This window comes from Streptomyces sp. NBC_00236 (genome assembly GCF_036195045.1).
Classification (GTDB): domain Bacteria; phylum Actinomycetota; class Actinomycetes; order Streptomycetales; family Streptomycetaceae; genus Streptomyces.
This window is the reverse complement of record NZ_CP108100.1, coordinates 1886525-1944195: the sequence shown is the minus strand read 5'-3', so window position 1 is coordinate 1944195 and position 57671 is coordinate 1886525. Positions and strand designations below refer to the sequence as shown.

Annotated in this window: 52 protein-coding genes (2 of these 52 running past the window's edge); 37 read left to right on the top strand and 15 right to left on the bottom strand. The window is 70.8% G+C overall.

Annotated elements, in window-relative coordinates; genetic code table 11:
* From OG446_RS08585 to OG446_RS08575, 3 genes are all read right to left on the bottom strand, one after another.
* Nucleotides 1-602: the 5' portion of a DUF58 domain-containing protein gene (locus tag OG446_RS08585; RefSeq protein ID WP_328893451.1), read on the bottom strand. 778 nt of this gene lie to the left of the window's left edge; 602 of the gene's 1380 nt are visible here — the first part of the coding sequence; it begins with the start codon at nt 600-602; its stop codon lies off the left edge, out of view.
* Entirely contained in the window at nt 602-1651 is a 1050-nt protein-coding gene (locus OG446_RS08580; RefSeq protein WP_326663239.1) for an AAA family ATPase, read from the bottom strand. Before OG446_RS08580 ends, OG446_RS08585 begins: the two co-directional genes overlap by 1 nt.
* A 326-nt stretch (nt 1652-1977) precedes the next feature.
* Nucleotides 1978-2523, bottom strand: a complete 546-nt coding sequence (locus tag OG446_RS08575) for a beta-class carbonic anhydrase (RefSeq protein ID WP_328893450.1) — start codon at nt 2521-2523, stop codon at nt 1978-1980.
* A gap of 381 nt (nt 2524-2904) precedes the next feature.
* Here OG446_RS08575 and rsmH point away from each other — a divergent pair, with 381 nt between their 5' ends.
* From rsmH to OG446_RS08495, 16 genes are all read left to right on the top strand, one after another.
* Nucleotides 2905-3870: a 16S rRNA (cytosine(1402)-N(4))-methyltransferase RsmH gene (rsmH, locus tag OG446_RS08570; RefSeq protein ID WP_328893449.1), complete on the top strand. Its 966-nt coding sequence runs from the start codon at nt 2905-2907 to the stop codon at nt 3868-3870.
* Between the two features lie 52 nt (nt 3871-3922).
* Nucleotides 3923-4519: a hypothetical protein gene (locus OG446_RS08565; RefSeq protein ID WP_389260440.1), complete on the top strand. Its 597-nt coding sequence runs from the start codon at nt 3923-3925 to the stop codon at nt 4517-4519.
* Between the two features lie 4 nt (nt 4520-4523).
* Nucleotides 4524-6524 (top strand): peptidoglycan D,D-transpeptidase FtsI family protein, encoded by a 2001-nt coding sequence (locus OG446_RS08560; protein ID WP_328893448.1) that lies wholly within the window; start codon nt 4524-4526, stop codon nt 6522-6524.
* Between the two features lie 17 nt (nt 6525-6541).
* A complete protein-coding gene (locus OG446_RS08555; protein WP_328893447.1) occupies nt 6542-8260 on the top strand; it encodes a UDP-N-acetylmuramoyl-L-alanyl-D-glutamate--2,6-diaminopimelate ligase in 1719 nt (572 codons plus the stop codon).
* Between the two features lie 4 nt (nt 8261-8264).
* Complete coding sequence (locus OG446_RS08550; protein ID WP_328893446.1) at nt 8265-9671, top strand: UDP-N-acetylmuramoyl-tripeptide--D-alanyl-D-alanine ligase; 1407 nt, start codon at nt 8265-8267, stop codon at nt 9669-9671.
* A complete protein-coding gene (gene mraY, locus OG446_RS08545; RefSeq protein WP_328893445.1) occupies nt 9668-10738 on the top strand; it encodes a phospho-N-acetylmuramoyl-pentapeptide-transferase in 1071 nt (356 codons plus the stop codon). The genes OG446_RS08550 and mraY overlap by 4 nt, the downstream gene beginning before the upstream one ends.
* Entirely contained in the window at nt 10720-12153 is a 1434-nt protein-coding gene (gene murD / locus OG446_RS08540) for a UDP-N-acetylmuramoyl-L-alanine--D-glutamate ligase (protein WP_328893444.1), read from the top strand. The genes mraY and murD overlap by 19 nt, the downstream gene beginning before the upstream one ends.
* Nucleotides 12154-12268: 115 nt before the next feature.
* Entirely contained in the window at nt 12269-13711 is a 1443-nt protein-coding gene (gene ftsW / locus OG446_RS08535; protein ID WP_328893443.1) for a putative lipid II flippase FtsW, read from the top strand.
* Between the two features lie 6 nt (nt 13712-13717).
* The gene (murG, locus tag OG446_RS08530; protein WP_148017738.1) at nt 13718-14812 is read left to right on the top strand and encodes an undecaprenyldiphospho-muramoylpentapeptide beta-N-acetylglucosaminyltransferase; all 1095 of its coding nucleotides are present in this window, start codon (nt 13718-13720) and stop codon (nt 14810-14812) included.
* A gap of 50 nt (nt 14813-14862) precedes the next feature.
* Nucleotides 14863-15657 carry a cell division protein FtsQ/DivIB gene (locus OG446_RS08525; protein WP_328893442.1) on the top strand — a complete coding sequence of 265 codons (795 nt, stop codon included), beginning with the start codon at nt 14863-14865 and terminating at the stop codon, nt 15655-15657.
* Between the two features lie 276 nt (nt 15658-15933).
* On the top strand, nt 15934-17148 hold the full coding sequence (ftsZ, locus tag OG446_RS08520; protein ID WP_328893441.1) for a cell division protein FtsZ: 1215 nt from the start codon (nt 15934-15936) through the stop codon (nt 17146-17148).
* Nucleotides 17145-17906 (top strand): peptidoglycan editing factor PgeF, encoded by a 762-nt coding sequence (gene pgeF, locus OG446_RS08515; RefSeq protein WP_443050063.1) that lies wholly within the window; start codon nt 17145-17147, stop codon nt 17904-17906. The genes ftsZ and pgeF overlap by 4 nt, the downstream gene beginning before the upstream one ends.
* Before the next feature lie 3 nt (nt 17907-17909).
* Nucleotides 17910-18629 carry a YggS family pyridoxal phosphate-dependent enzyme gene (locus OG446_RS08510; protein ID WP_328893439.1) on the top strand — a complete coding sequence of 240 codons (720 nt, stop codon included), beginning with the start codon at nt 17910-17912 and terminating at the stop codon, nt 18627-18629.
* Nucleotides 18630-18754: 125 nt separating this feature from the next.
* On the top strand, nt 18755-19366 hold the full coding sequence (locus OG446_RS08505) for a cell division protein SepF (protein ID WP_136328319.1): 612 nt from the start codon (nt 18755-18757) through the stop codon (nt 19364-19366).
* Between the two features lie 71 nt (nt 19367-19437).
* Nucleotides 19438-19722 (top strand): YggT family protein, encoded by a 285-nt coding sequence (locus tag OG446_RS08500; protein ID WP_136328318.1) that lies wholly within the window; start codon nt 19438-19440, stop codon nt 19720-19722.
* A gap of 49 nt (nt 19723-19771) precedes the next feature.
* Nucleotides 19772-20911, top strand: coding sequence for a DivIVA domain-containing protein (locus OG446_RS08495; RefSeq protein ID WP_328893438.1), 1140 nt, complete (start codon nt 19772-19774; stop codon nt 20909-20911).
* Between the two features lie 454 nt (nt 20912-21365).
* Here the strand turns inward: OG446_RS08495 and ileS are convergent, their stop codons facing one another.
* Nucleotides 21366-24515: an isoleucine--tRNA ligase gene (gene ileS, locus OG446_RS08490; RefSeq protein ID WP_328893437.1), complete on the bottom strand. Its 3150-nt coding sequence runs from the start codon at nt 24513-24515 to the stop codon at nt 21366-21368.
* A 576-nt stretch (nt 24516-25091) separates the two neighbouring features.
* Here ileS and OG446_RS08485 point away from each other — a divergent pair.
* The 5 genes from OG446_RS08485 (at nt 25092) to OG446_RS08465 (ending at nt 29738) form a co-directional block, all read left to right on the top strand.
* The gene (locus OG446_RS08485) at nt 25092-25865 is read left to right on the top strand and encodes a TraR/DksA family transcriptional regulator (protein ID WP_328893436.1); all 774 of its coding nucleotides are present in this window, start codon (nt 25092-25094) and stop codon (nt 25863-25865) included.
* 57 nt (nt 25866-25922) lie between these two features.
* Nucleotides 25923-26585 (top strand): signal peptidase II, encoded by a 663-nt coding sequence (lspA, locus tag OG446_RS08480; RefSeq protein ID WP_328893435.1) that lies wholly within the window; start codon nt 25923-25925, stop codon nt 26583-26585.
* A 23-nt stretch (nt 26586-26608) separates the two neighbouring features.
* Entirely contained in the window at nt 26609-27550 is a 942-nt protein-coding gene (locus OG446_RS08475; protein WP_328893434.1) for an RluA family pseudouridine synthase, read from the top strand.
* Nucleotides 27547-28017 carry a GNAT family N-acetyltransferase gene (locus OG446_RS08470; protein WP_328893433.1) on the top strand — a complete coding sequence of 157 codons (471 nt, stop codon included), beginning with the start codon at nt 27547-27549 and terminating at the stop codon, nt 28015-28017. The genes OG446_RS08475 and OG446_RS08470 overlap by 4 nt, the downstream gene beginning before the upstream one ends.
* A 134-nt stretch (nt 28018-28151) precedes the next feature.
* Entirely contained in the window at nt 28152-29738 is a 1587-nt protein-coding gene (locus OG446_RS08465) for a Na+/H+ antiporter (protein WP_328893432.1), read from the top strand.
* A 6-nt stretch (nt 29739-29744) separates the two neighbouring features.
* On the opposite strand, the gene OG446_RS08460 is transcribed toward OG446_RS08465, so the two are convergent.
* Nucleotides 29745-30866 carry a mechanosensitive ion channel family protein gene (locus OG446_RS08460; protein ID WP_328893431.1) on the bottom strand — a complete coding sequence of 374 codons (1122 nt, stop codon included), beginning with the start codon at nt 30864-30866 and terminating at the stop codon, nt 29745-29747.
* 51 nt (nt 30867-30917) lie between these two features.
* Between OG446_RS08460 and OG446_RS08455 the strand changes: the two genes are divergently transcribed.
* Entirely contained in the window at nt 30918-31496 is a 579-nt protein-coding gene (locus OG446_RS08455; protein ID WP_148017752.1) for a dienelactone hydrolase family protein, read from the top strand.
* Between the two features lie 61 nt (nt 31497-31557).
* Here the strand turns inward: OG446_RS08455 and OG446_RS08450 are convergent, their stop codons facing one another.
* From OG446_RS08450 to OG446_RS08435, 4 genes are all read right to left on the bottom strand, one after another.
* Nucleotides 31558-32520, bottom strand: a complete 963-nt coding sequence (locus tag OG446_RS08450; RefSeq protein ID WP_328893430.1) for a zinc metalloprotease — start codon at nt 32518-32520, stop codon at nt 31558-31560.
* Between the two features lie 392 nt (nt 32521-32912).
* Nucleotides 32913-33728 (bottom strand): DsbA family protein, encoded by an 816-nt coding sequence (locus tag OG446_RS08445; RefSeq protein ID WP_328893429.1) that lies wholly within the window; start codon nt 33726-33728, stop codon nt 32913-32915.
* Nucleotides 33729-33779: 51 nt separating this feature from the next.
* Entirely contained in the window at nt 33780-34511 is a 732-nt protein-coding gene (locus OG446_RS08440; RefSeq protein ID WP_328893428.1) for a hypothetical protein, read from the bottom strand.
* A 65-nt stretch (nt 34512-34576) separates the two neighbouring features.
* Entirely contained in the window at nt 34577-35902 is a 1326-nt protein-coding gene (locus tag OG446_RS08435; protein WP_328893427.1) for a DUF2252 domain-containing protein, read from the bottom strand.
* A 180-nt stretch (nt 35903-36082) separates the two neighbouring features.
* Here OG446_RS08435 and dnaE point away from each other — a divergent pair, with 180 nt between their 5' ends.
* Complete coding sequence (dnaE, locus tag OG446_RS08430) at nt 36083-39619, top strand: DNA polymerase III subunit alpha (RefSeq protein WP_328893426.1); 3537 nt, start codon at nt 36083-36085, stop codon at nt 39617-39619.
* Between the two features lie 92 nt (nt 39620-39711).
* On the opposite strand, the gene OG446_RS08425 is transcribed toward dnaE, so the two are convergent.
* A complete protein-coding gene (locus OG446_RS08425; RefSeq protein ID WP_328893425.1) occupies nt 39712-39891 on the bottom strand; it encodes a hypothetical protein in 180 nt (59 codons plus the stop codon).
* 260 nt (nt 39892-40151) lie between these two features.
* On the opposite strand from OG446_RS08425, the gene OG446_RS08420 reads away from it, so the two are divergent.
* The 4 genes from OG446_RS08420 to OG446_RS08405 all read left to right on the top strand — a co-directional run bounded on the left by OG446_RS08420 (nt 40152) and on the right by OG446_RS08405 (nt 44381).
* Nucleotides 40152-41480: an NYN domain-containing protein gene (locus tag OG446_RS08420; protein WP_328893424.1), complete on the top strand. Its 1329-nt coding sequence runs from the start codon at nt 40152-40154 to the stop codon at nt 41478-41480.
* A gap of 154 nt (nt 41481-41634) precedes the next feature.
* On the top strand, nt 41635-42609 hold the full coding sequence (locus tag OG446_RS08415) for an ABC transporter ATP-binding protein (protein WP_328898240.1): 975 nt from the start codon (nt 41635-41637) through the stop codon (nt 42607-42609).
* Between the two features lie 91 nt (nt 42610-42700).
* On the top strand, nt 42701-43579 hold the full coding sequence (locus tag OG446_RS08410) for an ABC transporter permease (protein ID WP_328893423.1): 879 nt from the start codon (nt 42701-42703) through the stop codon (nt 43577-43579).
* Nucleotides 43580-43613: 34 nt separating this feature from the next.
* Complete coding sequence (locus OG446_RS08405; protein WP_328893422.1) at nt 43614-44381, top strand: ABC transporter permease; 768 nt, start codon at nt 43614-43616, stop codon at nt 44379-44381.
* 448 nt (nt 44382-44829) lie between these two features.
* Here OG446_RS08405 and ybaK read toward each other — a convergent pair whose 3' ends face one another.
* From ybaK to OG446_RS08385, 4 genes are all read right to left on the bottom strand, one after another.
* Complete coding sequence (ybaK, locus tag OG446_RS08400) at nt 44830-45333, bottom strand: Cys-tRNA(Pro) deacylase (protein WP_328893421.1); 504 nt, start codon at nt 45331-45333, stop codon at nt 44830-44832.
* A gap of 22 nt (nt 45334-45355) precedes the next feature.
* Nucleotides 45356-46099 carry an LON peptidase substrate-binding domain-containing protein gene (locus tag OG446_RS08395; RefSeq protein WP_328893420.1) on the bottom strand — a complete coding sequence of 248 codons (744 nt, stop codon included), beginning with the start codon at nt 46097-46099 and terminating at the stop codon, nt 45356-45358.
* Between the two features lie 5 nt (nt 46100-46104).
* Entirely contained in the window at nt 46105-47142 is a 1038-nt protein-coding gene (locus tag OG446_RS08390) for a hypothetical protein (protein WP_328893419.1), read from the bottom strand.
* Between the two features lie 244 nt (nt 47143-47386).
* A complete protein-coding gene (locus OG446_RS08385) occupies nt 47387-48988 on the bottom strand; it encodes an oxidoreductase (RefSeq protein WP_328893418.1) in 1602 nt (533 codons plus the stop codon).
* A gap of 154 nt (nt 48989-49142) precedes the next feature.
* On the opposite strand from OG446_RS08385, the gene hisD reads away from it, so the two are divergent.
* From hisD to bdeA, 9 genes are all read left to right on the top strand, one after another.
* A complete protein-coding gene (gene hisD / locus OG446_RS08380; protein ID WP_328893417.1) occupies nt 49143-50465 on the top strand; it encodes a histidinol dehydrogenase in 1323 nt (440 codons plus the stop codon).
* The gene (locus tag OG446_RS08375) at nt 50462-51598 is read left to right on the top strand and encodes a histidinol-phosphate transaminase (RefSeq protein ID WP_328893416.1); all 1137 of its coding nucleotides are present in this window, start codon (nt 50462-50464) and stop codon (nt 51596-51598) included. The genes hisD and OG446_RS08375 overlap by 4 nt, the downstream gene beginning before the upstream one ends.
* Nucleotides 51595-52197: an imidazoleglycerol-phosphate dehydratase HisB gene (gene hisB, locus OG446_RS08370; RefSeq protein WP_328893415.1), complete on the top strand. Its 603-nt coding sequence runs from the start codon at nt 51595-51597 to the stop codon at nt 52195-52197. The genes OG446_RS08375 and hisB overlap by 4 nt, the downstream gene beginning before the upstream one ends.
* Nucleotides 52194-52361, top strand: a complete 168-nt coding sequence (locus OG446_RS08365) for a hypothetical protein (RefSeq protein ID WP_168713658.1) — start codon at nt 52194-52196, stop codon at nt 52359-52361. Before hisB ends, OG446_RS08365 begins: the two co-directional genes overlap by 4 nt.
* A 10-nt stretch (nt 52362-52371) precedes the next feature.
* Nucleotides 52372-53013 carry an imidazole glycerol phosphate synthase subunit HisH gene (hisH, locus tag OG446_RS08360; protein ID WP_328893414.1) on the top strand — a complete coding sequence of 214 codons (642 nt, stop codon included), beginning with the start codon at nt 52372-52374 and terminating at the stop codon, nt 53011-53013.
* On the top strand, nt 53013-53738 hold the full coding sequence (priA, locus tag OG446_RS08355; RefSeq protein WP_219570704.1) for a bifunctional 1-(5-phosphoribosyl)-5-((5-phosphoribosylamino)methylideneamino)imidazole-4-carboxamide isomerase/phosphoribosylanthranilate isomerase PriA: 726 nt from the start codon (nt 53013-53015) through the stop codon (nt 53736-53738). The genes hisH and priA overlap by 1 nt, the downstream gene beginning before the upstream one ends.
* Nucleotides 53735-54133, top strand: coding sequence for a RidA family protein (locus tag OG446_RS08350; protein WP_328893413.1), 399 nt, complete (start codon nt 53735-53737; stop codon nt 54131-54133). Before priA ends, OG446_RS08350 begins: the two co-directional genes overlap by 4 nt.
* Entirely contained in the window at nt 54130-54885 is a 756-nt protein-coding gene (gene hisF, locus OG446_RS08345) for an imidazole glycerol phosphate synthase subunit HisF (protein ID WP_328893412.1), read from the top strand. Before OG446_RS08350 ends, hisF begins: the two co-directional genes overlap by 4 nt.
* 242 nt (nt 54886-55127) lie before the next feature.
* A complete protein-coding gene (gene bdeA, locus OG446_RS08340; protein ID WP_328898239.1) occupies nt 55128-56012 on the top strand; it encodes a bis(hydroxyethyl) terephthalate hydrolase in 885 nt (294 codons plus the stop codon).
* Nucleotides 56013-56089: 77 nt separating this feature from the next.
* Here the strand turns inward: bdeA and OG446_RS08335 are convergent, their stop codons facing one another.
* Nucleotides 56090-56866, bottom strand: a complete 777-nt coding sequence (locus tag OG446_RS08335) for an alpha/beta fold hydrolase (RefSeq protein ID WP_328893411.1) — start codon at nt 56864-56866, stop codon at nt 56090-56092.
* A gap of 161 nt (nt 56867-57027) precedes the next feature.
* Here OG446_RS08335 and OG446_RS08330 point away from each other — a divergent pair, with 161 nt between their 5' ends.
* Nucleotides 57028-57671: the 5' end (the start) of a helix-turn-helix transcriptional regulator gene (locus OG446_RS08330; RefSeq protein ID WP_328893410.1), read on the top strand. It continues 2629 nt past the right edge of the window; the window shows 644 of its 3273 coding nt (coding positions 1-644); the start codon lies at nt 57028-57030; its stop codon lies off the right edge, out of view.

The following is a 57671-nucleotide window of genomic DNA, read 5'->3' as shown; positions in this document are numbered from 1 at the left end:
CCGTAACCGGATGCCTCGCCCGCCAGCCGCACCGGGGGCAGCGGTTCGGTCCGCGGGATGACGACGAGCGTGTCGTACGCGCTGAACGAGCGCGTCAGCTCGCACATCCCGAAAGGATCGCTCAGCCGCAGCTGCAGGGGACCGAGCGGGTAGCGCCCGCGCAGATCCGACCGCACCCGGTACGACACCTCGCGCCGGCCGTTCGCCTCCACCCGGTCCAGGACGAAGCGGGGCCGCGGTCCGAGCACGTACGGCACCCGGTCCTGGAGCATGAGCAGGCCTGTGGGCAGCCGCGAGACGTTGTCCATCCGCAGATGGACCCGCGCCTCGGAGCCCGCGGGCACCCGGGACGGCGAGAGCCGGCGGGTGCCGGCGACCTGGTAGCGGGTCCGGAACAGGGCCGTCACACAGACCAGCGGCAGTACGGCGAGCAGCAGACCGACCCGCAGGAGATCCCCCTGGCCCAGCACGTAGGCGCAGACCGCGGCGGCCACACCGGCCGCGAGGAAGGACCGGCCGCGCGTGGTCAGGCCGCCCAGGGCGGCCCGCAGACCGCCCTTGCTGTCGCTGTCGTCCATGGCGGGCGGCCCCCCGGCGGCCATCAGAGCCGCCGTGCGCCCGGCTGCTGCCGGCCGCCGTACACCGCACCCGGCTGGTGCTGGGGCGCCGGGACGGCCGCTCCGCCCGACGCGGTCGGGACGGGGGTCTGCTGAAGGATCTCCAGGACCACCTGTTCGGCGGTGCGGCGGTTCAGCTGGGCCTGTGCGGTGGGCAGCAGCCGGTGGGCGAGCACCGCGACGGCGAGGGCCTGCACGTCGTCCGGCAGGCAGTAGTCCCGCCCGCTCAGAGCCGCGGAGGCCTTGGCGGCGCGCAGCAGGTGCAGGGTGGCCCGCGGTGATGCGCCGAGCCTGAGGTCGGGGTGGTTCCGGGTGGCCCCGACGAGCTGCACCGCGTACCGCCGGACGGCTTCGGCGACGTGGACCGCGCGCACCGCCTCGATCAGCTTGACGATGTCGTGGGCGTGCGCCACCGGCTGGAGGTCGTCGAGCGGTGAGACACCGCCGTGCACGTCGAGCATCTGCAGCTCGGCCTCGGCGCTGGGATAGCCGATCGACACCCGGGCCATGAACCGGTCGCGCTGGGCCTCGGGCAGCGGATACGTGCCCTCCATCTCCACCGGGTTCTGGGTGGCCACGACCATGAAGGGGTCGGGCAGCTCGTAGGTGTGCCCGTCGATGGTGACCTGACGCTCCTCCATCGACTCCAGCAGCGCGGACTGGGTCTTGGGCGAGGCGCGGTTGATCTCGTCGCCGATCACGATCTGGGCGAAGATCGCGCCCGGTTTGAACTCGAAGTCGCGCCGCTGCTGATCGAAGATGGACACACCGGTGATGTCGGAGGGCAGCAGGTCCGGTGTGAACTGGATGCGTCGCACCGAGCAGTCGATGGACCGTGCCAGCGCCTTGGCCAGCATGGTCTTGCCCACGCCGGGGACGTCCTCGATCAGGAGATGGCCCTCCGCGAGCAGCACGGTCAGCGAAAGGCGTACGACCTCGGGCTTGCCCTCGATCACACCTTCCACCGACCTGCGTACCCGCTCCGCTGTGGTGGTCAGATCTGTGAGGCTCGCTCGATCGTCATAGGTCGTCACCCGGCCCTCCTCGGCCCTGCCCCACGCTCACCAGGAGCACAGGATTCCCCAGTCACGGGCCGATGCCCTTGTGCGGCCCGGCCCACCCCGAATTACGGACACCGCGCCGGACAGGGTCCGGCGGGGTGTCACACCCGCATTCTTGTTGCCGTTACCGCTTCGTGTCACTCGCCTGTGGACAACCGAGGCCGAAATGTCGGGTCGGTGGGGATTTTCGCTGTCGGAACGGGCCCGTCCGGCTCCCTAGGGCCGGGTAAGAGGGACCGGCGACCGGGGGCAGCGTCGCGGGGCTCCTTCTTCCGCCCCCGGTCGCCGGTCCCTCTGAGTCAGGAAGCCGGAAGGATCTCGCGCAGCAGACCGGTGGTCACGTCGAAGACGAAACCGCGCACGTCGTCGGTGTGCAGCAGGAACGGCGAGGTGCGGACCCGCTGCATCGACTGCCGCACGTCCTGGTCCGCGTCGGTGTAGGCCTCCACCGCCCAGGCCGGCCGCTGGCCGACCTCCCTCTCCAGGTCCTGACGGAACTCCTCGGTGATCGACTCCATGCCGCAGTTGGTGTGGTGGATCAGCACCACGCTGCGCGTGCCGAGGGCCCGCTGGCTGATCGACAGCGAGCGGATGACGTCGTCGGTGACCACGCCGCCGGCGTTGCGGACGGTGTGACAGTCGCCGAGCGCCAGGCCGAGTGCCTTGTGCAGGTCGAGCCGGGCGTCCATGCAGGCAACGACCGCGACGCGCAGCACGGGCTTCGCGTCCATGCCGGGATCGCTGAACTCGGAGGCGTACTGGACGTTCGCCTCGACCAGGCGGTCGGTGACGGTGCCGCCGGTGCGGGTCTGGTCCATGGCGGGGGAGTGCGCAGAAGTCGACATGAACTAGACGTTAGCTCTCGCCGCTACCACCGGCGTGGTGTCGAAGCGGACAAAGAACGTCAACGACGCTTGTTGTGAGGTAACCCACAAGCCTCACAGTCGGTCGCCCGGCCGGGTGAACAAAGCGAGGGCCGACGCGCTGTCGGGTTGATTGATCGGGAATCGATCGAATGGCAGGGTGGACTAAAGTGACGGGAAGTTACCGACACCCTGCACATTCCGATGTTTTCCCCGTGTGCGCGGCGTACGTACGGCCCGGCCCTCTCCCGCTCGCCGGTCGGCTGACGCCCCTTCCCCGGCGCCGGCGGACCTCCCCTTCGCGAGCGGGCGGGGACCAGGCCGTACGTGCAGCGCCCCCGGGACCTGAGCCTGAGAGGGCGCATGAGCCAGACCCGACACGTCCCGGTGATGCTCCAGCGGTGCCTGGACCTGTTGGCCCCGGCTCTGGAGGCGCCGAGCGCGCAGCCGCCCGTGGTCGTCGACTGCACCCTGGGCCTCGGCGGACACAGCGAGGCGCTGCTCGCCGCCTTTCCCACCGCCCGGCTGATCGCGCTCGACCGGGACAAGGAGGCGCTGCGGCTCTCCGGCGAACGGCTCGCCCCGTACGGCGACCGCGCCACACTGGTGCACGCCGTCTACGACGAACTGCCCGAGGTGCTCGACCGGCTCGGCGTCCCCAAGGTGCAGGGCGTCCTGTTCGACCTCGGCGTCTCCTCCATGCAGCTGGACGAGGCCGACCGCGGATTCGCGTACGCCCAGGACGCCCCGCTCGACATGCGGATGGACCAGACGACCGGCATCGGCGCGGCCGAGGTGCTCAACACCTACCCGCCGGGCGAGCTGGTCAGGATCCTGCGCGCGTACGGCGAGGAGAAGCAGGCCAAGCGGATCGTCTCCGCCGTCGTGCGCGAACGTGAGAAGGAGCCCTTCACCAACAGTGCCCGGCTTGTCGAGCTGATCCGTGACTCGCTGCCCCAGGCCGCCAAGCGCACCGGCGGCAACCCCGCCAAGCGCACCTTCCAGGCGCTGCGCATCGAGGTCAACGGCGAGCTCACCGTGCTGGAGCGGGCGATCCCGGCCGCGGTGCGGAGCCTCGCCGTCGGCGGACGCATCGCCGTCCTGTCGTACCACTCGCTCGAGGACCGCCTGGTCAAGCAGGTGTTCGCGGCGGGCGCCGCCAACACCGCACCGCCCGGGCTGCCGGTCGTCCCCGAGCGTTATCAGCCACGGCTCAAGCTGCTGACCCGCGGTGCCGAACTGCCGACCGAGGAGGAGGTTGCCGAGAACCGGCGCGCCGCCCCCGCCCGGCTCCGCGGCGCCCAGCGCATCCGCGAGGAGGAGCGATGAGCCGCCGGCACCCGGAGCCTTCGCGGACCCGGCCCGGGGACGGAGCGGCGCGGTGAGCAACGCGGCCGGCGGGCTGAAAGGACGCGCCGCGCGGCTCAGCCGGCTGATGCCGGCCGGGCCGAGCAACGCGGCCCGGACCCCCTTCGTCCTGCTGGTCGTCCTGCTCCTGGGCGGCGGCCTGATCACCCTGCTGCTGCTGAACTCCGCGCTCAACGAAGGATCGTTCCGGCTGAGCGAGCTGAAGAAGCGGACCACGGACCTCACCGACGACCAGCAGGCACTCCAGCGGGACGTCGACAGCGCCTCCGAACCCGATGCCCTGGCCCGGCGAGCACGGGAGCTGGGCATGGTCCCCGGCGGCAGCCCCGCCTTCCTCGGCCCGAACGGCAAGGTCCGCGGCGTGCCCTCCGCCGCCAGCGCCGTGCCGACCACTCCGGCCCCGAAGTCCCAGGTCCCCGAACCGCCCCCCGCAGCCGCCCCGTCGCCCTCCTCCTCGCCCCGCTCCACCCCTTCGCCCGCCGCGTCGGGCACGCCGGCGGCGAAGCCCGGTGCCTCCGCGACGGTGACCGGCACCGCCCAGGCGAGGCCGAACACCTCCGCGAACGCGCGTACCCCGGCAGAACAGACCTCCACGAGCCCCGGCAGGTGACGCAGTGCCCTCCCAGGAACCACCGCGCCGGCGGGTGCCCGGCCCCGCGCGCCCGCGCAACGCGGCGGGCCGCTCCGGCCGCCCCCGGCCCGCCGCCCGCCCCGAGCCGCGACGACGGCCCTCGTCCGCAGCACCGCGCGGACGGACCCCGCGCTCCCGCTCCGGCCGGCCGCTGCGCCTCGGCAGCCCAAGGCCGCGGCTGCGGCTCGTCAGCCTGGCGCTGACCCTGGTCATGATCGCGTTCGTCGTCCGGCTCCTCCAGGTGCAGGCCGTCGACGCCAACGCGTACGCGGCGAAGGCGGAGAAGAACCGCTACCTCAGCTACACCGTCGCCGCCGAGCGCGGCGAGATCACCGACCGCGGCGGCATCGCGCTGGCCACCAGCGTCGACGCGTACGACATCACCGCCGACCCCAAGATGTTCACTCCCGAGGACAGCAAGGCACCCGACGCACCCCAGCAGGCCGCCGCTCTCCTCGCGCCGATCCTCGGTGTCGACGCGGCCGAACTGACCAAGAAGCTGTCCAAGCCCAAGAGCCGGTACGCGGTGCTGGCCCGCAGGCAGACCCCGCAGGTCTGGACGCAGATCAAGGACCTCAAGTCCGTCTTCGCCGAGAAGGCCCAGAAGGACAGGGCGGCAGGCGGCCCCGGTGCCAATGTGCTCGCCGGCGTCTTCCAGGAGTCGACCACCAAGCGCGTCTACCCCAACGGCGGGCTCGCCGCCGGGATACTGGGATACGTCAACGCCGAGGGCAAGGGCGCGGGCGGCCTCGAATCGCAGCTGGAGACGGAGCTCGCGGGCGAGGACGGCACGATCAAGTACGCCCAGTCCGGCGGTCGCCGGGTGCCCACCGCGGGCACCAAGGAGGTCCCCGCCGTCGCCGGCTCCGACATCGAGCTGACCATCGACCGCGACATCCAGTGGGCGGCCCAGAAGGCCATCTCCGACCAGGTGGCGAAGTCCAAGGCCGACCGCGGCTACGTCATCGTGCAGAACACCCGCACCGGCGAGGTCCTCGCCATGGCCAACGCGCCGGGCTTCGACCCCAACGACCTCTCGCAGGCCGACGCCGCCTCACTGGGCAACGCGGCGCTCCAGGACGTGTACGAGCCCGGCTCCACCAGCAAGGTCATGTCGATGGCCGCCGTGCTGGAGGAGGGTGTCGCAACCCCGGGCACCCATGTCACGGTCCCCAACCGCCTGCACCGCGGTGACCGGCTCTTCAAGGACGACATCGACCACCCGACCTGGTACCTCACGCTCAACGGCGTACTCGCCAAGTCCAGCAACATCGGCACCATCCTGGCCACCGGTCAGCTGGGGAAGACCCAGGCCGAGTCCAACAAGGTGCTCCACTCCTACCTGCGCAAGTTCGGCATCGGTTCTCCGACCGGACTCGGCTACCCGGGTGAGACCGCCGGCATCCTCGCCAAGCCGCAGGACTGGTCGACCTCGCAGCAGTACACGATCCCGTTCGGCCAGGGCCTCTCGCTCAACGCCATGCAGGCCGCCTCGATCTACTCCACGATCGCCAACGGAGGGGTCCGGATCGAACCGACGCTCGTCCGCGGCACCAAGGGCGCCGACGGCCGCTTCACCGCTGCCGAGGCCCCCGAGCAGACCAGGGTGGTCAGCGAGAAGACCGCCAGGACGCTCGCGAGCATGCTGGAGTCGGTCGTCGGTGACGAGGAGGGCACCGGAACGAAGGCCAAGATCCCCGGCTACCGCGTCGCGGGCAAGACCGGTACGGCCAACCGAGTCGATCCGGTACGCGGCGGCTACCACGGCTACACCGCCTCCTTCGCCGGTTTCGCCCCCGCCGACAACCCTCAGATCACCGTCTACTGCGCCATCCAGAACCCCACCAAGGGCAGCTACTTCGGCGGCCAGATCTGCGGACCCATCTACAAGCAGGTCATGGAATTCGCGCTGAAGACGCTGCAGACCGCCCCCACCGGCAGCGAGCCGGCCCGGCTGCCGGTGTCCTTCAAACCCGGCGAGTGAACTCGGGGAGACCCTCAGTGACAACCATCACCCCCGATCCGGGGAACCGGAACGGGAACCACCGCACCCCCGCCCCCTCACTTCGCGAGAGGCCGGGTGTGCCCGGTACGCTCACCGCCGTGCCCCACGCTGAACAGTCCCGAACCACCCAGAAGGACGCCCCTGTGAACTACCCGGGAGCGCCCCGCCCGGATCGGCTGCGGCCGACCTCCCTGGCCTCGCTGGCGGCCCGGCTGGGAGTCGAACCGCCGGGCAACGGCGAAGTCACCGGCATCACCCACGACTCCCGGGCCGTGCGCCCCGGTGACGTCTACGCGGCCCTGCCCGGTGCCCGTCTGCACGGTGCCGACTTCACCGCCCAGGCCGCCGGTCTCTGCGCCGCCGCGATCCTCACCGACCCGGCGGGCGCCGAACGCGCCGCCGCCACCGGACTCCCGGTGCTGGTCGTCGAGGACCCGCGGGGCCGGATGGGCGAACTCGCCGCCGAGATCTACGGCCACCCCGGTGCCGGCCTGCTCCAGATCGGCATCACCGGAACCTCCGGCAAGACCACGACGGCCTACCTGGTCGAGGGCGGATTCCGCGGCGCCGGACGCGCCACCGGTCTCATCGGCACCGTGGAGATGCGGATCGGCGACGAGCGCATCAAGTCCGAGCGCACCACCCCCGAAGCCACCGACCTGCAGGCCCTGTTCGCCGTCATGCGCGAACGCGGGGCGGACGCGGTGACGATGGAGGTCTCCAGCCACGCCCTGGTGCTCGGCCGGGTCGACGGCTGCGTCTTCGACGTCGCGGTCTTCAACAACCTCAGCCCGGAGCACATGGAGTTCCACTCCGGCATGGAGGACTACTTCCAGGCCAAGGCGCGGCTGTTCACCCCGCAGCGCAGCAGGCAGGGCGTCGTCAACTACGACGACGAGTACGGCCGCCGGCTGATCACCGAGGCATCCGTCCCGATCACCACGTTCTCCGCCGAGGGCCACCCGGACGCCGACTGGCGCGCCGAGGACGTCGAGGTGGGCCAGCTCGGCTCCACCTTCACCGTCGTCGGGCCCAAGGGCGAGCGGGCCGCCGCCGAGGCGCCGCTGCCCGGCCCGTTCAACGTCGCCAACACCCTCGCCGCGATCGTCACCCTCGCCGTCGCGGGCATCGACCTCCAGACCGCCGCCGACGGCGTCGCCGCGGTGCCCGGGGTGCCCGGCCGGCTGGAGCGGGTCGACGCCGGACAGCCGTACCTCGCACTCGTCGACTACGCGCACAAGACCGACGCCGTCGAATCGGTGCTGCGCTCCCTCCAGAAGGTCACCGAGGGCAGAATCCACATCGTCCTCGGCTGCGGCGGCGACCGCGACACCACCAAACGCGGCCCGATGGGCGCGGCAGCGGCCCGGCTCGCCGACACCGCCGTACTGACCTCGGACAACCCGCGCTCCGAGGACCCCCTCGGCATCCTCGCCGCCATGCTCGCGGGCGCCGCCGAAGTGCCCGTGCACGAACGCGGTGACGTCCTGGTCGACGCCGACCGGGCCGCCGCCATCGCCGCCGCCGTCGGACGCGCCGGCCCCGGGGACACCGTGCTGATCGCCGGCAAGGGCCACGAGCAGGGCCAGGACGTCCACGGAGTGGTGCGCCCCTTCGACGACCGGGTGGTCCTTCGCACGGCCATCGAGCGGTCCCTGGGACACCAGAACGCCACCCACCGGGCCCCCACCCACGAGAACAACAGTCAGGGATGACCAAGTGATCGCCCTTTCCCTCGCCGAGATCGCCGAAATCGTCGGCGGGCAGTCGTACGACATACCGGATCCGGCCGTAACCGTCAGCGGGCCCGTCGTCATCGACTCCCGGGAGGTGAAGCAAGGCAGCCTCTTCGTCGCGTTCACCGGCGAACGCGTCGACGGCCACGACTACGCGCGGCGCGCCGTCGAGGCGGGCGCGGCAGTCGTCCTGGCCGCCCGGCCCGTCGGCGTTCCGGCGATCGTCGTCGACGACGTGGTGGCGGCGCTCGGCGCGCTCGCCCGCGCCGTCGTCGGACGCCTCGGCACCACCGTCGTCGCGCTCACCGGATCCGCCGGCAAGACCTCCACCAAGGACCTGATCGCCCAGCTCCTGGAGCGCAAGGGGCCCACCGTCTACCCGGCGGGCAACCTCAACAACGAGATCGGGCTGCCGCTCACCGCGCTGCGCGCCACCGAGGAGACCCAGCACCTGGTCCTCGAAATGGGTGCCCGCTACATCGGCGACATCTGCTACCTCACCGGGCTCGTCCCGCCGCGGATCGGCCTCGTCCTCAACGTCGGCAGCGCGCACATCGGCGAGTTCGGCGGAAAGGAGCAGATCGCCCAGGCGAAGGGCGAGATGGTCGAGTCCCTCCCCGAGGACGGCCTCGCCGTCCTCAACGCCGACGACCCGCTCGTCCGCGCCATGACCTCGCGGACCAAGGCCCGGGTGCTGCTCTTCGGCGAAGCCGCGGATGCGGACGTACGGGGTGAGAACGTCCGTCTCACCGAGGACGGTCGCCCCTCGTTCAGGCTTCACACACCCACCGGGTGCAGTGATGTGACCATGCGCCTGTACGGTGAGCATCACGTGTCGAACGCGCTCGCCGCGGCCGCCGTCGCCCATGAGCTGGGCCTGTCCGCAGACGAGATCGCCGTGGCGCTCTCCGAGTCGGGCACCCTCTCCCGCTGGCGCATGGAGGTCACCGAGCGTCCGGACGGCGTGACGTTCGTCAATGACGCCTACAACGCCAACCCCGAATCCATGAAGGCCGCGCTGCGCGCGCTGGCCGCCATGGGGAAGGGGCGTCGTACGTGGGCGGTGCTCGGCCAGATGGCCGAGCTCGGCGACGCCTCGCTCACCGAGCACGACGCGGTCGGACGGCTTGTCGTCCGGCTCAACGTCAGCAAGCTCGTCGCGGTCGGGGGCAGAGAAGCCTCCTGGCTGCAACTGGGCGCATACAACGAGGGTTCGTGGGGTGAGGAGTCGGTGCATGTGTCCGACGCACAGGCTGCCGTCGACCTGTTGCGCAGTGAACTGCGCCCGGGAGACGTCGTGCTGGTGAAGGCGTCCCGGTCGGTCGGCCTGGAGCAGGTCGTTACGGCACTGCTGGGGAACGCGACCGAGGGCGAGGTCGCCGGCCGATGAGGCAGATCCTCTTCGCGGGGGCCATCGGGCTCTTCCTGACCCTGGTCGGTACCCCGCTGCTGATCAAGCTCCTGGCCCGCAAGGGATACGGGCAGTTCATCCGGGACGACGGCCCGCGCAGCCACGGATCGAAGAAGGGCACGCCCACCATGGGCGGCATCGCCTTCATCCTGGCGACGATCATCGCGTACGTCCTGGCCAAGGTGATCACCGGCGAGGAGATGCGATTCTCCGGTGTGCTGGTCCTCTTCCTGATGGCCGGCATGGGGCTCGTCGGCTTCCTCGACGACTACATCAAGATCGTCAAGCAGCGTTCGCTGGGTCTGCGGGCCAAGGCCAAGATGGCCGGCCAGCTGATCGTCGGCGTCGCCTTCGCGGTGCTCTCGCTCCAGTTCGCCGACGCCCGGGGCAACACCCCCGCCTCCGACAAGCTCTCGTTCGTCGAGGACTTCGGCTGGTCGATCGGCCCGGTGCTCTTCGTGCTCTGGGCGCTCTTCATGATTCTCGCCATGTCCAACGGCGTGAACCTGACGGACGGTCTGGACGGCCTGGCCACCGGCGCGTCGGTGATGGTCTTCGGTGCGTACACCTTCATCGGGCTCTGGCAGTTCCAGGAGTCCTGCGCCAACGCGGCCACCCTCACCAACCCGAGCGCCTGCTTCGAGGTACGAGATCCGCTCGACCTCGCGGTCGTGGCCTCCGCACTCATGGGCTCCTGCTTCGGCTTCCTGTGGTGGAACACCTCGCCCGCCAAGATCTTCATGGGTGACACCGGTTCGCTGGCCCTCGGCGGCGCGCTCGCCGGACTGGCGATCTGCTCCCGTACCGAGTTCCTGATGGCGGTGCTCGGCGGCCTCTTCGTGATGATCACGATGTCCGTCGTCATCCAGGTCGGCTCGTTCAAGATGACCGGCAAGCGCGTCTTCCGGATGGCACCGCTCCAGCACCACTTCGAACTCAAGGGGTGGTCCGAAGTCCTTGTCGTGGTCCGCTTCTGGATCATCCAGGGCATGTGCGTGATCGTCGGCCTCGGCCTCTTCTACGCAGGATGGGCAGCCAAGAAGTGAGCAACGTGGACTGGCAGGGCAAGCACGTCACGGTCGCCGGACTCGGGGTCTCCGGGATCCCGGCGGCCCGGGTGCTGCACGGCCTCGGCGCCGTCGTCACCGTGGTCAACGACGGGGACGACGAGCGCTCCCGCGGCCAGGCCGCGGAGCTGGAGGCGCAGGGCATCACCGTGCGCCTCGGCGACGGGGCCACCCTGCCGAAGTCCACCGAGCTCATCGTCACCACCCCGGGCTGGAAGCCCGACAAGCCGCTCTTCGCCGCAGCCGCCGAGGCGGGCGTCCCCGTCTGGGGCGACGTCGAACTCGCCTGGCGGCTGCGCGGACCCGGTGCCGCGCCCTGGCTCGCGGTCACCGGCACCAACGGCAAGACCACGACCGTACGGATGCTCGCCTCGATCCTGGAGGCCGCCGGGCTGCGCACCGCAGCCGTCGGCAACATCGGGGTCTCGCTCCTGGACGCGGTCCTCGGCGAGGAGACGTACGACGTCCTGGCCGTCGAGCTCTCCAGCTACCAGCTGCACTGGTCGCCCTCGCTGCGCGCCCATTCCGCTGCCGTCCTCAACCTGGCCCCCGACCACCTCGACTGGCACGGCTCCATGGAGGCGTACGTCGCCGACAAGGGCCGGATCTACGAGGGCAACACCGTCGCCTGCGTCTACAACGTGGCGGACGCCGCCACCGAGGACCTGGTGCGCGAGGCGGACGTCGAGGAGGGCTGCCGGGCGATCGGCTTCACCCTCGGCACTCCCGGGCCCTCCCAGCTCGGGGTCGTCGACGGCATCCTCGTCGACCGGGCCTTCGTCACGAACCGGCAGAAGCAGGCCCAGGAGCTCGCCGAGGTCGCGGACGTGAACCCGCCTGCCCCGCACAACATCGCCAACGCCCTCGCGGCCGCGGCGCTGGCCCGGGCCTTCGGTGTGGAGCCCGCCGCCGTCCGCGACGGGCTGCGGGCCTTCCGCCCCGACCCGCACCGCATCGAGCACGTCGCGGACGTCGCCGGAGTGGCGTACATCGACGACTCCAAGGCCACCAACACGCACGCTGCGGAGGCCTCCCTGGCCGCCTACGACCCGATCGTCTGGATCGCCGGCGGACTGGCCAAGGGGGCCACCTTCGACGAGCTGGTGACCGGGTGTGCGAAGCGCCTGCGGGGCGTCGTACTGATGGGCGCCGACCGGGCCCTCATCCGCGAAGCCCTCGCGCGACACGCGCCCGAGGTCCCGGTGACCGACCTCGGCCGGACCGACACTGGGGCGATGTCCGAGGCGGTCCGCGAGGCGGCACGGCTCGCCCGGCCGGGAGACACCGTACTGATGGCTCCCGCCTGCGCCTCGATGGACATGTTCGTCAATTACAACAAGCGGGGCGAGGCCTTCGCGGACGCCGTCCGCACGCTCGCCGCCGAGAGCGCCTGACGGGCCCGGCCTCCGAGCCGTACGGTCCCGGAGCACCCGGGTACGTACGGCTGTACCCGGGGCCCGGGCCCCGGCACCGAGGCCCCGGGCACGAGCAGTGGAGGGGACAGGGACCATGCCGGCCGAAGAGAGCTCTGCCGCACGCCGCGGGGACCGCTCACGGGCGACCCCGGCGATCAGCCGGGTGCTCCATCCGCCCCTCCTCGCGGCCGGGGGCGCACCGCTGACCGCCGGCCTCGCCCTGCGCGTGCGGTCCGCCGCAGGCGCCCGTCGGCCCCCTGCGGGGCGCTCCAGGACCTCCGGCAGCCCCCGTTCCCCCCGGGGCGGGGGAGCGCGGAGGCTGTACGAGCAGGCGCGCCGGGCGTGGGACCGCCCGCTGACGGCCTACTACCTGATCCTGGGCGCCGGACTGCTCATCACCGTGCTCGGTCTGGTGATGGTCTACTCGGCCTCGATGATCAAGGCCCTGGAGCTCGACAAGCCGGGCACCTACTTCTTCCGCAAGCAGTTCCTCGCCGCCGTCATCGGGGCCGGACTGATGGCCGCCGCCGCCCGGATGCCCGTCAAGCTGCACCGGGCCCTGTCCTACCCCCTGCTGATGGGCGCCGTCTTCCTGATGGTGCTGGTCCAGGTGCCGGGGATAGGGATGTCGGTCAACGGCAACCGGAACTGGCTCTACCTGGGCGGCCCCTTCCAGCTCCAGCCCAGTGAGTTCGGCAAGCTGGCCCTTGTCCTGTGGGGGGCCGATCTGCTCGCCCGCAAACAGGACAAACGACTGCTGACCCAGTGGAAGCACATGCTCGTGCCCCTGGTTCCGGTCGCCTTCATGCTGCTCGGGCTGATCATGCTCGGCGGTGACATGGGCACTGCGATCATTCTCACGGCCATCCTGTTCGGACTGCTCTGGCTGGCCGGTGCCCCGACCCGGCTGTTCGCCGGAGTGCTCGCCTCCGCCGGCCTGATCGCCTTCCTGCTGATCAAGACCAGCCCGAACCGGATGTCCCGCCTGGACTGCATGGGGGCCAGCGAACCGGGCCCCGGCGGCTCCTGCTGGCAGGCGGTGCACGGTATCTATGCTCTGGCGTCCGGCGGGTGGTTCGGATCCGGGCTCGGTGCAAGTGTGGAAAAATGGGGTCAACTGCCCGAACCACACACCGACTTCATCTTCGCCATCACCGGGGAGGAACTGGGGTTGGCGGGGACGCTGTCGGTACTCGCCCTGTTCGCGGCTCTAGGCTATGCGGGTATCCGCGTGGCCGGACGCACGGAGGACCCCTTCGTGAGGTACGCAGCGGGAGGTGTGACCACCTGGATCACGGCCCAGGCCGTGATCAACATCGGTGCGGTGCTCGGCCTGCTGCCGATCGCCGGTGTCCCGCTCCCGCTGTTCTCCTACGGGGGGTCGGCCCTGCTGCCGACCATGTTCGCCGTCGGACTGCTGATCGCGTTCGCGCGAGCGGATCCGGCGGCGAAGGCCGCCCTGGCCATGCGGAGGCCCGGGGTGAGATGGAAGACGATGAGACGGCGCGTCAAGAAGCGTCCGTCCGGAGAGCGGTGAATTTCGGTGCATGTCGTACTCGCCGGTGGGGGGACCGCCGGCCACATCGAGCCCGCGCTTGCCCTCGCGGACGCACTGCGGAGGCAGGACCCGAGCGTGGGAATCACCGCACTCGGCACGGAGCGCGGACTCGAGACCAGGCTCGTACCCGAGCGGGGGTACGAACTCGCCCTGATCCCGGCCGTACCGCTGCCGCGCAAACCCACCCCTGAACTCATCACCGTCCCGGGCAGGCTGCGCGGCACCATCAAGGCCGCCGAGCAGATCCTCGAACGCACCAAGGCTGACTGCGTGGTGGGCTTCGGCGGGTACGTGGCGCTGCCCGGCTATCTCGCCGCCAAGCGCGCCGGAGTGCCGATCGTGGTCCACGAGGCCAATGCGCGGCCCGGCCTGGCCAACAAGATCGGTTCGCGGTACGCGCACGGGGTCGCCGTTTCCACCCCCGACAGCAAGCTCCGTGGGGCCCGCTACATCGGCATCCCGCTGCGCCGCACCATCGCGACCCTGGACCGGGCCCGGGTCCGCCCCGAGGCGCGTGCCGCCTTCGGGCTCGACCCCAACCTGCCGACGCTGCTGGTCTCCGGCGGCTCGCAGGGCGCCCGCCACCTCAACGAGGTGGTCCAGCGGGTCGCGCCGCTGCTCCAGCGCTCCGGGATCCAGATCCTGCACGTGGTCGGCCCGAAGAACGAAATGCCGCGCGTCGACAACATGCCCGGGATGCCGCCCTACATCCCGGTACCGTACGTGGACCGGATGGACCTCGCGTACGCCGCGGCCGACATGATGCTCTGCCGCGCGGGCGCGATGACCGTCGCCGAACTCTCCGCCGTCGGGCTGCCGGCCGCCTACGTCCCGTTGCCGATCGGCAACGGCGAACAGCGGCTCAACGCCCAGCCGGTGGTCAACGCCGGCGGTGGGCTGCTGGTGGACGACGCGGCGCTCACCCCCGAGTGGGTGCAGGGCAACGTCCTTCCGGTGCTGTCGGATCCGCACCGGCTGTACGAAATGTCCCGAGCCGCCGCCGAGTTCGGCCGCCGGGACGCCGACGATCTGCTGGTCGGCATGGTGTACGAGGCGATCGCCGCACGCCGAGGCGCGTGAGGCTGACGGGTCCGGGGGCGGCGCCCCCGGACCCGGCATAAGGAGCGAGCGTGGCCGGACCGACGACCGCCCAGCGCGGTACAGGGCAGCAGAAGGAGACCCGGGACCGCTCGCCGCGCCCAGGGGACCGGGGGCGCCGGATGTCCCGGCGCACGCTCCTGATCGTGATCGCCGCGGCCGTGCTGCTGCTCGGAGCCGGCGCCGTCTGGGCGCTGTACGGCTCCTCCTGGCTCCGCACCGAGCAGGTCCGGATCACCGGCGTCGACGTGCTGACACCCGCCGAGGTGGAGGCCGCTGCGGCGGTGCCGATGGGTGCCCCGCTGATCTCCGTCGACACGGACGCCGTCGCCGACCGGTTGCGCCAGAAGTTGCCTCGTATCGACTCGGTGGATGTCGTACGGTCATGGCCGCACGGCATCGGACTTAAAGTGACCGAACGACAGCCGGTTCTGTTGGTGAAAAAGGGTGTGAAGTTCATCGAAGTGGACGCCGAGGGCGTGCGCTTCGCGACGGTGGACAAGGCTCCCGGGCAGGTACCCCTGCTGGAACTGACACCCGGCCGGTCCGCGAGTCAGCGCCGGTTCGGCAGTGAGCGGCTGGTGCGGGAAGCGGTCCGGGTCGCGGGCGATCTTCCGGACGGGGTCGCCGGGGAAACCCGGGTCGTGCGAGTCGTCTCGTACGATTCGGTCTCCCTGGGACTCACCGGGAACCGCACGGTGATCTGGGGGAGCAGTGAAGAAGGTGCGGTGAAGGGGAAAGTCCTCACCGCTCTCATGAAAGCTGCTCCCAAAGCAGGACACTTCGACGTGAGTGCGCCCACCGCTCCGGCGGTGTCGGGTAGTTGACGCACATTTGGCCTGGCCAGCACCCTGGTTGGTCAGCGCTACGGGTGATCACATAGGGTGAAAAGAAAAACGGGAGGTTCGGCGTGTTCGTTGAACGTGCGCCACTTGTCGACTTAGTGTCCTGTTCGGAAGAGTCCATGAAGCAGACACACTGGTAACCCTAAACTTCAACGTTAGGGTTTGGGTCGGCGTTCGGACCGTCCCAATCGGCATCCGTCGTCGCGGCGGGACTACCGCCAAGCGACGACACGTAACTCGAGGCGAGAGGCCTTCGACGTGGCAGCACCGCAGAACTACCTCGCAGTCATCAAGGTCATCGGTGTCGGCGGCGGTGGTGTCAATGCCATCAACCGAATGATCGAGGTCGGTCTCAAGGGCGTCGAGTTCATCGCGATCAACACGGATGCGCAAGCCCTGTTGATGAGCGACGCCGACGTCAAGCTCGACGTCGGCCGTGAACTCACCCGCGGCCTCGGCGCCGGGGCGAACCCGGCCGTCGGTCGTAAGGCGGCAGAGGACCACCGTGAAGAGATCGAGGAGGTCCTCAAGGGGGCCGACATGGTCTTCGTCACCGCAGGAGAAGGCGGCGGCACCGGCACCGGTGGCGCACCCGTCGTCGCCAATATCGCGCGCTCGCTCGGCGCCCTGACGATCGGTGTGGTCACCCGGCCGTTCACCTTCGAGGGCCGGCGTCGCGCGAACCAGGCGGAGGACGGCATCGCCGAACTCCGCGAAGAGGTCGACACCCTCATCGTCATTCCCAACGACCGGTTGCTGTCCATCTCGGACCGCCAGGTCAGCGTGCTCGACGCGTTCAAGTCGGCCGACCAGGTACTGCTCTCGGGCGTCCAGGGCATCACCGACCTCATCACCACCCCGGGTCTGATCAACCTCGACTTCGCCGACGTCAAGTCGGTCATGTCCGAGGCCGGATCGGCGCTCATGGGTATCGGCTCGGCCCGCGGCGACGACCGCGCGGTGGCCGCCGCGGAGATGGCGATCTCCTCGCCGCTCCTGGAGGCGTCCATCGACGGCGCCCGCGGTGTCCTGCTCTCCATCTCCGGCGGCAGCGACCTCGGTCTCTTCGAGATCAACGAGGCCGCCCAGCTGGTGAGCGAGGCGGCACACCCCGAGGCGAACATCATCTTCGGCGCGGTCATCGACGACGCGCTGGGTGACGAGGTGCGGGTCACCGTGATCGCGGCGGGATTCGACGGCGGACAGCCCCCGGCCCGCCGGGAGAACGTCCTGGGTGCGAACTCCACCAAGCGCGAGGAGCCGGCCCCGCCGGTCCGGGCCGCCGAGCCCGTGCGCCAGAACAGCGGACTGGGTTCCGTGCCCACGCGCGAGGAGCCTCCGGTCCAGGCCGAGCCGGTTCCGGTGGTGCACGAGAGCCACCTTCCGCCGGTCGCTCCGCCGCACGTCCCGCCGGCCCGTCCCTACCAGGACTCCCAGGCCGAAGAGCTGGACGTTCCGGACTTCTTGAAGTGATAGGTCCGCACCACTCAGTGAGTCACAAGGATTCTGTTTCTTCGGACGGCGGCGCTCACTTCTCCTTCACCGACAGGTGGGGCGGGGTGAGCGCCGCTCCGTACGCGGAGCTCAATCTCGGCGGCGCGGTCGGTGACGACACCGCCGCCGTCCTGGCGAACCGGGAGCGGGCCGCCCGGGCGCGGGGACTCGATCCGGCGCAGGTCGTCTGGATGAACCAGGTGCACGGCCGGGACGTCGCCGTCGTCGACGGACCCTGGGGCGACACGCGCGAGATTCCCGCCGTCGACGCGGTGGTGACCGCGCGACGCGGACTCCCGCTCGCCGTCCTGACCGCCGACTGCACCCCCGTACTGCTCGCCGACCCGGTCGCCGGAATCGTCGCAGCAGCACATGCGGGCCGTCCCGGTCTGGTCGCCGGAGTCGTACCCGCCGCGGTCGCGGCCATGGTCGCACTCGGCGCGGAACCCTCCCGGATCACCGCCCGCACCGGGCCGGCCGTCTGCGGCCGGTGCTACGAGGTGCCGGCCGGAATGCGGGACGAGGTCGCGGCGGTCGCCCCCGCCGCGTGGTCCGAGACCAGTTGGGGCACCCCGGCGGTGGACGTCACCGCCGGAGTCCACGCACAACTGGCGGACCTCGGCGTCACCGACCGGCAGGCTTCGGCTTTCTGCACCCTCGAATCGGGCGATCACTTCTCGTACCGACGCGACCGCACCACCGGGCGGCTCGCCGGATATGTCTGGCTGGACGGATAGGGCATGACGGACCGTAAGCAACAACTCGCAGCAAATCTCGCGCAGGTGGAGGAACGTATTGCTTCCGCCTGCGCGGCCGCCGGTCGCAAACGGGAAGAGGTGACCCTCATCGTGGTCACGAAGACCTACCCCGCCGGCGATGTGCGGATCCTGAGTGAACTCGGTGTGCGCCATGTCGCGGAGAATCGTGACCAGGACGCGGCCCCCAAGGCCACCGAATGTACGGATCTGTCCCTCACATGGCACTTTGTCGGTCAATTGCAGACGAACAAGGTCCGATCCGTGGCGAGTTATGCCGATGTCGTGCAGTCGGTGGACCGTACGAAGCTGGTGACGGCCCTCTCCGCCGCGGCAGTCCGCGGCGGGCGCGAACTCGGGTGCCTCATCCAGGTCGCGCTCGACGCGGAGAGCGGTGAGCGGGGGGAGCGCGGCGGTGTCGCGCCCGACGGGATCGACGAGTTGGCCGACGCCGTCGCGGCCGCACCCGGACTGCGGCTGGACGGTCTGATGACCGTCGCCCCGCTCGCCGGACCGTTCGCCGGCAGGCAACGCGCGGCGTTCGACCGACTGGTGGAATTCTCATCCCGGCTGCGCGGGAACCATCCGGCTGCGAACATGGTCTCTGCAGGGATGAGTGCGGACCTCGAGGACGCGGTTGCGGCCGGAGCGACACATGTGCGCGTCGGTACTGCGGTACTCGGAGTCCGACCCGGGCTCGGGTAACGTCGCCAAGCAAGTCGGACCACAGCAGAAAATATGGTCATTACCGCCTCTGGCGGACAGGCCACAGTGGATCGCGGGCACTTGGTGACAGATGCCGATCCACCACAGAGCGGAGGACTCAGAGCATGGCCGGCGCGATGCGCAAGATGGCGGTCTACCTCGGCCTCGTGGAGGACGATGGGTACGACGGTCCGGGGTTCGACCCCGACGACGAATTCGAACCCGAGCCGGAGCCCGAGCGCGACCGGCGCCGGCACCAGCCCGCGCATCAGGTGGAGCGGGAACGGGACGAACCGGTACGAGTGGTGCAGCCTCCGGCACAGCGGGAGCCGGTTCAGATTCCGGCGGAGAGAGAGCGACCCGCCCGAATCGCCCCCGTGGCATCCATCACACCTGAACGCCCGAACATGGAGAAGAACGCACCGGTGATCATGCCCAAGGTCGTGTCCGAGCGGGAGCCGTACCGCATCACCACGCTGCACCCCAGGACGTACAACGAGGCCCGTACCATCGGGGAACACTTCCGTGAGGGCACTCCGGTGATCATGAATCTCACGGAGATGGACGATACGGACGCGAAGCGACTTGTCGACTTTGCCGCGGGACTCGTCTTCGGCCTCCATGGCAGCATTGAACGAGTGACGCAGAAGGTGTTCCTGTTGTCGCCTGCTAACGTCGATGTCACGGCGGAGGACAAGGCCCGCATCGCAGAGGGCGGATTCTTCAACCAGAGCTGAGAACACGACACCGGGAACAACCCGGCCGCGAGGCCGGAGCTACGAGAGCCAGGGGAGAGGGAAGCGCGAGGATGGGCGTCGCACAGAGTGTTGTCTACATCGCGTTGATGTGTTTCCTCATCGTGCTGATCTTCCGGCTGGTCATGGACTACGTCTTCCAGTTCGCACGTTCATGGCAGCCGGGCAAGCCGATGGTGGTCGTCCTTGAGGCCACCTACACGGTCACCGATCCACCGCTGAAGCTCCTGCGGCGGTTCATCCCGCCGCTGCGTCTCGGGGGCGTGGCACTCGACCTGTCCTTCTTCGTTCTGATGATCATCGTTTCCATCCTGATCAGCATCGTGACCAGGCTGTGAGCGATACGGTCCTGCCGACTGCCGACGACTACGTAGAGGTGAAGAAGAGATGCCGCTGACCCCCGAGGACGTGCGGAACAAGCAGTTCACGACGGTCCGCCTCCGAGAAGGCTATGACGAGGACGAGGTTGATGCCTTCCTCGACGAGGTCGAGTCCGAGCTGACCCGCCTGCTCCGTGAGAACGAGGACCTGCGCGCCAAGCTGGCCGCCGCCACGCGTGCCGCCGCGCAGAACCAGCAGCAGCAGGGTATGCGCAAGCCGGAGCCGCAGGACCGTCCCGGTGCACCTGTGCCCGCCGCCATATCTGGTCCGCCGGTCCAGCAGCAGCCCCCGCAGATGGGTCCGCCCCAGCTGCCCGGTGGTGCTCCTCAGCTGCCGGCCGGTCCCAGTGGCCACGGCCCCCAGGGTCCGCACGGTCCCGGTCCGCAGGGCCCGCACGGCCCCGGCCCGATGCAGGGCGGTCCCATGGGCGGACCGATGGGTGGCCCCATGGGCGGTCACAACCCGCAGCAGCAGATGCAGCAGATGCAGCAGCAGCAGCCGCCGCAGATGCAGCAGCAGGGCCCCGGTGGCGACAGCGCCGCCCGTGTCCTCTCCCTGGCGCAGCAGACCGCCGACCAGGCGATCGCGGAGGCCCGTTCCGAGGCCAACAAGATCGTCGGCGAGGCGCGCAGCCGTGCCGAGGGTCTGGAGCGCGACGCGCGTGCCAAGGCGGACGCGCTGGAGCGGGACGCGCAGGAGAAGCACCGCGTGGCGATGGGCTCGCTGGAGTCGGCCCGCGCGACGCTGGAGCGCAAGGTCGAGGACCTGCGTGGCTTCGAGCGCGAGTACCGGACCCGTCTGAAGTCCTACCTGGAGAGCCAGCTGCGTCAGCTGGAGACCCAGGCCGACGACTCGCTGGCTCCGCCGCGGACGCCGGCTGCCGCTTCGCTGCCGCCGTCGCCCTCGCTGGCTCCGGCCGGTGCCGGCGCCATGGGTCACACCATGGGCGGCAACCACGGCGGTCACGGCAACCAGCAGATGGGCGGCAACCCGTCCATGGGCGGTGGCCCCTCGTACGGCGGCCAGCAGCAGATGTCGCCGGCGATGACCCAGCCGATGGCGCCGGTGCGGCCGCAGGCGCCGCAGCCGATGCAGCAGGCGCCTTCGCCGATGCGCGGGTTCCTGATCGACGAGGACGACAACTGAGCGGGTCGCGCTCGCTGAGCGCGTAGCCGTCGGCAGGCTGAGGGCCGGGCCCCGGGGATTCCCCGGGGCCCGGCCCTTTGCCGTGGGCGGAGTGCGGGGCGGGCGGGGCGCGGGGTGCGGGTATGGGGCCAGGGCGGGGGGGGCTTGGGGCCGCTGCGCGGGGCGTGTTCCCCTACCCGCCCCTTCCCGTAACCGGGGCTCCGCCCCGGACCCCGCTCCTCAATCGCCGGAGGGGCTGGGAAGGCGGGCGGTGCGGGCTCCGGGCCGGTGTGGTTCGGAGGGGCTGGGAAGGCGAGCGGTGCGGGCTTGTCCGGGCCGGTGTGGTTCGGAGGGGCTCGGAAGGTGAAGGGCGGAGGGCTGTGCGGGCCGGCACCGTTCGGAGGGGCTCGGAGCGGAAAACGGCGAAGGCCCGCCCGGACCGTATCGGTCCGGGCGGGCCCTCGTGCCGTTGAGGCTAGCGCTCCGTCTTGCGGAGGCGGAACGTCAGGGCCAGGCCCTCGTCCTCGAAGGACTCGCCGTACGACGGGTCCGCCTCGCCCTCGGCGTAGTCCAGGGCCAGGACCTCGTCCGCGATGAGCGACGCGTGCTCGGTCAGGGCCTCGGCCGTCGCGGGCGAGGTGGACACCCAGCGGACGGCGATGCGGTCCGCCACGTCCAGGCCGCTGTTCTTGCGCGCCTCCTGGATCAGGCGGATCGCGTCACGGGCCAGGCCCGCACGCCGCAGCTCCGGGGTGATCTCCAGGTCCAGGGCGACCGTCGCGCCCGAGTCGGACGCGACCGACCAGCCCTCGCGCGGGGTCTCCGTGATGATGACCTCGTCGGGGGCCAGGGTGATCGGCTCCCCGTCGACCTCCACCGACGCCGTGCCCTCGCGCAGGGCGAGCGACAGTGCCGCCGCGTCCGCGTTCGCGACGGCCTTCGCCACCGCCTGGACACCCTTGCCGAACCGCTTGCCCAGGGCCCGGAAGTTCGCCTTCGCCGTCGTGTCGACCAGCGAGCCCCCGACCTCGGAGAGGGAGGCCAGCGAGGAGACGTTCAGTTCCTCCGTGATCTGGCCGTGCAGCTCGGGGGAGAGAGCCTCGAAGCCCGAGGCCGCGACCAGGGCGCGTGACAGCGGCTGGCGGGTCTTGACGCCCGACTCGGCACGCGTGGCGCGTCCCAGCTCGACCAGGCGGCGGACGAGGGCCATCTGCGTGGACAGGCTCGGGTCGATCGCCGACAGGTCGGCCTTCGGCCACGTGGAGAGGTGCACCGAGGCGGGGGCGTCCGGGGTGACCGGCGCGACGAGGTCCTGCCAGACCCGCTCCGTGATGAACGGGGTCAGCGGGGCCATCAGCCGGGTGACCGTCTCGACGACGTCGTGCAGGGTGCGCAGCGCCGCCTTGTCGCCCTGCCAGAAGCGGCGGCGGGAGCGGCGTACGTACCAGTTGGACAGATCGTCGACGAACGCGGACAGCAGCTTGCCGGCACGCTGGGTGTCGTAACCCTCCAGCGCCTGGGTGACCTGGTCGACCAGGGCGTTGAGCTCGCTCAGCAGCCAGCGGTCCAGGACCGTGCGGTCGGCCGGTGCGGGGTCGGCGGCCGAGGGCGCCCACTCCGAGGTGCGGGCGTACAGGGCCTGGAAGGCGACCGTGTTCCAGTACGTGAGGAGCGTCTTGCGGACGACCTCCTGGATCGTGCCGTGGCCGACGCGGCGCGCCGCCCAGGGGGAGCCGCCCGCCGCCATGAACCAGCGGACCGCGTCGGCGCCGTGCTGGTCCATCAGCGGGACCGGCTCAAGGGTGTTGCCCAGGTGCTTGGACATCTTCCGGCCGTCCTCGGCGAGGATGTGGCCCAGGCACACCACGTTCTCGTAGGACGACTTGTCGAAGACCAGCGTGCCGACCGCCATCAGCGTGTAGAACCACCCGCGCGTCTGGTCGATGGCCTCCGAGATGAACTGCGCCGGGTAGCGGCTCTCGAAGATCTCCTTGTTCTTGTGCGGGTAGCCCCACTGCGCGAACGGCATCGAGCCCGAGTCGTACCAGGCGTCGATGACCTCGGGGACGCGGTACGCCTCCAGCTGGCAGCTCTCGTGGGAGCAGGTGAACGTGATCTCGTCGATGAACGGCCGGTGCGGGTCCAGGCCGGACAGATCGGTGCCGGTGAGCTCGGACAGCTCGGCGCGCGAGCCGACGCAGGTCAGGTGATCGTCCTCGCAGCGCCAGATCGGCAGCGGCGTGCCCCAGTAGCGGTTGCGGGACAGGGCCCAGTCGACGTTGTTGTTCAGCCAGTCACCGAAGCGGCCGTTCTTGACCGAATCGGGGAACCAGTTGGTCTTCTCGTTCTCTTCGAGGAGCCGGTCCTTGACCGCGGTCGTGCGGATGTACCAGGACGGCTGCGCGTAGTACAGCAGCGCCGTGTGGCAGCGCCAGCAGTGCGGGTAGCTGTGCTCGTAGGGGACGTGGCGGAAGAGCTTGCCGCGGGCGGCCAGGTCCTCGGTGAGCGTCTCGTCGGCCTTCTTGAAGAAGACGCCGCCGACCAGCGGCACGTCCTCCTCGAAGGTGCCGTCGGGGCGGACCGGGTTGACGACCGGCAGGCCGTACGCCTTGCAGACCAGGAGGTCGTCGGCACCGAAGGCGGGGGACTGGTGGACCAGACCCGTACCGTCCTCGGTCGTCACGTACTCGGCGTTGACGACGTAATGGGCCTCGGCCGGGAAGTCCACCAGGGTGAACGGGCGCTCGTAGGTCCAGCGCTCCATCTCGCGGCCCGTGAAGGACTGTCCGGTGAGCTCCCAGCCCTCGCCGAGCGCCTTCTCGACCAGCGGCCGGGCCACGACGAGCTTCTCCTCGCCGTTCGTCGCGACGACGTACTCGACCTCGGGGTGCGCGGCGACGGCCGTGTTCGAGACCAGGGTCCAGGGCGTCGTCGTCCAGACCAGGAGGGCCGCCTCGCCGGCCAGCGGGCCGGAGGTCAGCGGGAAGCGGACGAAGACCGAGGGGTCGACGACCGTCTCGTACCCCTGCGCCAGCTCGTGGTCGGAGAGTCCGGTACCGCAGCGCGGGCACCACGGGGCGACGCGGTGGTCCTGGGTGAGCAGGCCCTTGTTGAAGATCTCCTTCAGCGACCACCACACGGACTCGACGTACTCGGGGTCCATCGTGCGGTACGCGTCGTCGAGGTCGACCCAGTAACCCATCCGGGTCGTGAGCTCGGTGAACGCGTCGGTGTGCCGGGTCACGGACTCACGGCACTTGGCGTTGAACTCGGCGATGCCGTACGCCTCGATGTCCTTCTTGCCGTTGAAGCCGAGCTCCTTCTCGACCGCGAGCTCGACCGGCAGACCATGACAGTCCCAGCCGGCCTTCCGGCCGACGTGGTAGCCCTGCATGGTGCGGAAGCGCGGGAAGACGTCCTTGAAGACGCGGGCCTCGATGTGGTGGGCGCCCGGCATGCCGTTGGCGGTCGGGGGGCCCTCGTAGAAGACCCACTCGGGGCGGCCCTCGGACTGTTCGAGGCTCTGGCTGAAGACCTTGTTCTCGCGCCAGAAGTCGAGCACGGCGTGCTCCAGCGCGGGCAGGTCGACCTGGGCGGGTACCTGGCGGTACTGCGGCGATGTCATGTGCGGGCTTCCTCCGGCGGACGTTTTCCACTTCCGTCGGAGGGACGAGAACCGTTGCCGGATCCCGCGGTACCACCCTCCTTGGCCCCGGGCGTGCCGCCCGTGGCCCCCTCATTGGGGTGCGACGCCGGTTCTACTGGCCCTGGGCCCGTGGGCGGAGCCCACTGTCCCGAGCTTTCTTCCGGCGGCTCCGGGGTGATCTTCACGGCGCGCTCGCCCCCGGGCTTCCACCGTCCCCGGGTCGCTCTGGGCTGCGTACGACGCTACTCGTCCCATCGATGCCTCTCGCTGAGGCCAGTGTACGGGCCCCGGGAGGCGACGGCCGACCGGATTTCCGGAGTCCTCGGCGTGACCCGAATGGCCAGACGGGTGGCACCGGGTCCCGGCAGTGCCCGGCGGGCGGGCGGAAGGCGGATTACCGGGCGGGGAGCTGGGCACAACGGTTTCAGGCGCGCGGTGATCCGGACACGGGGAGGGGCGATGCGGCGGCGTGCCCCGTTGCTGCGGGGCTGGGGTCGACTTATCGTCCCAGCACGACTCGCGAGCAAGATCACAATGCGTGAAGGGGCCGCGGCCATGGTGGCGAAGAAGACGTCCGACGCGAACGCGGGGACCGGGCCGGAGGACGCGGCGGCGAGGACCACCGGGGCCGCGAAGGCCGCGAACAAGACCACGAGGAAGACGGCCAAGAAGGCGGTCAAGAAAGCGGCGGCCAAGAAGACCGCAGCGAAGAAGAGCGCGGCCGGGAAGACCACGGCGAAGAAGAGCGCGGCCGGGAAGACCACGGCCGAGAAGGCTTCGAACAAGGCCGCCGACGCGGCCACGGGGGCGGCCGAGGCCGCCGAGCAGACGGGAGCCCACACGGTGGTAGCCAAGAAGAGCGCGGCCAGGACCCGGCCGGCCGGCCGGAGCACCGCACCCGTGCCTCCGGCACGGGCCGCGGCGACGGCGCCGGGAGAGCTGGCCGTACGGCCGGGAGAGGACCCCTGGACGCCGGAGGAGGTCGCGGCCGCGCGCACCGAGCTCACCGGCGAGATCACCCGGCTGCGCAACGAGCTGGAGGCTTCGGGCCTGGCGCTGGCCGGGCTGATGCGGGACTCGGGCGACGGGGCGGGTGACGACGAGGCGGACACCGGCACCAAGAACATCACCCGCGAGCACGAGATGTCCCTCGCGGCCAACGCCCAGGAGATGCTGGAACAGACCGAACGGGCACTGGCCCGGCTCGACGCGGGCACGTACGGACTCTGCGAGATCTGCGGCAATCCGATCGGCAAGGCGCGGATGCAGGCGTTCCCCCGGGCCACCCTCTGTGTCGAGGACAAACAGAAGCAGGAGCGACGCGGCTGATCGCCACCCGTGTGTCGTACCCTCGTCCTCAGTCGGGAACTAGGTTGAGGGACTCACGTGGCAGAGGCGGAGCGCATCATCGGTACGCCGGACATCCCTGAGGCTGAGGGACACGAAGGAGCCGAGCCGGAGCAGGCTGACGGGAGCGTGTCCCCGCAGGCCGCCGAGCCGGACGGACAGGACGCCGGGGACGCCGAGGACGGGGAAGCGACGGTCGACCGGTCGCCGGCCACACGCCGGCGCCGGATCATCCTGCTCTTCTGCGTCGCCGTCCTCGCCTACCTGCTCGACCTGGGCAGCAAGATGCTCGTGGTGGCGAAGCTGGAGCACCAGGAGCCGATCGAGATCTTCGGCGACTGGCTCAGGCTCGACGCGATCCGGAACGCGGGCGCCGCGTTCGGGCTCGGCGAGGCCTTCACGATCATCTTCACCATCATCGCGGCGACCGTCATCGTGGTGATCGCCCGGCTCGCGCGCAAGCTGTACAGCCTGCCGTGGGCGATCGCGCTCGGTCTGCTGCTCGGCGGGGCGCTCGGCAACCTCACCGACCGTATCTTTCGCGCGCCCGGCGTCTTCGAGGGCGCTGTGGTGGACTTCATCGCCCCCGCGCACTTCGCCGTCTTCAACCTGGCGGACTCCGCGATCGTCTGCGGAGGCATCCTGATCGTGCTGCTGTCCTTCAAGGGCCTGGACCCCGACGGCACCGTGCACAAGGACTAGGCCATGCAAGGCATACTCGACAGGTGAGTACGCAACCCGAGATCCGAACCCTGCCCGTACCCGATGGTCTGGAAGGCGAGCGTGTCGACGCCGCCATCTCCCGGATGTTCGGGTTCTCCCGCACCAAGGCCGCAGAGCTGGCCGCCGCCGGGAAGGTGCAGGTGGACGGTTCGGTGGTCGGGAAGTCCGAACGGGTGCGCGGCGGCGCCTGGCTGGAAGTGGAGATGCCGCAGGCTCCCGCTCCGGTGCAGATCGTCGCCGAGCCCGTCGAGGGCATGGAGATCGTCCACGACGACGACGACATCGTCGTGATCATGAAGCCGGTCGGCGTCGCCGCGCACCCGAGCCCCGGCTGGACCGGCACCACCGTCATCGGCGGTCTCGCCGCGGCCGGGTACCGGATCTCGACCTCCGGCGCCGCCGAGCGCCAGGGCATCGTGCACCGCCTCGACGTCGGCACCTCCGGCCTGATGGTCGTCGCCAAGTCCGAGCGCGCCTACACCCTGCTGAAGGCCCAGTTCCGCGATCGGGTCGTCGAGAAGAAGTACCACGCGCTGGTCCAGGGCCACCCGGACCCGATGAGCGGCACCATCGACGCCCCCATCGGGCGCCACCCCACCCACGACTACAAGTGGGCCGTCGTCGCCGAGGGCAAGCCGTCGGTGACGCACTACGACCTGATCGAGGCGTACCGGGCCGCCAGCCTCCTGGACATCAAGCTGGAGACGGGCCGCACCCACCAGATCCGGGTGCACATGTCCGCCCACCGCCACCCCTGCGTCGGCGACCTGACCTACGGCGCCGATCCGACCATGGCCAAGCGGCTGGGCCTGACCCGGCAGTGGCTGCACGCGGTCCGGCTCGGCTTCGAGCACCCCTCGGACGGCAGCTGGGTGGAGTTCTCCAGCACCTACCCCGACGACCTCCGTCAGGCACTCGACAGGATTGCGGCAGAGAGCGAATGACCGCCTACACCACCCGCACGGTCACCGGTGAGCAGGACCGTGCCGCCTGCTTCCGGATCCGCAAGGACGTCTTCGTCGGCGAGCAGAACGTGCCCGAGGAGATCGAGTACGACGCCTACGACGCGGACGCGGTGCACGTCATCGCCGTCGCCGAGGACGGCACGGCGCTCGGCACCGGACGACTGCTGCACGGTTCCGCCGCGGCGGCGAAGACCGGCGGCGATGCCACCGTCGGCTCGCTCGGCCGGCTCGCCGTGAGCAAGGCGGCGCGCGGCCTCGGCGTCGGCGCGGCGCTGGTGCGGGCCATCGAGGACGCCGCCCGCGACCTCGGCCTGTCCGCCGTCGATCTGCATGCGCAGACCCATGCGCTCGGCTTCTACGGGCGGCTCGGATACGTGGCCTACGGCCCCGAGTTCCCGGACGCGGGCATCCCGCACCGGGCGATGCGTCGCACCGTGGACGCGTAGGGCCCTCGCCGGATCATCCGGACCCGCGGGTCCGCAGTGGGGGTGTTGTCCGGATTGCGGAGCCCGCATGGCAGGGTTGAACCCGAGGCCGGCCGTCCACCGAGACCGGCCCGGCGCGCTCCGGAAGGCACCTCGTGGATCAAATGGCCCTGCTGCTCCTGTTGTTGCTCGGAGCCGTGGTCACCGTGCCGCTGGGGGACCGGCTCGGGCTTCCGGCGCCGGTGCTGATGACCCTGATGGGCGTCGCGATGGCCTTCCTCAGCTTCGTACCGAACGTGGACATCCCGCCGGAGATCATCCTTCCCGCGTTGCTGCCGCCGCTGCTCTACGCCTCCGTGCAACGCACTTCCTGGCGGCAGTTCGCCGCCAACAGGCGGCCGATCTTCCTGCTGGCCGTGGCGCTGGTCTTCCTCACGACTGCGGCCGTCGCGGCGGTGGCCAACGCGGTCGTCCCCGGACTGCCCATCGCGGCGGCCGTCGCACTGGGCGCGCTCGTCGCCCCGCCCGACCCGGTCGCGGCCACCGCCGTCGCCGGATCGGTCGGACTGCCCCGCAGGCTCATCTCGATCCTGGAGGGCGAGGGGCTGTTCAACGACGTGACCGCGATCGTGCTCTACCACGTGGCGATCGCCGCGGCGGTGAGCGGCACCTTCTCGCTGCCCGAGGCGTTCGGTCTGCTGGTCCTGTCCGCCGTCGTCGCCGTGGCGGTGGGAGTCGCACTCGGCTGGCTCACCATCAAACTCATGGGCCTGCTCGGCGACGCCACCCTCCAGGTCGGGCTCACGCTGCTGGTGCCGTTCGTCAGCTACGTGCTCGCCGAGGAGCTGATGGGCTCCGGCGTGCTGGCGGTCCTGACCACCGCGCTCTTCCTCGCCGAGCACACCGCCGACGCCGACGACGTCCTGGGCCGGCTCACCGGCCGTACCTTCTGGGAGATCGTCGACACCCTCGTCACCGGTGTGGCCTTCGGACTGATCGGCCTCGAACTGCACAACGTCTTCGGGACCGCCGACGGGCGTGAGCTGGAGATGGCCGGCTGGGCCCTCGCCGTCGTCGCGGTCGTCGTCGGCGTACGGCTGCTCTATCTGCTTCCCGCGACCTGGCTGGCCAAGCGGCTGCACACCCGCCGCGACGTGAGCGAGGAGATCCCCACCAGCTGGCGGGAGACCGTGATCATGTGGTGGGCCGGGATGCGCGGCGTGGCCTCGGTCGCCCTGGCGCTCGCCATCCCGCTGGAGACGGACGACGGGAAGCCGTTCCCGGGCCGCGACGAGATCGTCTTCATCGCCTTCGCCGTCATCATGGTCACGCTCGTCTTCCAGGGCCTCACACTTCCCTGGCTGGTGCGCCGGCTGGGCGTGCGCGCGGACACGGACGCCGAGGCCGCGCTGGAGCGGGACCTCGCGATCCGGGCCGCCAAGGCGGCCAAGCAGCGGCTCAAGGAGATCCAGGACGTCGAGGAGTTCCCCGAGGACGTCGTGGAACGCCTCCAGCGGCTGGCCTACGACGTCGGCGCGCGGATCAGCCCCGACATGGTCGACGAGGAGCGGCGCGAGGCGTACGCCCAGCGCGCCGAGCGGTTCAAGGCGGTCAGCCGCATCCAGCGCGAGATGATGTCGGCCGCCCGCCACGCGGTGCTCTCCGCGCGCAGCGAGGCCGGTGCGGACCCCGAGGTGGTCGACCGGGTGCTGCGGCAGCTGGACGTACGCAGCCTGCGCTGATCCCGCTCAGCCGCGCCCCGTGCGCGGCGCCCTGCCCCAGCCCGCCGGCTTCTCGTCCGCGCCGTTCACGGTCGGCCACGCGTCGCCCGGCGGCAGCGCCGCGGGGGCCGTGGCGATGCGCGGCAGCGCGTACGGATGATGGTCGCGCAGCCAGCCGATCAGCTGCTCGCGGACCGCGCACCGCACCGTCCAGATGTCGTCCGCGTCCTTCGCCGTGACCACCGCGCGCACCTGGATCGTGGAGGGGGTGGTGTCGGTGACCGCCAGCGACCAGTCGCGGCCGTCCCACGCGGCGCACTCGCCCAGGATGTCCCGCAGCTGTTCGCGCATGGCGGCGACCGGCGCCGCGTGGTCGAGGTGGAAGAAGACCGAGCCGGTCATCTGGATCCCGCCGCGCGACCAGTTCTCGAAGGGCTTGCTGGTGAAGTACGAGACCGGCATCGTGATCCGCCGCTCGTCCCAGGTCCGGACCGCGAGGAAGGTCAGTGTGATCTCCTCGATCGTGCCCCACTCGCCGTCCACCACCACCGTGTCGCCGATCCGCACCATGTCGCCGAAGGCGATCTGCAGGCCCGCGAAGAGATTGCCGAGCGTGGACTGGGCGGCGACACCCGCGACGATGCCGAGGACACCGGCCGAGGCCAGCATCGAGGTGCCGACGGTCTGCATGGCGGGGAACGTCAGGAGCATCGCGGCGACGGCGACGGTCGTCACGATCGCGATGACCACCCGCTGGATCAGCGTCACCTGGGTCCGTACCCGGCGCACCCGCGCCGGGTCGCGGGTGTTCGCCGCGTAGCGTGCGTACACCGAGTCCACCACCGCCACGGCGATCCGCACCACCAGCCAGGCCGACGCCCCGATCAGGACCAGTGTCAGCACCTGCCCGATGCCCGCCCTGTGATCGCTGATGATCCGGAGCCCGGTGTGCGTGTACGAGGCCCGCAGCAGCGCCGTGCCCAGCGTCAGCTGGAACGGGATCCGGCAGCGCCGCAGCAGACCCCACAGCGGTGTCTCGTGGTGGCGGCCGTCCGCGCGCCTGAGCAGCAGGTCGAGCAGCCAGCCCGCCACCAGCGTGATCACGGCGGAACCGCCGAGGACGATCAGCGGGCGCAGTACGTTCTCCATGCTGTCGCTCTCCATGCTCTCGACTTAGCCCGGACCTTCTTGAATGGCACCATGGGGCTCATGAACATCATGCTTTTCCACTCGACGTACGGTCTGCGCCCCGCGGTGCACGCGGCTGCCGACCGGTTGCGCGCCGCCGGGCATGAGGTGCACGTGCCCGATCTCTTCGCGGGACACACCTTCGAATCCGTCGAGGAGGGGCTCGCCTTCAAGGAGGAGACGGGCAAGGAGGAGCTGCTGAAGCGGGCCGTGCTGGCCGCGGCTCCCTACTCCGACCGCGGTCTTGTCTATGTGGGCTTCTCGCTCGGCGCGTCCGTCGCCCAGACGTTGGCACTCGGGGACGCGAAGGCGCGTGGGCTGCTGCTGTTCCACGGCACGTCGGACATCGCCGAGAACGCCTCGGTGGACGAGCTGCCCGTCCAGCTGCACGTCGCCGACCCGGACCCGTTCGAGACGCACGACTGGCTGAACTCCTGGTATCTGCAGATGCAGCGGACCGGTGCCGATGTCGAGGTCTACCGGTACCCCGGTGCGGGGCACCTGTTCACCGACGCCGAGCTGCCGGACTTCGACCAGGCGTCGGCCGAGCTGGCGTGGAAGGTCGCGATCGGCTTCCTCGCCACGCTGTGAGCACGCGAAGGGCCCCGCGCACGGAACGGTGCGCGGGGCCCTTCGGGCGGTACGGAGCGGATCAGCCGCGGTACGCGGTCCAGCTGTCGCTCATCCGCTGCACCTGGCCCGCGGTGAACTGGTACATGCAGGAGTCGTACGTGTAGTCCATGAAGTTGTGGATCGGGTCGACGCCGGTCTTGTTGGTGCAGGTGTCGCGCCCGGTCGGGCACTCGAACGCGGCGCTCTTCTCCGCGGGGGTGTCGGAGACGTAGTCGCCGTTGCCGTTACAGCCGCCCTGGAACGTGTGGTAGAGCCCCATCCAGTGGCCGACCTCGTGCGTCGCGGTGTCGCCCTCGTCGTAGTTGGAGGCCGAGCCGCCCGGCAGCGAGGCGTCCAGGATCACCACGCCGTCCATGGACGGGCTGGAGTTGTAGGAGCTCGGGAAGGTCGCCCAGCCGAGCAGCCCGCCGCCGAGGTTGGCGGTGTAGACGTTGAGCGCGTTCTTGCCGCCCTTGCGCAGGGCGGTCTTCATGGCCTTCTCGGCCGACGAGCCCGAGGAGAGGTTGTACCAGGAGGCGTTGTCCGTGTAGTCGGTGCCCGCCAGGGAGAACTGGAAGCCGGTGGGGGTGTTGCCGGTGCCCTGGCCGCTGTACGCCGCGTTCAGCACGTTCATCTGGCTGCTGATGTCGCCCGAGGTGAGCTTGCCCGTGGTGCCGGAGTGGATGACGTGGAAGTAGACCGGGACGGTCGCGCCGGCGGCGAGCGTGGAGCCGGTCACCCGGCGCTCGGCGACTCTCTGCTTCAGCTGCTTGTCGATGGCCGCGGCCTGGGCGGTGGTGAGCTCGTTGGGGTCCGCGGCGTGCTGCGGGCCCGAGGGGCGGGACTGGCGGGCGGTGGCGTCGGCCGGGGTGTCGGCGCAGGCCTCGGCCGACGTGGCCGCAGTGGCCTTGCCGGAAGCGGCGGTGGCGCCGGAGGAGACGGTGAGAGGTGCCAGGGCCAGGGTTCCGGCCAGGACGGCGGTGCCGATCGCACGGTGGCGCATACGCGGGGATATACGGGCAAGAGTGCGCACAGGGTCTCCTAGCGGATGTGTGGGGGAGGGATTTCCTCACCCGCCGCCGGGAGATTACGTGGGCATGTCATATGCGCGGGAGAATCGATCCGGCCCAATCATTCACGGTGCGAATCGGTACAACGGGAAGAAAATCTTCTGCCCGCTCCGGAGTTTGGGAGACGGGCGTCATCTAACGGGTCGTTCCGATGGCCGGTGTGTCCGCATTGGATCCGTCCGGGACGCCGCCCGACACGGTGCTGTCATCCGCCGTCAACACGGCCGACGATGGCTGGATCTGGACGGTCGGTGGGCTCGGCGCACGCGAACGGGCAGGTGCCCCCCCGAGGGGTCACCTGCCCGTTCGTCCGGGACCGGGCCGATCAGCCCTTCAGCGCGGCGGTGATCGCGGTGTTGAAGTCCGCCACCGTCATCGGGGCGTTCTGCTTGTCCGAGCCGGTCAGCGCCTTGCCGTCCATCTTCAGCGTGGGCGTGCCCTGGACACCGCTCTTGTCGAAGGCGGCGGACATCTTCATCGCCCAGGCGTCGTACGTGCCGTCCTTGACGTTCTTCTGGAAGGCGTCGTTGTCCTTCAGCGCGTCGACCGTGTCGGCGACCTTGATCAGGTACGAGTCGTCCTTGAACTTGTCCTCCGTCTCCTGCGGGTGGTACTTCGCGGAGTAGAGGGCGTACTTGTAGTCGAGGAAGGCCTCGGGGCTCACGTTCAGCGCGGCGCCCAGGGCGCTCAGCGCGTTCTTCGAGCCCTCGCCGTTGTCGCTGTTGTCGATGAACGTGGCGCCGACGTACTTGACCTTGTACTTTCCGGCGTCGACGTCCTTGTGGACGGTCTCGCCGACCGTCTGCTCGAAGGTGGCGCAGATCGGGCAGCGGGAGTCCTCGTACAGCTCCAGGGTCTTCTTGGCGGTGGACTTGCCGACCACCACGGTCGTGCCGTTCTCGCCCGAGGTGTTCTTGGGCGCGGTGACGTTCTTGGCGTCACCGGCCTCGTCCCAGTGGCCGGGCTTGTTCAGCTGCATCACGCCGTAGGCGCCGCCTCCGATGATCGCGAGGGCGGCGACGACGGAGACGCCGACGACGACCTGGCGGCGGGTCCTGTCCTTCTTGGCCTGGCGCTCGCGCTCCTCGCGCAGCCGCTCGCGGGCGGCGGACTTGTTGGCCTGGCTGTTGCGCTTGCTCATGATCGGTTCTCCGTGGGGTGCGTGGTCGTACGTCGTCAGGGACTTGCGTGCTCAGGCGGTGGCGCAGGCCGAGCGCGGCGGTCCCCTCCGTCCCACGGAGTGCACCAGGAGACGGGCGTGGGCGAGCAGATGCGGGCCGGCCCCGGCGGTACGGACCTTGAGGAGTACGGAGCGGCCGACCGACCCCGCCACGGCCACCGCGATCAGCAGCGGCCGGAACGCCAGCAGCGCGAACGCGCCCAGCAGCCCGGCGAGCGCCAGCTCGCCGCGGTGCAGCCAGGCGGCGGCGAGCAGCCCGACCGTCACGTGCGCGGCCAGCAGCAGCCACGGCACGAGCGGGCCGGGCGAGGCCAGCAGTGAGGCGGCGCCGTGACCGCCCGCCGTCACCGAGGCCAGCGGGGTACCCACCTCACCGACACCGCCGAGCCCCGCCGCGCCCCTTCCGACGTCACCGCCGCCGCACAGCACATCGACGCCCACCGACCGCAGCGGTCCGGCGATCGGGCCGCCGGCCGCCCCGTAACAGAGGTGCTGGCCGGTGGTGAAGACGGTGTCGGCGGCCAGTTCCAGCGGCACGAGCAGTCCGGCGATGGCCCCGAAGCCACGCTCCCGCCCGGCCAGCGCGTACGCCATCACGAAGACGGCGCCCGCCAGCACGGCGACCAGGGTCAGCGGCAGCGGGACCCGGGAGAGCAGCACGTGGGAGGCAGCGGAGAGCGTCACGACGAGCGCTGTGAAAAGCGCCGCGCGTACGACTCTGAGCTGCGTCCCGGAGATATCCATCGTCAGGGAGTGTCGCATGTGAACCTGTAGGTGCCCCCTAAAGGGCCGCTGTGCTGTGGGAAGACTTACAGCCCCGGGATGCGGCCGTTGCGGAAGAGGTCCACGAAGATCTGGTGGTCCGCGCGCGCCCGGGCCCCGTAGCTGTGGGCGAAGTCCACCAGCAGGTCCCCGAAGCCCTCCTCGTCCGCCGCGATCGCCGCGTCGATCGCTCGCTCGGTGGAGAACGGCACCAGCGAGTGGCCGCTCTCGTCGTCCGCGGCGGAGTGCATCGTCGCCGTCGCCCGGCCGAGGTCGGCGACGACCGCCGCGATCTCCTCGGGCTCGTCGATGTCGGACCAGTCCAGGTCGACCGCGTACGGCGAGACCTCGGCGACCAGCTGACCGGCCCCGTCCAGCTCGGTCCAGCCCAGCCACGGGTCGGCGTGCGCCTGGAGCGCGCGCTGCGAGATCACCGTGCGGTGCCCCTCGTGCTGGAAGTAGTTCCGTACCGCCGCGTCCGTGATGTGCCGGGAGACGGCGGGCGTCTGGGCCTGCTTGAGATAGATCACGACATCGTTCTCCAGGGCGTCGCTGTTGCCCTCCAGAAGGATGTTGTACGAGGGCAGCCCGGCCGATCCGATGCCGATCCCGCGCCTGCCGACGACGTCCTTGACCCGGTACGAGTCCGGACGGGTCAGGCTCGACTCCGGCAGCGTCTCCAGATAACCGTCGAACGCGGCGAGGACCTTGTAGCGCGTCGCCGCGTCGAGGTCGATCGAGCCGCCGCCCTCCGCGAACCGGCGCTCGAAGTCACGGATCACCGTCATCGAGTCCAGCAGCGAGAACCGGGTCAGCGCCCGGGCGTCCCGCAGGGCGCCCAGGAGCGGCCCATCGGCGGTGTCCAGCGTGAACGGGGGCACCTCGTCGTTCTTCGCGCCCGTCGCCAGCGCGTGGATCCGCTCGCGGTAGGCCGCCGCGTAGACCCGGACGAGCTCGGTGATCTGGTCGTCGCCCAGGGCCTTCGCGTAACCGATCAGGGCGACGGAGGCGGCGAAGCGCTTGAGGTCCCAGGTGAACGGGCCGACATAGGCCTCGTCGAAGTCGTTCACGTTGAAGACCAGGCGCCCGTTGGCGTCCATGTACGTGCCGAAGTTCTCCGCGTGGAGATCGCCGTGGATCCACACCCGGCCGGTGCGCTCGTCGAGATACGGGCCGCCGTGCCGCTCCCGCTCCAGGTCGTTGTAGAAGAGACAGGCCGTGCCCCGGTAGAAGGCGAACGCGGAGCCCGCCATCTTGCGGAACTTCACGCGGAAGGCAGCCGGATCGGCGGCCAGCAGCTCACCGAAAGCGGTGTCGAAGACCTCGAGGATCTGCTCCCCGCGCTGCACTGCGCCGGTCTGCGTTTCCGACATCTCTGGGTGCCTCCTGGTACCTGGCCTGCATGACGACGTACATGACAAAACGGACGGGTGTCCTCGCCCTTCCAACGCGCGACCGTATCGCGGAGTGCCCGTCACTCGTGACCCGGGAGACGTAGACTTCCACGCTGTCCCCCCAGCCGACATCCGCAGTTCCCCCGGAGGCACAGCGCCGTGACCAAGCCGCCTTTCACGCACCTTCACGTCCACACCCAGTACTCGCTGCTGGACGGTGCCGCGCGGCTCAAGGACATGTTCGAGGCCTGCAACGACATGGGCATGTCCCATATCGCGATGACGGACCACGGCAACCTGCACGGGGCGTACGACTTCTTCCACTCGGCGAAGAAGGCGAACGTGACACCGATCATCGGCATCGAGGCGTACGTCGCCCCGGAGTCGCGCAAGCACAAGCGGAAGATCCAGTGGGGCCAGCCGCACCAGAAGCGGGACGACGTCTCCGGTTCGGGTGGTTACACCCACAAGACGATCTGGGCGTCCAACGCCAAGGGGCTGCACAACCTCTTCAAGCTGTCCTCGGACGCCTACGCCGAGGGCTGGCTGCAGAAGTGGCCGCGCATGGACAAGGAGACCATCTCCCAGTGGTCCGAGGGACTGATCGCGTCCACCGGCTGCCCCTCGGGCGAGGTGCAGACCCGGCTGCGGCTCGGACAGTTCGACGAGGCCGTCCAGGCGGCCTCCGACTACAAGGACATCTTCGGCGAGGGCAAGTACTTCCTGGAGCTGATGGACCACGGCATCGAGATCGAGCGCCGGGTCCGTGACGGGCTCCTCGAAATCGGCAAGAAGCTGAACATCCCGCCGCTCGTGACGAACGACTCGCACTACACCTACGCCAGCGAGGCGACCGCGCACGACGCCCTGCTCTGCATCCAGACCGGCAAGAACCTCTCCGACCCGGACCGCTTCCGCTTCGACGGCACCGGCTACTACCTCAAGACGACGGACGAGATGTACGCCGTCGACTCCTCGGACGCCTGGCAGGAGGGCTGCGCGAACACCCTGCTGGTCGCGCAGCAGATCGACACCACGGGGATGTTCGAGAAGCGCGACCTGATGCCGAAGTTCGACATCCCGGACGGCTTCACGGAGATCACCTGGTTCCAGGAGGAGGTCCGGGTCGGGATGAACCGCCGCTTCCCGGGCGGGGTCCCCGAGGACCGGCAGAAGCAGGTCGAGTACGAGATGGACATCATCATCCAGATGGGGTTCCCGGGGTACTTCCTGGTCGTCGCCGACTTCATCATGTGGGCCAAGAACAACGGCATCGCGGTCGGCCCGGGCCGAGGCTCCGCCGCCGGTTCGATCGTCTCGTACGCGATGGGCATCACCGACCTCGACCCGATCGAGCACGGACTGATCTTCGAGCGCTTCCTCAACCCCGAGCGCGTCTCCATGCCGGATGTCGACATCGACTTCGACGAGCGCAGGCGCGTCGAGGTGATCAGGTACGTCACCGAGAAGTACGGCGCCGACAAGGTCGCCATGATCGGCACCTACGGCAAGATCAAGGCCAAGAACGCGATCAAGGACTCGGCCCGCGTCCTCGGCTACCCGTACGCCATGGGCGACCGGCTCACCAAGGCCATGCCCGCCGACGTCCTCGGCAAGGGCATCGACCTCAACGGCATCACGGACCCCAAGCACCCGCGCTACAGCGAGGCCGGCGAGATCCGGGGGATGTACGAGAACGAGCCGGACGTCCGGAAGGTCATCGACACCGCGAAGGGCGTCGAGGGCCTGGTCCGGCAGATGGGCGTGCACGCCGCGGGCGTCATCATGTCCAGCGAGCCGATCGTCGACCACGCGCCGATCTGGGTGCGGCACACCGACGGCGTGACGATCACGCAGTGGGACTACCCCCAGTGCGAGTCGCTCGGCCTGCTCAAGATGGACTTCCTGGGCCTGCGCAACCTGACGATCATGGACGACGCCATCAAGATGGTGAAGGCCAACAAGGGCATCGACCTGGAGATGCTGGCGCTGCCGCTGGACGACCCCAAGACGTACGAGCTGCTCTGCCGGGGTGACACGCTCGGCGTGTTCCAGTTCGACGGCGGGCCGATGCGCTCCCTGCTGCGCCAGATGCAGCCCGACAACTTCGAGGACATCTCCGCCGTCTCGGCCCTGTACCGGCCGGGCCCGATGGGCATGAACTCGCACACGAACTACGCCGAGCGCAAGAACGGCCGCCAGGAGATCACTCCGATCCACCCGGAGCTGGAGGAGCCGCTCAAGGAGGTCCTCGGCCTCACCTACGGCCTGATCGTGTACCAGGAGCAGGTGCAGAAGGCCGCCCAGATCGTCGCCGGGTACTCGCTCGGCGAGGCCGACATCCTGCGCCGCGTGATGGGCAAGAAGAAGGCCGACGAGCTGGCGAAGAACTTCGTCCTGTTCGAGGCGGGCGCCAAGAAGAACGGCTTCTCCGACGCCGCGATCAAGGCCCTGTGGGACGTGCTGGTCCCCTTCGCCGGATACGCCTTCAACAAGGCGCACTCCTCCGCGTACGGCCTGGTCACCTACTGGACCGGATACCTGAAGGCGAACTACCCCGCCGAGTACATGGCGGCGCTGCTCACCTCGGTCAAGGACGACAAGGACAAGTCGGCGGTCTACCTCAACGAGTGCCGCCGCATGGGCATCAAGGTGCTCCCGCCGAACGTCAACGAGTCGGAGTCGAACTTCGCCGCACAGGGTGACGACGTCATCCTCTTCGGGCTGACGGCCATCCGTAACGTCGGTCAGAACGTCGTCGACTCGATCATCCGGTGCCGCAAGGCGAAGGGGAAGTACAGCAGCTTCCCCGACTTCCTCGACAAGGTCGAGGCCGTCGTCTGCAACAAGCGGACCGTGGAGTCGCTGATCAAGGCCGGCGCCTTCGACGAGATGGGTCACACCCGCAAGGGCCTCGTCGCCCACCACGAGCCCATGATCGACAACGTGGTGCAGGTCAAGCGCAAGGAGGCCGAGGGGCAGTTCGACCTCTTCGGCGGCGGTGAGGAGGACAGCGACGAGCCGGGCTTCGGGCTCGACGTGGAGTTCTCCGACATCGAGTGGGAGAAGTCCTATCTGCTGGCCCAGGAGCGCGAGATGCTCGGGCTCTACGTCTCCGACCACCCGCTCTTCGGCATCGAGCACGTGCTGAGCGACAAGTCCGACGCGGCGATCTCGCAGCTCACCGGCGGGGAGCACAGCGACGGCGCGATCGTCACCATCGGCGGCATCATCTCCGGCCTCCAGCGCAAGATGACCAAGCAGGGCAACGCCTGGGCCATCGCCACCGTCGAGGACCTGGCCGGTTCGATCGAGTGCATGTTCTTCCCGGCCACCTACCAGCTGGTCTCCACCCAGCTCGTCGAGGACACCGTCGTCTTCGTCAAGGGACGCCTCGACAAGCGCGAGGACGTGCCCCGCCTCGTCGCCATGGAGATGCAGGTCCCCGACATCTCGAACGCGGGCACCAACGCCCCCGTGGTCCTGACCATCCCCACCGTCAAGATCACCCCGCCCATGGTCAGCCGGCTCGGCGAGGTGCTCAGCAGTCACCGTGGCGACACCGAGGTGCGGATCAGGCTCCAGGGCCCCCGCAAGACCACGGTGCTCCGGCTCGACCGGCACCGGGTGAAGGCCGACCCGGCGCTCTTCGGTGACCTGAAGGTGCTGCTCGGCCCGTCCTGTCTGGCCGGCTGAGCCCCCACACGCACACGCACGAGAGGGGCGCCCCGCACAAGCGGGTGCGCCCCTCTCGGCTACCGGCCTGTGGCCGTACCGGAGAAGTCCGGTCAGTTGTGGCCGAAGCGCCGCTGATGCTTACGCGCAACATCGGCAGGGCTGCCCTGGGACTGCGCCTGGGGCGTGTTCTGCGACTCGAAAGCCGTGGAACGTGCCTCCTGCGCACCGCGCTCCGACTCGGACGCGCGGTCCTGCTGGCTGCCCTGCTTGCGGTTCTTGTTCTTGGCCATGGTGTTCCTCCTATGGGGACTCTCGGGGCCAGGACCGATGTCAGATTCACATAATCGGATAAACATCGCATGTTGGATCATTACCGTGCGTAGTGAGGGGGTATGATGCGCCGTTTTCCGGATCCGCCACGCCGATGATCGAGTTCCGGCCGTTAACCCTCGCGCGGTCGGGCAGACTCGAAGGAAACCCTGAGTAAGCGGATCCGCGCCTTTCCCGAAGGCCGGACCCGCTGAATCCGTTCCCGAATTCCTGGAAGAGGGTGGAACGCGTGGACCGTTGCGTCGTCCTGGTGGACGCCGGCTACTTGCTGGGCGCAGCCGCGAGTCTGCTGGCCGGTGAGCCCGCCCGGTCCCGCATCACCGTCGACCACGCGGCTCTGATCCAGGGCCTGCGGGAGCGGGCCGAGGCCGATACGGAACAGCCGCTGCTGCGGATCTACTGGTTCGACGGCGCCCCGGACCGCGTACCGCAGCCCGAACACCGCAGACTGCGCGTCATGTCACGGGTGACGGTACGGCTGGGCGCCCTGACGCGCAGTGACGGGCGGTGGGCGCAGAAGGGCGTCGACGCGGCGATGCACGCCGAGCTCACCGAACTCGCCAGGAACCGGGCCTGCTCGGACGTCGTACTGGTGACCGGTGACGGGGATCTGCTGCCCGGCCTGATGTCCGCCAAGGAGCACGGCGTCGCCGTCCACCTCTGGGCCGTCCAGGCCGCCGACGGCGACTACAACCAGTCGGAGGACCTGGTCGCCGAGGCCGACGAGCGGCGCGTGCTGGACCGTGCCTGGATCACCCGGGCCGTACAGGCCAAGGAGACCGGTGGTCCATGCGCCCCGCCGCCCGCCCCGCGCAATTCCGAGATCGCCGCGATCCTCTCCGCGCCCCTGCCCGAGGCTGCCCTCGCGGCCTCCGCCGAGCGGGCCTCCCAGGCCCAGGCCGAAGCCGCCGCCCGCAACGGAACGGCCGCGCCGCCCGACGAGAGCACCGGCCACACCGCGCACGGCCATGGTGGCCGGGGCGTCCCCACCCCGAAAGACCTCGCCGGCACCCTGCGCGGCCCCGCCGACCGGGCCGAGCGCCAACACCCCGCCCCGCCGCCCGCCAACGCGACCCTGCGCTGGTCCTCCGACCGGGGCTGGGTGGAGCGCGGCGGCCCCCTCGGCGAACCGCCCGAGACCGCCTCGCTGCCCACGCTCGCCCAGCTCACCAGCGCCGAGCAGCGCTGGGCGGACCGGGAGGAGGACATCACCACGGTCGGCGGCGACCCCTTCGAAGTGGGCCAGGTCTTCGCCCGGCGCTGGATGGAGCGGCTGCCGGAGACCGTCCACCTGCAGAAGCTGTCCACGATGTACCCCCGCATCCCGCACCGCATCGACGGCGAACTGCTGCGGTACGCCGCCCGCTTCGGGCTGCTCGCCCACAAGGACGACCAGATCGACGAGCACGACCGGTACGCGATCCGGGCGGGGTTCTGGCGCGAGATCGACGTGCGGGCCGCGGCGGAGCACCCCCCGGCGGGCGAGAAGCACCCCACGGCAGCCTCCGCTGCCGGGAAACCCGGGAACGCGGCGTCGTCCGGGGACTGAGCCCGCATCGGTACCCGAGGCGCTCAACCCGGCCGCCGTTTGCGGCGTTGATGTCCGATCGGTGCGGCCCCGGGCGTAATGCGGGTGCCCGGACCCCGTACCCTCGTACCTCGTGAGTACGGGCACAGCACAGGCGCAGTCGGCGAACGGCACCGTGTGCGCGGTGCGTGATCTGGTCAGGACCTACCCCGCGGCCCGGGGCCGGCGCGGTACCCCCGCCACACCCGAGGTACGTGCCACCGACGGAGTCAGCCTGGACATCCGGCGCGGCGAGATCTTCGGTCTGCTCGGCCCCAACGGTGCCGGCAAATCCACACTCGTACGACAGCTCACCGGACTGATGCGGCCCGACTCGGGCAGCGTCGACATGCTGGGACACGACCTCGTCCGCCACCCGGAACGGGCCTCCCGGCTGATCGGCTACCTCGGACAGGAGTCGACCGCGCTCGACGAGCTGACCGTCGGACTCGCCGCCGAGACCACCGGACGGCTGCGCGGCCTGCCCGTGCGCGAGGCCCGTGCCGAGCGTGACGCGGTGCTCGGCGAGCTCGGCCTCGGCGAACTCGTTGGACGTCCCCTGAAGAAGCTCTCCGGCGGACAGCGACGGCTCGCCTGTGTCGCGGCCGCGCTGGTCGGGGAGCGACCGGTCCTCATCCTCGACGAGCCGACGACCGGCATGGACCCCGTCGCCCGGCGCGCCGTCTGGGCCGCCGTCGACCGGCGGCGTGCCGAACGTGGTGCGACGGTGCTGCTGGTCACCCATAACGTCATCGAGGCCGAGACCGTCCTCGACCGGGTCGCCGTCATGGAACGCGGCAGGATCATCGCCTGCGACACCCCGGCCGGGCTCAAGGAACGGGTCGCGGGCGAGGTCCGGGTGGAACTCGTGTGGCGCGAGCGGGCGCCGCTGGACGTGCCCGAGGTCGCCGCCCTCCGGGCGTCCGCGCAGGAGTCCGGGCGCCGCTGGGTGCTGCGCCTCGGGCCCGACGAGGCGCGCGCGGCGGTCGCCGCCGTGACCGGTGGCGCGGCCTTCGCCGCACTCGACGACTTCACCCTGGCGACCCCCAGCCTGGAGGACGTCTATCTGGCGCTCGGCGGGGACGCGGCCAAGGGACTGGTGAAGGCATGAGGCGATGCCGGATCAGCGCGGTCGCCACAGTGGCCGAAACGGACCGGTGCGGGTGTGCGGCCGGGCAGGAAGCGAACAGGAGCAGCGCCAGGTGACGAGCATCGTTCCTGCGGAAGCGGTGTCCGGGGGCGCCGGGCAGACGGGCCGTGCGGGGCAGAGAGCGCCCCACGGCCTGTCCGGTCCGGCCGGTGACGACGACGCACCGGGCCCTTCGCCCGCGCCGCTCGCGCCGCGCGCCCGGCTCTTCCCCTCGCTCGCCGCGGTCTACCGCGCCCAGCTGTCCCGGGCCCGGGTCGCCCGCATCCCTCTGCTCTTCGTGGCGACCTTCCAGTCCATCGGGATCATGGTCCTGATGCGCGGGGTCGTCGACGGGGGCTCCGAGGCCCGTGCCGTGGTGGCCGGATCCAGTGTCCTGGTCGTCGCCTTCGTCGCGCTGAACCTGCTCGCCCAGTACTTCGGGCAGCTCCGGGCCGGCGGCGGACTCGACCACTACGCCACCCTGCCGGTGCCGCCCGCCGCCGTGGTACTCGGCGCGGCCGGGGCGTACGCCTCCTTCACCGTGCCCGGCACGATCGTGACGGCCGTGGCCGGCAGCATCCTGTTCGGGCTGCCGATGACCCACCTGTGGGTGCTCGTCGCCGTCATCCCGCTCTCCGGGGCCGCCCTCGCCGGACTCGGCGCCGCCCTCGGGCTGCTCGCTCCGAGGCAGGAACTCGCGACCCTGCTGGGACAGCTCGGCATGTCCGCGGCGCTGCTGCTGGGCGTGCTCCCCGCGGCCCGGCTGCCGGAGCCGATCGGCTGGGCGCGCGATCTGCTGCCCTCCACGTACGGTGTCGAGGCGCTCTCCCGGTCCTTCGACGCCCACCCGGACTGGGCCGTCGTCGCCCTCGACCTCGCCGTCTGCGCCGTCGTGGGCGTCCTCTCGCTCGCTGTGGCGACCTGGGCGTACCGCAGGGCAGCGGTCCGGTGAGGCGCGCCACAGGGACGCCTGGCACGATGGCACGGTGACAGCACCTCTGACGCCGCCGCACCAGCCCTCGCCCCACGACCCGTGGCAGAAGCCGCCGGAAGGGGGCGGTTCCGGCGGCTCCCACCTCGGAACCCTGTTGCGGTCGCCGGAGGAGGGGGATCTCCGTACGGAACTGCGCCGGGCGGCGCTCGTCGCCGTCGCCGTGACGGTCGCCGGTCTTGCGCTCGGGCTGCTCTGGCTGTGGCTGGCGCCGCGCATTCCGCTGGTCTCCGACGACACGGCCGTCTTCCTCAGCGACAGCGAGGGCGAGGAGGCGATCGGTGCCGACGGCACGTTCGCGCTGCTCGCGCTGGCTTTCGGCGCGGTGTCGGCGGGGCTGGTCTTCTGGTTCCACCGGAAGGGCGGGATCGCCCTCGTGGTGGCGCTCGCGGTGGGCGGCGTACTCGGCTCGCTCGTGGCGTGGCAGCTCGGCACCCGGCTGGGGCCGACCGACGACGTGGTCGCGCACGCGCGCGAGGTCGGCAAGGGTGTGATCTTCGACGCGCCGCTGGAGCTGCATGCGAAGGGGGCGTTGCTGGCGTGGTCGTTGGCGGCGATGGCCGTGCATCTGGGGTTGACGGCGGCGTTCGGGCCTCGGGATCCGGAGCCGGAGTGGGGGGTGTACGGGGGGCCTTCGGGGGGCGTGCCGTTTGGGCCCGCGCCGTCTGGGCCCGCGCCGTCCGGGCCTGCGCCGTCTGGGCACGCGCCGTCGTCCTCGCCCTCGCCCGAGGACGGGCCGCCGCAGCCCGGTCCGTCTGCGTGAGCGGGGCCGCTGCGCGGGGCCTTTCCCCTACCCGCCCCTTCCCGTAACCGGGGCTCCGCCCCGGACCCCGGTCCTCAAGCGCCGGACGGGCTGGGTGTGTCCCGGTCCTCAAGTGTTGGACGGGCTGGGTGTGCCCGGTCCTCAAGTGTTGGACGGGCTGGGTGTGCCCGGTCCTCAAGTGTTGGACGGGCTGGGTGTGTCCCGGTCCTCAAGTGTTGGACGGGCTGGGTGTGCCCGGTCCTCAAGTGTTGGACGGGCTGGGTGTGCCCGGGTCTCAAGCGCCGGACGGGCTGGGTGTGCCCGGTCCTCAAGTGTTGGACCGGCTGGATGTGCCCCGGTCGCGGATGGCCGGGCGTATTCAGCCTGTCCGGCGTTTGAGGACGGAACCGGTGCGGCGGGCGCCGGCGCCTTCCAGCGTGGTTTGGTACCGGCAGGCACCCCGCAGGGGCTAGCTCCGGCCGATCGGGGCGAAGACCGCGTCCGTCAGGGCGGCCAGGTCCGTGGGGGACAGTTCGACCTCCAGGCCGCGGCGGCCCGCCGAGACGCAGATCGTCGGGTGGGACCGCGCCGACGCGTCCAGCACCGTGGGCAGGCGCTTGCGCTGGCCCAGGGGCGAGATGCCGCCCCGGACGTAGCCCGTGGTGCGTTCCGCCGCCGCCGGGTCCGCCATGGTGGCGCGCTTGCCGCCCGCCGCCGCGGCCAGGGCCTTGAGGTCCAGCGAGCCCGCCACGGGGACGACGGCGACCGTCAGCCGGCCGTCCACGTCGGCCACCAGGGTCTTGAACACCCGGTCGGGGGACACGCCGAGCGCCTCGGCCGCCTCCTCGCCGTAGGAGGCGGACGCGGGGTCGTGCTCGTACGCGTGCACCGTGAACTCCGTGCCCGCCGCGGTCAGCGCGACCGTGGCCGGGGTGCCGCCGGACTGGGGCTGCTTCTTCGGCTTCTTCGCCACGGGGGAGTGGCCCTCCGCTCGCTCAGTTGGGGTGGGTGGGGGCGCGGGTGAGGTCCGCGGCCGGCAGCGACGGGAGGTGGCGGATGACGGCGGTCTCGGAGCGCAGGATCGTCAGCTCCTCGCGGAGCCGGGTCGCGGTGTCCGGGGCCTGGAGCAGCCGCTGCTTGGCGGGGACGTCGAGGACCGCCGCAGCGGCCACCAGGTAGGAGACGACCGACGGCTCGCCGGGCAGGTCCGCACCCGTGGTCAGGGAACGCTCGCTCGCGCCCGCCAGCCGCTTCTGGTAGCTGCGGAAGGCCCGCAGGACGCCCTCGGTGAGTGCCTCCGCCTCCTCGCCCGGATCCTCGTCCAGCTCTTCGAGGTCGGCGGTCAGATACGGGCCGCTCGCGTCCACGGACAGCAGCCGCACGCGGCTGGTGCCGGTCGCCAGGACCTCGAAGCTGCCGTCCGCACGCTCCCGGATCTTCGCCGCGTCCGCGATACAGCCGACCCGGTGGAACGTCTGGACCGGGTCGGGACCGAAGCCGTCCCCCGGACCGCGCTCGACGGGCACCGTCATGGCGTCCGGCATGCCCGAACCCGTCGGAGCGGTCTCGCGGCCGTCGCGGATGGCGACCACGGCGAAGCGGCGCGGTTCGTCCTCATCGGTCTTCAGCAGTTCGCGCATCATGGCGCGATAACGCTCCTCGAAGACGTTCAGCGGCAGCACGAGGCCGGGAAACAGCACCGCGTTCAGCGGGAACAGAGGCAGGCGAGCGGTGGTCACAACGGTCAAGCGTAATGGCCGCGCGCCCGTCCCCGGTCGGCCCGGTGGCCGAGCGGCGTCCGGGAGGCCACCTTGAGCCGTACTCCGTCCCGTGCGTCGAGGAAGCTGCCGAGCGGATCGTCGGACATCGAGGCCCACGGGAACGACGCCGCATGGGGTCCGATCTGCCGGAACTGTTCCAGCGCCTCGCCCCAGCGGCCGCGCGCCACCAGCACGTACACGAGCAGATTGCGCACCTCGGCCGGCCACGGGTCGCCCGGTGCGAACGCGCCGGACAGCGAGATCGCCAGATCCGCCGCGGCGTCGATCCGCTCCTCCTGCACCGAGGTGAACCCGGCACCCGGGCCTTCGGTCAGCACCGCGAAGGCGGCCCGCAGCGGCAGCGCCTGCACCAGGGAGCTGGGCAGCGAGTCCTCGGCGGCCCGCTCGGCGAAGTCGAAGCACTCGCGGTGCGAGCCGTACCAGGCGGCGGAGAGGTACTGGAGGGCGGCGACATGGCAGCCGTAATGGTGCGTGGAGCGTTGTATGGCCTGCTCCCACAGCGCCTCGAACGTCGTGTGCGTGGCATGGGTGCCGCGGGCGTGGTCCAGCGCGAGGCGCCAGGGCACCGGATCGCGCGGATCGCCCTCCGCGGCTGCCGTGATCATCGGCCCGACCGCGCGCAACTGCTCGGCGCGGGCCGGGGACTCCCAGGCCCGCTCGACCGCGAGCTGGGCCTTGACGAGGATCGCGTCGCAGTCGCGCGGGGCGACGGCAAGCCAGTCGCGGAGCCAGCCGTCCCGGTTGCGGGCGAAGGCGACGAGCCGGTTCAGATAGCGGTCCCGGCTCTCCCACTCGGCGGCGTCCCGGGTCGTCGCCAACAGCTTCGCCGCCGGCTCGTACTCCCCCAGGGCGGCGGCCACCAGCGCGGGCGAGAGCCGCTCGTCGGGGGCGTCGAGCATCACCGCATGGTCCGCGGGCAACCCGGCGGACAGCTCCGGGGTGTGCCGGATCACGCGCGCGGTACGGAGCAGAGCGCGGAGGAAAGGCATGGTGCAGACCATTGAAAAGCGCTGGTCGGGGCGGGCGCCAGAGGAGCGCTGTGAAGCTTTGGTGCCGAGTGGATGGGTTGCCCTGGCCAGGGCCAAGAAAGAGTAAAGGAAATCGCGGAATCTGGCCTGTTCCTGTTGTTCCGGCGAGAACGATCGGTGGTGCGTCCGATGCCCGAGCGCATCCGTTCGGACGCCGTGGGGCCCGTCAGCACACGGCGCGCGGCCCGGATACCGCCCGGCGGACCGCGCGCCCCGGTCAGCCGCGGCGCAGCAGCCGGGAGGCGCCGGCCGCGACGGTGGTGGCCAGTATCCATCCGAGCATGACGAGGGCCGCCGCGATCCACTGCCAGCCGCCCTCCATCCGCCAGTAGCCGTCCTGACCGAGGTTGATCACCGGCACCAGCAGATCCAGCGCGTACAGAGCGGGGTTCCACTCGGGATGCTCGCTGCCCTTGAGCGAGGCCGGGTCGTACCGCGAGAAGGCCACCGTGCCCGCCGCCCACAGCACCGCCATCCACACCGCGGCCCGCCCCGGCCGGTAGCCGTACGCCACCGTCCAGTCCTGGACGAAGCCCCAGAGCTTCGCCGCGGGCGGCAGCGTCTCGCGCCGGCGCCGCTGCTTGGCGAGCAGCACCTCGCGGGCGTCCGCGTCCTCCCCGCTGCTGCGGAGCACCGCGGCCAGCCGTTCGTAAGGCTCCGGCACGTACTCGGGCGTCGCCGCCGCCACCCACTCCAGACGGCGGGAGAGCGGGAAGTGCCCGTACGGGACAAGGTTCTCGTACACGAAACCGCCCATCGCCAGCCCGCCCGGGCCCGGCCAGCTGGTCGACACGTCGATCAGGGTGACGACCTTCGCCCCGTTGAGCACCACCCGTCCCTGCACCGGGCGCTCCGGGTTGAAGCGCAGTTCCGGAGTGACTGTGCGGCGCAGCGAGAGCTCCTCGTGGCCGGCCAGCACGAAGACGGCCTTGTGCAGGTCCACCGCGTCGCCGAAGCGCCCGTCGTCCAGCCGGACCCCGCCCCGGCACCGGAAGACCTGCGGACGGGTGCCGCGGGCCGGTGTCGGGGAGTTGACGATGCCGTACGGGGGAGTGGTGCCCTGGTTGCCCGTGTCCACGCTGACCCAGGCCTCGCTCATGTACAGCGTCCGCTCCACACTCAGCTGCGGGGCGTTCAGCGCCCGGCGCCCCTGCGTCGCCCGCAGCCGGCTTCCGCGCAGACTCAGTGAACCGCCCACCTTCGCCCCGCGCAGGCTCAGCTCGCCGAGCGTCTCGATCATCTCGGCCTGGAGGTCCTGGGCGACCGTGAGCCCGTCTCCGACCAGGGCCCGGCCCTGCCGGTCGGGCCCGATGTCGATCTGGCTGATCAGCAGGTCCGTGCCGATCTGGGCGTCCGTGAGCCGGATCCCGCGCTCCACGCGGCAGCGCGGCAGGTGGAGGTCGCCCTCGGTGCGCAGCCGGGCCGCCTCCAGTCTCGGGATCGCGCAGCCGACCATCCGCAGCGTCGTGAAGTGGCACTCCGGCAGCACCACCTCCTCCTCGAAGCGGCAGCCCGTCATCTCCACGTACGGGTCGACGCGCCCGCCCGCGAGGTCGAGCTTGCCCGTGATCAGCAGCCCCCGTAGCTTCAGCGCCGCCACCCGGCCCGGCCGGGGCTCCGGGCCGCTCAGCAGCAGGCGGGCGACGACCCGGGCCGCCACGCTGCGTTCGGGGCCCCAGACGTGCGGGGCGAAGGGATCGTCGCGCACCCCGTCACGGGCGCGCAGGTCGTAGGTGGTCCCGGTCCTGAAGGACTGCCACATGCCCAGCTCTGCGGCGCTGAGGCCGTCCGGAAACTCCCCGTCGTGCGGTTCGGTCACCGACGCTCCTTCCGCTCGGAGCCGTAAATCGGTAATCCCCTTATTCCCTCTGAGTGACCGGGTGAACGCTAATAGTCAGCCGTGACACCGGGGACATGTATCAGCCAGTGATACGGGCGTCCGGGCGTCCGGGGCGGTCTGCGAGAATTGCGGTGTGATCTCTCGAATCGATCTGCGCGGCGATGCCCTCCCCGAGGGCGGCGCCCTGCGCGACCTGCTGCCCCGTGCCGAGTTCGACGTGGAAGCCGCCCTGGAGACGGTGCGGCCCATCTGCGAGGACGTACGCCATCGTGGCTCGGCGGCAGTGATCGACTGGGGGGAGAAACTCGACGGCGTACGGATCGGCTCGATCCGCGTCCCTGCCGACGCGATCACCGGCGCGCTGGAGACGCTCGACCCCGCCGTGCGCGCCGCCCTGGAGGAGTCGATCCGCCGCGCCCGCCTCGTCCACCGCGAGCAGCGCCGCACCACCCACACCACCCAGGTCGTCCCCGGTGGCACCGTCACCGAGAAGTGGGTGCCGGTCGAGCGCGTCGGGCTGTACGTGCCGGGCGGGCGTTCCGTCTACCCGTCGTCCGTCGTGATGAACGTGGTCCCCGCCCAGGAAGCGGGCGTCGAGGGCGTCGCCGTCGCCTCCCCGCCGCAGAAGGAGTTCGGCGGCCTCCCGCACCCCACGATCCTGGCCGCCTGCGCCCTGCTCGGCGTCGACGAGGTGTACGCCGCCGGCGGCTCCCAGGCCATCGCGATGTTCGCGTACGGCACCGAGGACTGCCTGCCCGTCAACCTCGTCACCGGTCCCGGCAACATCTACGTCGCCGCCGCCAAGCGCCTCCTCAAGGGCCGCATCGGCATCGACGCCGAGGCCGGCCCGACCGAGATCGCGATCCTCGCCGACGCCACCGCCGACCCGGCCCACGTCGCCGCCGACCTGATCAGCCAGGCCGAGCACGACCCGATGGCCGCCGCCGTCCTGGTCACCGACTCCGAGGAGCTCGCCGCCGCCACCGAGGCCGAGCTGAAGCCGCAGGTCGCCGCGACGAAGCACGTCACCGACCGCATCGAGCCCGCGCTGGCCGGCCGCCAGTCCGCGATCGTCCTGGTCAACGACCTGGAGGACGGTCTCAAGGTCGTCGACGCGTACGCCGCCGAGCACCTGGAGATCCAGACCGCCGACGCCGCGGCCGTGGCCGGCCGCGTCCGCAACGCCGGAGCGATCTTCGTCGGGCCCTGGTCGCCCGTCTCCCTCGGCGACTACTGCGCCGGCTCCAACCACGTCCTGCCCACCGGCGGCTGCGCCTGCCACTCCTCGGGCCTGTCCGTGCAGTCCTTCCTGCGCGGTATCCACATCGTCGACTACACGCGCGACGCGCTCGCCGAGGTCACCCACCACGTGGTGACCCTCGCCGAGGCGGAGGACCTCCCCGCCCACGGCGCCGCGCTCAAGGCCAGGTTCGGGTGGAAGGTTCCGCAGCAGTGACGAACAGCAGCACCGGCGCCCCCCGGCGCAACGCCTGGGACGACCTCCCGATCCGCGACGAACTGCGCGGCCAGTCCCCGTACGGGGCGCCGCAGCTCGACGTACCGGTCCGGCTGAACACCAACGAGAACCCGTACCCGCTCCCCGACGCACTCGTCGACCGGATCGCCGAACGGGTCCGCGAGGCCGCCCGAAACCTCAACCGCTACCCCGACCGGGACGCGGTGGAGCTCCGCACCGAGCTCGCCCGCTACCTCACCCGCACCGCCGGGCACGAGGTCACCCGCGCCCACGTGTGGGCGGCCAACGGCTCCAACGAGGTCCTCCAGCAGCTGCTGCAGACCTTCGGCGGGCCCGGCCGCACCGCGATCGGTTTCGAGCCCTCGTACTCGATGCACGCCCTCATCGCCCGCGGCACCGGCACCGGCTGGATCTCCGGACCGCGCAACGAGGACTTCACCATCGACGTCGACGCGGCCCGCGCCGTCATCGCGCGGGAGCGCCCCGACGTCGTCTTCATCACCTCGCCCAACAACCCCACCGGCACCGCCGTCGACGCGGACACCGTCCTCGCGCTGTACGACGCCGCGCAGGCCGCCGGGCCGTCCATGGTCGTGGTCGACGAGGCGTACGGCGAGTTCAGCCACCACGCCTCGCTGCTCCCGCTGATCGAGGGCCGCCGCCACCTGGTGCTCTCCCGCACCATGTCGAAGGCGTTCGGCGCCGCCGGACTGCGCCTGGGCTACCTCGCCGCGGACCCGGCCGTCGTCGACGCGGTCCAGCTGGTGCGGCTGCCGTACCACCTGTCGTCCGTCACCCAGGCCACCGCGCTCGCCGCCCTGGAGCACACCGATACGCTCCTCGGGTACGTCGCGCAGCTCAAGGGCGAACGCGACCGGATCGTCACCGAGCTGCGCGCCCAGGGCTTCGACGTCACCGACTCGGACGCCAACTTCGTCCAGTTCGGCAGGTTCGCCGACAGCCACACCGCCTGGCGGCACATCCTCGACCGGGGCGTCCTGGTCCGGGACAACGGCGTACCGGGATGGCTGCGGGTCTCCGCAGGGACCCCGGCAGAGAACGACGCGTTCCTCGATGCGGTACGCGAACTGAAGAAGGAGCACGACGCATGACTCGCGAGGCCCGCGTAGGAAGAGTGGAGCGGACCACCAAGGAAACCTCCGTGCTCGTCGAGATCAACCTCGACGGCAGCGGCAAGGTCGACGTCGCGACCGGCGTCGGCTTCTACGACCACATGCTCGACCAGCTCGGCCGCCACGGTCTGTTCGACCTCACGGTCAAGACCGACGGCGACCTGCACATCGACTCGCACCACACCATCGAGGACACCGCCCTCGCGCTCGGCGCCGCGTTCAAGCAGGCCCTCGGCGACAAGGTCGGCATCTACCGCTTCGGCAACTGCACCGTCCCGCTGGACGAGTCGCTCGCCCAGGTCACCGTCGACCTCTCCGGCCGCCCGTACCTGGTGCACACCGAGCCCGAGAACATGGCGCCGATGATCGGCGCGTACGACACGACGATGACCCGGCACATCCTGGAGTCCTTCGTCGCCCAGGCGCAGATCGCCCTGCACGTCCACGTCCCGTACGGGCGCAACGCCCACCACATCGTGGAATGCCAGTTCAAGGCGCTCGCCCGGGCCCTTCGCTACGCCAGCGAGCACGACCCGCGCGCGGCCGGCATCCTCCCCTCCACGAAGGGCGCCCTGTGACCGGCCTCAACACCGTTCTGATCCTGGTCGGCCTCTTCCTGGCCGGCGGGGTCTACTCCTTCTCGAAGCAGGGCATGCCCAAGGGCGTCATCGTGCTGCTCGGGATCGCCTCCGTGATGTGCCTGGTAGCGGGCGTCATGCGGATCCAGGGCCTCTGGGACTGAGGGAGCACACGTGGATACGAAGAAGAAGGTCGTCGTCTTCGACTACGGCTTCGGCAACGTCCGGTCCGCCGAGCGCGCCCTCGCCCACGTCGGCGCCGACGTCGAGATCACCCGCGACTTCGACACGGCGATGAACGCCGACGGGCTGCTCGTGCCCGGCGTCGGTGCGTTCTCCGCCTGCATGGAGGGGCTGAAGAAGGCCCGCGGCGAATGGATCATCGGACGCCGGCTCTCCGGCGGGCGCCCCGTCATGGGCATCTGCGTCGGCATGCAGATCCTCTTCGAGCGCGGCATCGAGCACGGGGTCGAGACCGAGGGCCTCGACGAGTGGCCCGGCACCGTCGGCCCGCTCAAGGCCGACGTCGTCCCGCACATGGGATGGAACACCGTCGAATCGCCCGAGGACTCCCGGCTGTTCGCCGGACTGGACGCCGAGGCCCGGTACTACTTCGTGCACTCGTACGCGGCGCACGACTGGTCCCTCGAAGTCACCAACGCCAAGATCCGTGCCCCCAAGGTCACCTGGGCCACGCACGGCGAACGGTTCGTCGCGGCCGTGGAGAACGGCGCGCTGTGGGCCACCCAGTTCCACCCCGAGAAGTCCGGCGATGCCGGCGCCCAGCTGCTGACCAACTGGATCGAGACGCTGTAATGCCGAAGCTTGAACTGCTCCCCGCCGTTGACGTCCGCGACGGCCAGGCGGTCCGCCTGGTGCACGGCGAGTCCGGCTCCGAGACCTCCTACGGCTCCCCGCTCCAGGCCGCACTCGCCTGGCAGCGCTCCGGCGCCGAGTGGCTGCACCTCGTCGACCTGGACGCCGCCTTCGGCACCGGTGACAACCGGGCACTCATCGCCGAGGTGGCCGGCGCCATGGACATCAAGGTCGAGCTCTCCGGCGGCATCCGCGACGACGCGACACTCGCCGCCGCCCTCGCCACCGGCTGCCGCCGCGTCAACCTCGGCACCGCCGCCCTGGAGACCCCCGAATGGGTCGCCAAGGTCATCGCCGAGCACGGCGACAAGATCGCGGTCGGCCTCGACGTCCGCGGCACCACGCTGCGCGGCCGCGGCTGGACCCGCGACGGCGGCGACCTCTACGAGACGCTCGCCCGCCTCGACTCCGAGGGCTGCGCCCGCTACGTCGTCACTGACATCGCCAAGGACGGCACGCTCCAGGGCCCCAACCTGGAACTCCTGAAGAACGTCTGCGCGGCCACGGACAAGCCCGTCGTCGCCTCCGGCGGCGTCTCCTCGCTCGACGACCTGCGGGCCATCTCCTCACTCGTCCCGGCGGGCGTCGAGGGCGCGATCGTCGGCAAGGCGCTGTACGCGAAGGCCTTCACCCTGGAAGAGGCGCTGGAGGCGGTCTCCGTATGAGCGACTCCGTCAAGCGCGTCTCCTCCGGCGCCCCCTGGGAGGAGAAGTTCGGCTACTCCCGCGCGGTCGAACTCTCCAACGGGCTGGTGCTCGTGGCCGGCTGCACGTCGGTGGTGGGCGGCCAGATCTCCGCCGGCAGCCCCTACGAGCAGGCCGTCACCTCCTTCGAGGTCGCCTTCGAGGCACTGAAGCAGGTGGGCCTCGGCCGCGAAGACGTCGTCCGTACCCGGATGTACGTCACCCACGCCCGGGACACGGACGAGGTCGGCCGCGCGCACAAGGAGCTGTTCGACGACGTCCGCCCCGCCGCCACGATGATCATCGTGAGTGGCCTCGTCGACCCGAGCCTGGTCGTCGAGGTCGAGGTAGAGGCCTACCGGGCAGGTGCGCGATGACCCTCTCCGTACGTGTCATCCCCTGCCTCGACGTGGACAAGGGCCGGGTCGTCAAGGGCGTCAACTTCCAGAACCTGCGCGACGCCGGTGACCCCGTCGAGATGGCGAAGCTGTACGACGCCGAGGGCGCCGACGAGCTGACCTTCCTCGACATCACCGCGTCCAGCGGCGACCGGGAGACGACCTACGACGTGGTGCGCCGCACCGCCGAGCAGGTCTTCATCCCGCTCACCGTCGGTGGTGGCGTCCGCACCCCCGACGACGTCGACAAGCTGCTGCGGGCCGGCGCCGACAAGGTCGGCGTCAACACCGCGGCCATCGCCCGGCCCGAGCTGATCCGGGAGATCGCCGAGCGCTTCGGCCGCCAGGTGCTGGTGCTCTCCGTGGACGCCCGGCGCACCCCCGCCGGCACCTTTGAGGTCACCACACACGGCGGCCGCAAGGGCACCGGCATCGACGCCGTCGAGTGGGCGCACCGGGCCGCCGAGCTCGGTGTCGGCGAGATCCTGCTCAACTCGATGGACGCCGACGGCACGAAGGACGGCTACGACACCGAGATGATCGCCGCCGTGCGGAAGCACGTGAGCGTTCCCGTCATCGCCTCCGGCGGCGCCGGCCGGCTCGCGGACTTCGCACCGGCCATCGACGCCGGGGCCGACGCGGTCCTCGCCGCGTCCGTCTTCCACTTCGGCGATCTGCGGATCTCCGAGGTCAAGGGCGCTCTGCGGGAGGCCGGGCACCCGGTCCGCTGAGGACGTGCGGGGGAGCACCGGCCGTGAAGACCGGTGAAGTTGCCGATGTGCGCCACCGGGGTGCACCGCAACAGTGGCGACCGCCAGAGAACATCTGGCGGTTCCACGCGGTGCACTCCGAAGGCCCTCGGTGACAGTTGACGGGGGGTCTCGGTCCCTGCCCGGCGTGGCTCCCGCCACGACCGAGAGGATCCCCCCTCGTGCAGCACCTCCCCTCCGGCGACACCTCCCCGCGCCACCGGATGTCGAAGAGCCGCTCCCGTCTCGTCAAGGGACTGCTGGCCGCCACCGTCGCCACCGCGGGTCTGTGTACCGCGCTGATGCCGGGCGCCCAGGCAGCCGACAATCCCTACGAGCGCGGCCCGGCTCCCAGCAATTCGAGTATCGAGGCGAGCCGCGGCTCGTACGCGGTCTCGCAGACCAGCGTCTCCTCGCTCGGCGTCAGCGGCTTCGGCGGCGGCACGATCTACTACCCGACGTCCACCTCGGACGGCACCTTCGGCGCGGTCGCCATCTCGCCGGGCTTCACCGCCTACCAGTCCAGCATCGCCTGGCTCGGACCGCGGCTCGCCTCCCAGGGCTTCGTCGTCTTCACCATCGACACCAACACCACGCTGGACCAGCCCGACAGCCGGGGCCGCCAGCTCCTGGCCGCACTGGACTACCTGACGAAGACGAGCTCGGTGCGCAACCGGATCGACACCTCCCGGCTCGGCGTGATGGGCCACTCCATGGGCGGTGGCGGCACCCTGGAGGCGGCGAAGAGCCGCACCTCGCTGAAGGCGGCGATCCCGCTGACCGGCTGGAACCTCGACACCACCTGGCCCGAAGTCCGTACACCCACGCTGATCTTCGGTGCGGACGGCGACACGATCGCCCCCGTCGCCACCCACTCGGAGCCGTTCTACCGGTCGCTGCCGAGCTCGCTCGACAAGGCGTACGTGGAGCTGCGCGGGGCCACGCACTTCACCCCGAACTCCTCCAACACCACGATCGCGAAGTACAGCATTTCGTGGCTGAAGCGCTTCATCGACAACGACACCCGCTACGAGCAGTTCCTGTGCCCGCTGCCCGCGGTGAGCCTGACGATCGCCGAGTCGCGGGGCAACTGCCCCCACACCTCGTAGGTTCCCGACGTCGCTCCTGACGGTGGGTGAGGGCCGGACCGCGAACAGCGGTCCGGCTCTTGCCCGTTGGGGGTGCGTCAGCCGTCCTCGGTGAGGAAGCCGGCGACACAGGCGGCGAATCCCGGATCGCGGACGACGGTGAGATGGTCGCCGGGCAGCACCTTCAGCCGCGACCCCGCGAGGGCGTCGGCCAGCACCTCGGGCCGCACGGCGAGGGGATCGTCCGCCCCGGCGAGCACCAGCGTGGGTATCCGGATCCGCTCCAGCGGCAGCGGCGCCCGGTGCAGCGAGCGGAGCTGCGCGGCGAGAGCGAGACGGTCGGAGCCCGTGGTGTCGGCCAGGACCCGGAAACCCCGGGTCCGTTCGGGGGCGTCGGCCGCGTCCTCGGCCGTCAGCGCGGCCGCCACCAGTTCCGGAGGCATGGCCCGGGTGTCCAGCCCGCCCAGCTCCACCGCGCCCGCGCCGATCCCGCCGACCACCAGCCGCGTGATCCGCTCGTCGGCGGCCGCGGCGAGCAGCGCCACGACCGCCCCCATCGAGTAGCCCGCCAGATGCACTTCGCCGGCCCCGGTGCGGTCGATCAGCTGCGTCACGTCCCGGGCCATCACCGGTTCGCCGTACAGGGAGTCGTCGTGCGGTCTGTCCGACGAACCGTGCCCCCGGGCGTCGAGGGCCAGGACGTGCCGGCCCCGGGCCACCAGGGCCTCGACCACACCGGGGCCCTCCCAGTTCAGCCGGGCGTTGGCGGCGAAACCGTGCAGCAGGATCACCGGGGGCAGCCCCGGCCGGGGCCTGCGGGACCAGGACCAGTAGCGCAGTGTCAGACCGTCTGCCGTTCGGAATTCATCATTCATGGCCCGACGTTACGGGCGGCCCGTGCGCGAACCGGCCCGCGCTGTGCGCCTGCACAGCCAAGTGCGGCCCGCCTTGGGAGGCTGCCCCGCAACGGGGCGGGGGCGGGGCGGGGCCGGACGCGCGTCTTCCGGCGCTGTTTACGCGGAAGTAACGTGCAGGTGTGACTCCATCGACGACCGTGCACAGTCCGCTCCGGCTGTACGGCCGCAGCGGTGAACTCGCCATTCTGGACACCCTGTTGGTGCGGCTGCGCAACGGCGACGGCGGCGCGCTGGTGCTGACCGCGCTGCCCGGCGTCGGCCGTACCGCGCTCCTGGAGAAGGCCGTGGCCGCGCACCGCGAACGACGTACCGGCCCCGTGCTGTGCGCCACCGCGGCCCCCGCCGAGCAACGGCTGCCGTACAGCGGGCTGCACGCCCTGCTCTGCTCCGCTCCGGGCCCGCTTCCCCTCCAGCCGGACCGGGTGCTGCGCGACGGCATCACCCCCACGGAACTCCTCGTCCTGCTCCGTGAACTCGGGTCGGAGCGCCCCCTGTTGGTATGCGTGGACGACGCACACGCCTGGGACCCCGACTCGCGTGCCGCCCTGGTCTTCGCCGCCCGCAGGCTCGGCGCGGGCAGCCGGGTCGCGGTGGTGATCGGGGCGGGTGACGAGACGAGTTTCGCGGGACTGCCCGCGCTCCGGCTCGGTCCCCTCGACGACGATGCGGCGGCGGCCCTCCTGGACCGCATCACCGATGCCGCCGGCGTCGCGGACCAGGTGGACCCGGTGGTCCGCGGCGAGCTCATCCGGGAGGCGGCCGG

Excerpts from the sequence above, each read along its gene's own strand:
- OG446_RS08455 (WP_148017752.1), top strand. The coding sequence starts at position 30,918 with ATGGGGCTCATGAACATCATGCTTTTCCACTCGACGTACGGTCTGCGC.
- bdeA (WP_328898239.1), top strand. The coding sequence starts at position 55,128 with ATGTCGAAGAGCCGCTCCCGTCTCGTCAAGGGACTGCTGGCCGCCACC.
- OG446_RS08440 (WP_328893428.1), bottom strand. The coding sequence starts at position 34,511 with ATGGATATCTCCGGGACGCAGCTCAGAGTCGTACGCGCGGCGCTTTTC.
- OG446_RS08350 (WP_328893413.1), top strand. The coding sequence starts at position 53,735 with ATGAGCGACTCCGTCAAGCGCGTCTCCTCCGGCGCCCCCTGGGAGGAG.
- murD (WP_328893444.1), top strand. The coding sequence starts at position 10,720 with ATGGGCAGCCAAGAAGTGAGCAACGTGGACTGGCAGGGCAAGCACGTC.
- mraY (WP_328893445.1), top strand. The coding sequence starts at position 9,668 with ATGAGGCAGATCCTCTTCGCGGGGGCCATCGGGCTCTTCCTGACCCTG.
- ftsW (WP_328893443.1), top strand. The coding sequence starts at position 12,269 with ATGCCGGCCGAAGAGAGCTCTGCCGCACGCCGCGGGGACCGCTCACGG.
- OG446_RS08505 (WP_136328319.1), top strand. The coding sequence starts at position 18,755 with ATGGCCGGCGCGATGCGCAAGATGGCGGTCTACCTCGGCCTCGTGGAG.
- OG446_RS08425 (WP_328893425.1), bottom strand. The coding sequence starts at position 39,891 with ATGGCCAAGAACAAGAACCGCAAGCAGGGCAGCCAGCAGGACCGCGCG.
- OG446_RS08500 (WP_136328318.1), top strand. The coding sequence starts at position 19,438 with ATGGGCGTCGCACAGAGTGTTGTCTACATCGCGTTGATGTGTTTCCTC.
- hisB (WP_328893415.1), top strand. The coding sequence starts at position 51,595 with ATGACTCGCGAGGCCCGCGTAGGAAGAGTGGAGCGGACCACCAAGGAA.
- OG446_RS08445 (WP_328893429.1), bottom strand. The coding sequence starts at position 33,728 with ATGAGCAAGCGCAACAGCCAGGCCAACAAGTCCGCCGCCCGCGAGCGG.
- OG446_RS08335 (WP_328893411.1), bottom strand. The coding sequence starts at position 56,866 with ATGAATGATGAATTCCGAACGGCAGACGGTCTGACACTGCGCTACTGG.
- priA (WP_219570704.1), top strand. The coding sequence starts at position 53,013 with ATGCCGAAGCTTGAACTGCTCCCCGCCGTTGACGTCCGCGACGGCCAG.
- OG446_RS08510 (WP_328893439.1), top strand. The coding sequence starts at position 17,910 with ATGACGGACCGTAAGCAACAACTCGCAGCAAATCTCGCGCAGGTGGAG.
- OG446_RS08495 (WP_328893438.1), top strand. The coding sequence starts at position 19,772 with ATGCCGCTGACCCCCGAGGACGTGCGGAACAAGCAGTTCACGACGGTC.
- OG446_RS08435 (WP_328893427.1), bottom strand. The coding sequence starts at position 35,902 with ATGTCGGAAACGCAGACCGGCGCAGTGCAGCGCGGGGAGCAGATCCTC.
- hisF (WP_328893412.1), top strand. The coding sequence starts at position 54,130 with ATGACCCTCTCCGTACGTGTCATCCCCTGCCTCGACGTGGACAAGGGC.
- OG446_RS08460 (WP_328893431.1), bottom strand. The coding sequence starts at position 30,866 with ATGGAGAACGTACTGCGCCCGCTGATCGTCCTCGGCGGTTCCGCCGTG.
- rsmH (WP_328893449.1), top strand. The coding sequence starts at position 2,905 with ATGAGCCAGACCCGACACGTCCCGGTGATGCTCCAGCGGTGCCTGGAC.
- OG446_RS08450 (WP_328893430.1), bottom strand. The coding sequence starts at position 32,520 with ATGCGCCACCGTGCGATCGGCACCGCCGTCCTGGCCGGAACCCTGGCC.
- OG446_RS08390 (WP_328893419.1), bottom strand. The coding sequence starts at position 47,142 with ATGGTCTGCACCATGCCTTTCCTCCGCGCTCTGCTCCGTACCGCGCGC.
- OG446_RS08485 (WP_328893436.1), top strand. The coding sequence starts at position 25,092 with ATGGTGGCGAAGAAGACGTCCGACGCGAACGCGGGGACCGGGCCGGAG.
- OG446_RS08575 (WP_328893450.1), bottom strand. The coding sequence starts at position 2,523 with ATGTCGACTTCTGCGCACTCCCCCGCCATGGACCAGACCCGCACCGGC.
- ileS (WP_328893437.1), bottom strand. The coding sequence starts at position 24,515 with ATGACATCGCCGCAGTACCGCCAGGTACCCGCCCAGGTCGACCTGCCC.
- OG446_RS08470 (WP_328893433.1), top strand. The coding sequence starts at position 27,547 with ATGACCGCCTACACCACCCGCACGGTCACCGGTGAGCAGGACCGTGCC.